Origin of the sequence: Streptomyces sp. NPDC050534, from assembly GCF_044457745.1 — a bacterium.
Taxonomy (GTDB): domain Bacteria; phylum Actinomycetota; class Actinomycetes; order Streptomycetales; family Streptomycetaceae; genus Streptomyces.
In genome coordinates this window covers 1-57,671 of record NZ_JBITHF010000021.1, presented here as the reverse complement: position 1 = coordinate 57,671, position 57,671 = coordinate 1, and the positions used below count along the sequence as shown (strand labels likewise).

The following is a 57,671-nucleotide window of genomic DNA, read 5'->3' as shown; positions in this document are numbered from 1 at the left end:
ACGGCGAGCGGTCCACCGGGATCGCGGTGATGCCCAACTCGGTGACCGGCTTGCCGTGCTCATCGCGCACCACCGAGCCCTTGGGCAGGCGGACCTCCAGACCGGGGATGTCGGGCGTGGTCAGCGTGACGTCCGACTTGGCCGGGGCGTCGAAGGTGACGGTGTGCTTGGTGTCCAGCGGGCTCATCCACACCGGGAAGCCCAGATCCGTGCTGTGGCCCGCCACCGGGTGGATGCGGATGTCGTAGCGGCCGTAGCTGCGCTTGGCGGTGTTCGCGCTCGTACCGTCCACGGTCAGCGTCTTGGCTGACGTACTGAGGCCGGCCAAGACGAAGCGGCCCTGGGAGTCGGTGCGGGTGCTCTTCTTGCCCACGCGGACCGTGACCTGGGCCAGGGGCTTGCCGTCCAGCTTCAGCACGTGGCCGGTCATCGCGGTGCTGTGGGGTGGGGCCCGCAGCCGGGCCGGGGCCTTCGGCGCGGGCTTGCGGTGGGTGAGCCAGTCGCGGCCCTTGAGGTTGCCGGCGGACGGATGCCAGGCGTCCGCGCCCGTGGGCACGATGCCTGCGGCCTTCTTCGCCTTCGCTTCCTTGGCCGCGGCCTGGCGCTTGAGGGCATCGCAGCGGTCGGCGCGCACCTTGAGCCAGTCCGGCCGCGGCACCAGGAAGCCCCGAGCCAGCTGGTCCACCAGGCACGTCGCGCGCAGCGAGGGGTGCGGCACTACGGTGGTGAGGGCCTTTGCGGCGGCTGCGGCCGCGGTGGCGGTCTTGAGGGTGAGGTCGACAGTGCCGGTGGCCAGGCTGCTGGGGCTGATCTGCACCTGGTAGGTACCGGATTCGGGAACGTCCGTCAGCGCAATGGTGCCGGAAGCACCGGCCGACACCAGCCGTCCGCTGACCACCTTGGTGCCGGACGGGGCCACCACCGTCACCGACAGGCTCTTGGTGAACGTGTTCGCCGCCAGCCCCAGCGACAGGTCGTCGCCCGCCTGCGCGCTGAACGTGGCATGGATGTCCTGCCCGGGCCGGCTGGCCGTCGCCTTGGCCGCGGCGCCGCCCACCGTCAGCGCGCCCGCCTCGGACGGCTTCGACAACGTCAGCGTCACCTTGCCGGTGTCCAGCTTCCGGCCCGTTATCCGCACGGTGTAGGTGCCGGCCGCGGCCAGCGCGTCGCTGTCCCAGTCGGCGTCGCGGCCCGGCGCCGAGGTGAAGCTGGTGAGGTAACTGTCGCCCGGCCCGTGGATCTCGAGGACCGCGTAGGACGGGATGGTCGTGCCCGTGGCGCCCAGGCTGACATGGTCCCCGGCCTGCACGGTGAAGGACGCGACACCGTCCTGTCCCGGCCGGGCGAGATCCAGCGTCGTCGACGGGCCGGCCGGATCGAGCGTGCCGCCCTGCACGTAGTGCGAGATGGCCACCTTCACGCTGCCGGTACCGCCCGCGTCGGGATCGCAGCGCAGCGTGTACTGGCCAGCCTGGGGGAGCGAGTCGACGTCGAGGGAGTTGCTGTCGCCGTTCGGGACGGGCAGGTAGTCGCCCTGCATGCCGTCCGGCCGGTACACGTAGCAGCGGGTGTAGCTGCTCATCGCCGTGGCGTCGACCCCGACGCTCAACGACTCGCCCTGGGCCGCGGTGAACGACCAGGCACCGTCCTGCCCCATCCGGGACAGACTGGTCGTCACGGTCGGCCCGTCGAAGGCCACCGCCTCGCCCACCGGCTTGGACAGGAACACGGCCACCGAGCCGGTGTCGGTGCTGCCGCGCGGGTCGATGACGAACTGGTAGGTCCCCGTCTCCGGAAGGTTCAGCGCCTCCCAATCGGCCGACGTGCCGGAGAAGTTGCTCGCCGACACGGTGGTGCCCTGCGGGGAGACGAGGCTGATGTCGGCGAGGGCGGAGAACGTGGCCCCCTGCAGACCGAACCCGATCGCGTCACCGCGGTCCGCATCGAACAGGATCCGCGCCTTGTGCCCGGCGGTCACCACCGCGACCTGGGAGGGGTCCGTGTCGGTCACTGAGGCGCGCATGGTCGTGTCGAACAGCGCCTCGCTGGCGTCCGCGGTGACGGTGAAGTCGCTGGGCGCCGTGGCCGAGCCGTCCGGGGTGGCCAATTCCACCCGTCCGGTGCGGGCGTTGGGCGGGACCTCGACCGTCAGGGAGGTGCTGGTGCGGGCCTTGATTTCGGCGACGATGCCGTTGAAGCGGACGACGTTGTCGGTCGCGGCGGCCGCGAACCCGGTGCCGGTGAGGACGACTTGATCGCCGGTCACGCCGGAGGCAGGTTCGATCTTCGAGAGGGTGGGGCCGGAGGGGGCCACCGTGAACGACTCGGCGGCTTCGACACTCTTCCCGGCCACGGTCACGGCCACCTTGCCGCTGACCGCATCCGCGGGCACGCTCACCACGAGGCGGGTGACGGAGGCCGACGTGACGGTGGCGGCCTTGCCGCCGAACGTCACGGCATTGCTCGCCGCGGTGGGGGAGAAGCCGGTGCCGGACAGGGTGACCTTCGCACCCGCCGCGGCCCTGACCGGGACCACCGACAGCACCGACAGGGTGCTGGAGGCATACCGGTCGATGCCCAGCCGGTTGCCGGCCTCGTCGTAGCGGTAGCGGGCGGTCTCACCATCGGGGTCACTCACGCCGACCAGGCGGCCCGCGGCGTCGTAGGCGTAGACAGCGTTGTCGGTGGTGGATTCAGCGGCGGCGGAATCTGTATCCGTGGGGGCAGGTTCGGCTTCCTGCTGGGAGAGTTGGGGTGGTGCCGTCTGCGAGGTGACAGAAGCGCGGGAAAGATCGGGGTGTGGTGGCGTTGCATCGGCTGACACAGTGCCCGCGGCCAGGGCGAGAACCAGCGCACCCACCGTCGCCAGCCGTCGTCGACCATGTCTGACTGCGCGAAGAAATCCGCCCCGTAATCGCATTGCGCCCTCCCCAGAGCACTTCACAGAGCGCATGGCTCCCGTGAACCCCACCCACAACGCACGAGCGGTCACACCGTAGACACTGAAAGTCATGTACGCGACAGGCGCTGCGATATTTGGCCGAGACCAATCTCGAGACAGGTGGGCTGCCGGAACGCCCTTGGGAGAGACGGCGTTTGTGTGCCTAGCTGCGATAGATCGGCCTGAGTGGGACGGCGCAGCGATGAAGCGGAGCGTGCTGTAGCGGCCTGGCGTGGCGCGATCTCAATCCGGTGTGACCCGGTGGCTACGGCACCTCCGGGGCGACGTGGCCATGAACACCGGAGCCGCCACCCAAATGCTGCGGCGCGGCGATCAGCACGTGGGCTGTTCCCTCTCGCGGTCATCCTGGACGACCCAGGGGAGATAAAGCGGCGCGGCGGTCACGTCCTCGAGTCGAGCGCCGCCTGACGTCCGAGAGGCGGTGGGGCCGGGCAGGAAGGCCAGCCCGGCCCCACCGCCGATCAGCCGATCAGCTGGTGCAGCACGGGAACGCTGAGCCCGAAGGACGCCAAGCCCGCGGCGACGGCCTTGGGCAGGGACTTCTCGGAGAGGAACACGAGCCCGCCCATGGTGAAGCCGATGAAGCCAGCGGCCAGGAAGACCACGGCGGCGTGCACAGACAGCAGTGGCGGCCCCTCGGACGGCAGACCTGTGCTGGGCGGGTCAGGTGGTTCCGGGCGAGCAGGTACCGGGGATTGTGGGTCCCGATGCATCGGGAGTCTCCTACGAGGCGGAAGAACAGAGACGGCAAACACCTGCCGTGGTGTCGTCCGCGTGGGGGTGGCGCACGCCTCGCGGTCGGCGGTCCTGCGGCTCTCTTCCTGAGAGCGTCCCTGCCGGGCTTTCGGCCCGAGCCCAGGGTGGCATGTTCAGCGTAGCGGCGATCGGCGCCGGTATTGCCTTGTGCTCGCCGCACAGCGAATCCGCCCAGGCCGTACGCGGGTACAGCTCGGGATCGGCACGGTTTCCTCGGCGACGCGGTGGCAGACAAGCGGGCGGCGGAAGCCCTCCTCGGTCGGCACCTTCATGAATGTGGTCTGCAGAGCAGTCGTCCGGGTCCTGAGCATCCGTCCGCACCGAGCAGCTGTGCACCCCGGAGTTGAGCGCCGGTGACATCCACGCCCACCACCTGGTACGGCACGTAGACCCCCAGCCGATCTTGTCGGGAGGGCAGGGCGTGACACCGGGCGCTGAATGACCCGTTGGGGTCGTCCTCCATCGACGCCACCAGGTCACCCGGCGCACCACCCGCCTCTTGGCCCTCGTCTAGCTGCCACAGCCGGGGCGCGGTCGTCATACAGCCTGCGCAGGACGGGATCCGCAGGGTAGCGAGTGGCTGGTTCAGGTGGCGTCGTAGGCGAGCTTGGCCAGCTGCAAGGCATGGTGCAGGCTCGTCTCGTCCCTGAGGTCGACGCTGACGCGGTACTCACGGTGTCCGGTGGTGAGGGTGCGAGCCGTGCCAGTGCCGAGCTCCTCGAGCTGTTGCTTGCTGTAGTTGAGCCGAAGGTTGATGGTGCTGCGCTCCGCGTAGGCATAGGCGAAGCCGCCGAACTGCGAGCCCTGCCTGCGCAGACGCAGGTAGCGGCTGTAATCCAAGGGAGCTTCGGTCGGCGCGCTCTTGCGCTTGATGCCGTGCACGCTGACGTTCTCCCAGCTGGTCGTCTCTGCGAGAAACTGAACGAACAGATCACGAGTCGGATTGCCACTCAGCAACTGCCGCACGGCGTCCTGGCCCTCGTCGGCCACTCCCGGGATCCGGGTCGGCAGCGAACCGTCTCGAACTCCTCGCGCGGTCACTGATGTTGGGCCGTGGCGCTGATCTGCGAGCTCCCGCAGCACCTGCGAGGCGTCCAGTTCCTCGGGAGTGCCCTCGAACTGGAAGACGGTCAGCTTCATTTGAATCCCCCTCAAGGTCAACGTCCTCTCGCACTATCACCGGCTATCCATAATTCTACCAACTATGGATAGCTGGTGAGGATGGAGTAGACCTTGACCGAGTCTCCTGCAACGTCCGGGATCTACGGGACATGCGGTCGCTTCACCTTCTTGCTCACGCCAGTGCGTCGAGCCGGCTGCTGCCGGGCGGGGAAACGAAGAAGTAGCCGCCTCCGGCGGTGAGGGTGTACTTGGCCACGGCCTCGCTCTGCAACCGGTGCTGCACGACCTCGAAGCCTTCTATCAGGTCACGTTAAGCAGGAGAAGATCAGGCCCTGGTCGTCGGTGCTGCGGCGGTAGGTGTGGCCGCATCGCACCAGCGGCGGGGGATGGTGCCGGTCGGGAGCCGCCTTGCGGACGTGGGTGACACGGCCACCGGCACGGTGGCCAAACGCGAGCTGCACGGCTGGCAAGTACGTCCCGGACATCTACCTGCTCACCGCCATCGCCTGCTCTGGGTCAGCCCTTGAGCTCTCACTCCGGCTGAGGGCTGAAGATCGATCTGGGCAGCGACCTGCCGTCGCAGCTCCAGGCCGCTACACATTCTCTAGACATCCCGTATATAGGCTATGTAGAGTACGAGTATGGGTAGTCCGCGTATGACCCTGCAGACCCAACTGGTGCTGCGGGCTTTGCTGGAAGATCCCGCCAAGCAGCGCTACGGCCTCGAGCTGTGCGAGCTGGCGGGACTGCCGTCGGGCACGATCTATCCGATCCTGGCCCGCCTGGAACAGCTCGGCTGGGTGGACAGCACCTGGGAGGACCCGGCCGTACACGAGGAAGCCGGTCGGCCGCGCCGCCGGTTCTACCACATCACCAAGGACGGCGCCGAACAGGCCCGCCTGGCCCTCGCGCGCGCCTACCGCGCCCGCAAGCAGCCACTGCCCGGCTGGGCGGCCGCGCACCCGGTCGGCGATGGGGGAGCGTCATGAAGGCCTTCCACGGGTTAACCGCCAGGCCGAGCAGGCGCCACGGCAACAGCCCGTCCCTCGACGGCATTTTGGCCGCCGTGCGTGCACATCATCCCGAGGTTGACATCACGCTCATCGAGCGTGCCCACGGTGAGGCCGCCCGCTGGCACGCGGGACAGACCCGCTACAGCGGCGACCCGTACCTCACCCACTGTGTCGCCGTCGCCGCCATCGTCGCCGACGTCGGCATGCCGCCGACCGTGGTCTGTGCCGCCCTGCTGCACGACGTCGAGGACACCCTCTGCCCGCCGGGCCGTGTAGCCGAACGCGTCGGCCCGGACGTCGCCCAGCTGGTGTCGGACGTCCGCACCGCCAACCTCGGTGCGCTCCGGCCGGGAAGTCCCCGGCTCGACGCCGCAAGGCCGATCGCCCGACTGACCCAGGAACAGGCCGTGTTGGCCATCCGCCTCGCCGACCGGCTCCACAACATGCGCACCATCGAGTTCGTCGCACCCGGCAAGCAGCACGGCAAAGCCCGCGAGACCATCGACGTCTTGGCACCCCTGGCCCGCGCGGCCGGCCTGGCCGACGTCGGCCAGGAACTGCACGACCTCTCCGCGGCCGTGCTCCGGCCGGTACCCACCGCATTCGCCGTCACCACACGCGTGCTGGCCCTGCTCACCATGCTGCTGCCCAGCACACAGCGAGTCCGATGGCGACAGGAATGGCAGGCGGAACTGGCCGTCCTGCCCACCCGCCGCACCCGCACCCGCTTCACCTTCCGGGTGCTGCTCAGCGCACCCCGGCTGTCCCTGACCCTGCGCCGCCCCATCTGCCAGGAGCCACGATGATGAGCTGGGCGGGCCACATCGGCGGCCTGCTCGGGGCGGCAGCCGCCTGCGCAACGGCCATCGTGGGCACAGGCTCACCCGGCTGGGTGGTCGCAGGACTCACGGCGAGCGCGCTCGTCGTCCTCGCGCTCGTCCTGTTCCTTCCGAGCGAAACACCCGCCCGCCGCCTGGGACAGCTCATCCAGGCCTGGCGCAACCCCGCCGGGCCACGCCCCGGCCCACCCTCCAACGCGCCGTCCCCGGCTGCCCGCAACGGCAGCGCCTGACCTTCCGGCAGGCGTTCCCGCAGCCACCCGGATCCTGACCAGGTGGCACCGTTGCAACGGGTCCAGAGCCAGCCCCAGCCCACGACGGCGTGACGGACCGATTGTCAGTGGCGGCGTCTAGCCTCCCCTGACATGAGTCTTGCGCGCCGACCGGCCAGCGAACTTCCCGGTGACCCGGCCCAGTTGCGGCTGGTCTACAGCCATGAGCACGACGCCGTGCCCTACGACGACGAAGACACCCTCGAAAACTGGCGGGTCTCCATCCGCGTCTACCACGGCGAGGAGGAGGAATGCGCCGGCGGCTGCACCGACGCCTGCCAGCAGCTCATCGACCACGGCGACGAGGTCGGCCATCTGAGCCTGTGGCGGCTGCGCGAGGACACCGGTACGGACCGCTGGATGGTCGCGGACGCCCGGTCCGGAGACCTGGAGGGCATCGCCTCCGCCGTCCTCGACGACGGCGAGTACTCCACCGCCTTCCAGGACGTCATCGACTGCCCGGTGGGTGATCTGCTCATCCTCGACCGGGTGTTCCTGGCCCGGCCCTGGCGCGGCTTCGGCCTGGGCCCGGTGTTTGCCGCCGAGGCGATCCGCCGCCTGTCCGGCGGCTGCTGCGCGGCCGCGGCCGCGCCCGGCATGGCCGAATGGCCCGACAACCCCGACGAGGTGAGCGACGCCTACCGCGCCGCCGCCAACGCCAAGATCGCCGCGCTGTGGGAGTCGATCGGCTTCCACGCCTTGCACCGCGGGGTGCAGCTGCTTGATACCAGCCTGCAGGAGCCCGTCGACCTGCACCGTGCGCGCCGCAAGGACCTGGAAGACCTCTCCGCCGCCTACCAGGCCCACCTCGCTGACCAGCCCGCCCACCCCGAGCCGGCCACAATCCCGAACGCCCCGCCGATCGCGCCCGCCCCGGCGGTCCGACCCGCTCCCGTCCCGGCGGCAGAGACGGAGCCCAGCGACGGACTGGCGGCCGCCGCGAGCCTGTCCGACCTCCAGTGGGAGAGCGAGAGCTCCGGCTGGAGCCACAACGACCGCGCCACCGCCCTGTCCGTCGCCGCACAGGCCACCCACGACACCGACCTGCGCCAACTGGCCGCCCGCATCAAGTACGTGCACGAAGGACTGCGCGACGCCTGGATCTCCGCGGTCGCCTTCCCCGGCAGCCGCTTCGATCTGTATCCCTTCCGGGAAAACCCCGCCGCGCTGGGGCCGCTGGCCGACGTGTGGGTCTATGGCTGCAACCTCAGCGGCCGCTACCAGGGCCGCTCCCACGCCGTGGGCCGGGGCTGCCGGCACGGCCGCCCCCTCACCCCGAACACCGAACGGATGCCCCTGGCCCACCTCCTCGACCTCAGTAGTTTCTGGGAATGGAACGGGCCCAGCTGCTCCTTCTGCCACGGATGGTCCGGACAACGCCTGACCCCCGACCCGCACGCCCACTACCTCACCGTGCTCGCCGGCCACCGGAACTGACCGCAGCGATCACGGGCACCGACCCGGATGCCGCCGCGCCGCCGCCGGCACGGCCCCATGGCGGGCAGCAGAGAGCAGGCCACATGCACGACCGTCACACCGAACACCGCCGTGCGCGGCAGTTGCCCGACCGGCTGCATGCCGTCGGCCCGGGCTGGCACCCGCTGCTACTGCGACTGCACACCCAACTCCTCGCCTGGGACGCGGACTACCGAGTCGAGGACCTCAAGGAAAAGTTCGGCGCACTTCGCGTCCACATCGCCACCGCCTCGGGGCCGCCGGGCCCCGAGATCCGCGGCCTGATCCTGTCCGCCGAGGAACAGTCCGCGGCCGTCTGCGAGTTCTGCGGGGCAACCGGACGCCGTCGGCGCCGTGGTGATGCCCCGTACGGCTGGATCAAGTCGGTGTGCGAGTCGTGCCACGCCGCATGGTCCCGCCACGCCATCATGATCGCCCGTGGTGCTGTGCGCCGCCGCACGCCATGACGACGACGGAAACGGAACTGTAGCCGCCGTTTCGGGTCGGCCGGGGCGTCGGCCGCGCCGGCACGGGGAAAAGTCAGGGCAGCGCCCACCGTCCGGGCCGGTGGGACGGAGGCCGCGTGCGAGGGCTCGCGTTCCTCCCCTCCAGCACGAGTCCCTCACCAGTTGATCCTTGTGCCCGTCGGGAATTCGCCGGAGCACTCCCCGGTCGCGAACCGGCCGCGAGGGCCTGGGCCGGGGCGGCCCCCAGCGGGAAGCAGCCCCGGCCCGCTCCCGAGGACCTCCCTCGACCGGGGCACGGGCAGGTGGCCGTTGACGCTCCTCGTGCCGTTCACCCAGGCGGTTCGTTGAGTCGGTGACACGCGGTGTATGTGTCGGCGGCCTGACCCGCTTGTCTGCCCGGCGGTGGGCCGGGCAGCATGCCTGCCTCGGTGGGACCGGGTGGTGAAGGCGGCACCGGGGCACCCTGGCCATGAACACCGGAGCCGCCGCACCCATGCTGCGGCGCGGCGATCAGCACGCCGGCCATTTCCTCCCGAGAGCAATCCTGGACCACCCGCGGTGGGGGGAGTGCGGCTGGAGCTGCTCCGCATGCAGCGATGGACGAGAGTCAGACGATCGGACTTAACCCCCGACTGGGTCGCGTCACCCGCGTTCGCGGGCGGGACGCCGGCGTGAACCGATACGAAGATCACGCACTGTCTGTGATCTTCGAGAGGATCTTGTCTCGTGCGCTTCGCCCGGACCGCAGCCGCTGCTGTGTTCGCTGCCCTCCTCATCCCGACGACCACCGCACACGCCGCCCCGGCTGCTGCCGCACCGGGTGACACCGTCACTGCCCCCGTACGCGACCTCCTCGCGCATCTCCCGGTGCGCACCGAGGACCGCACCGGCTATGAGCGCAGCAAGTTCAGGCACTGGATTGACGCGGACAGGGACGGCTGCAACACCCGCGCCGAGGTGCTGAAGGCCGAAGCGGTCATCGCCCCGACCCAGGGGCCCAACTGCGTGCTGAGCGGGGGCCGGTGGTACTCGCCCTACGACGACCGCTACCTCGACGGCCCCCGGGGCCTGGACATCGACCACCTGGTCCCGCTCGCCGAAGCCTGGGACTCCGGCGCCTTTGCCTGGACGGCGGGGGAACGGGAGGCCTACGCGAACGATCTGGGCGACGACCGTGCGCTGATCGCGGTCTCGGCCTCCTCCAACCGGTCCAAGGCCGACCAGGATCCCAGCACGTGGCTGCCGCCGGCCACGGGCTACCGCTGCACGTACGTCACCGACTGGGTGGCGGACAAGACCCGTTGGGGATTGAGCGTCGATGCCGCGGAACAGTCCACGCTCGAGGGCGTGCTCGGCGACTGCCCCGACGTTCCCGTCACCGTCATCCCGGCCCGCTGATCCCGTACCGCGCCGACCTGGTTCTGGTGCGCAACCACCGCGTACCAGAGCACGGTTGAGAAGTCTTCGGGCACTGGGCTGGGCCGTGCCCGGCGGACAGCGGACAGCGGACAGCGGGCTGGGGGATCGCGCACCGAGCGGCGCAGTGCTGCCCGCTGAGGTAGGCGACGGTCAAAGATCCCTCTCCGATGCAGCGCAGGTCCCGCCCTTCTGAGGCGGTGAGCCCTCGCTGCGCCACGGCTGGCGGGTGCGGTGGCTGGTACGTCGCGCCCCGCGCCTGTGCCCCCCGGTAGGAATGCGGCCGACGGGGTGCAGGCGTGCGGGGCATGGATGCCGCGGTTGGCCTCGGCGGCGCGGCGTGGGACGCCTGCTTGTTACCAGTGGGGACTCGTATGTCAGGTGCCCCAGTTCTGAGCCTGTGGACATGAAGTGAAGGAAGTGTGCTTATGATGCGTCAAAGTCGCCCGTTTAGCCCGGCGTTGGGGGTGCGGGCGGCTTGAGAGCGCCTGCGTCATGGAGGACGCGGGAATGCAGGAACTATCGGGGGGCCGTTTCGTGTACCTGGCATGCCTGTTTGCCGAGAACTTCAGGATCTTCGGCCCCGCTCCGGGACAGGACGGCGCCCCGGACACCCGGCTGCGGATGGACTTCGGCCCCGCCACCAATGTCCTGGTCGGTGAGAACGGCAGCGGGAAGACCGCGGTCATCGACGCCATCCGCCTGTGCCTGCAGACCACGGCGGGGGACTACTACCGGATCACCACCGACGACTTCCACATCCGCGGCGGTGACCGTGCCGCCAGCTTCACTCTCACCTGCGGGTTCAAGGACCTCACGCCGCAGGAGCAGGCCGTCTTCCTGGAACTGCTGACCACCGAGGCGGACGGCAGCAGCTCCCTGTACGTCACCGTAAGGGCGCAGCTGATCGACCCCCCGCACTCCAGCCGGGTCTCCCTTGTCACCCGCACCGGCCGCGACGGCCAGGGCCCCACCCTCGACGGCACCGCCCGGGAACTGCTCAAGGCCACCTACCTGCGCCCGCTGCGGGACGCCGAAGCCGAGCTGCGATCCGGACGAGGCTCGCGCCTGTCGCAGATCCTCAACGGCTATCCCGCCATCAAGGACCAGGCAACCAGCGACTTCGACCCGGCTGACGACACCGCCAGCACCCTGGTCGGCATCCTGCAGCGCACCGAATATCACCTCAGCCGCAACAAGGCCATCACCGCGGCCCGCGACGACATCAACACCAGCTACCTGCAGAAGTTCGCCATTGGCTCCGACACCCTGCGCGGCGAGATCGGCGTCTCCGGCGACGCCACACTCGCCCGGGCACTGGAACGCCTGGAGCTCCGCCTGTTCGCCGGCACCAAGGAATGGACCCGGCACGGACTGGGCTACAGCAACGCACTGTTCATGGCCGCCGAGCTGCTCCTGCTGGGCAACAGCGAACTCGCCCCGCTGCTGCTCATCGAGGAACCCGAGGCCCATCTCCACCCGCAGCTGCAAACCCGCATCATGGACCTGCTGCGCGAACGCGCCGGAGAAGCCGATGACAAACCGGCCCTGCCGGTACAGGTCATCTGCACCACCCACAGCCCCAACCTCGCCTCCGCCACACCGGTCGAGCACCTCACGCTCGTCTCGCGCGGCGCGACCTTCAGCCTGGCCCCGGGGCAGACCCGTCTGCACCCTGATGACTACGCCTTCCTCTCCCGCTTCCTCGACGTCACCAAGGCCAACCTGTTCTTCGCCCGCGGTGTCGCCGTTGTGGAGGGCGACGCGGAGGCCATCTTCCTGCCGGCTCTGGCCCAGGCGGTGGGACGGTCGTTCAACGAATGCGGTGTGAGCATCGTCAACGTCGGCAGTGTCGGCCTGTTCCGCTACAGCCGCATCTTCCAACGTGACGGCGCCCAGATCCCCGTCACCGTGGCTTGCATCCGCGACCGCGACCTCGTGCCCGCGGGCACCCCCAAGGAGATGCGCGGAAAGCTGAAGTGCTCTGCCGAGATGAGCGCAGACCAGATCGAGGCGCGTGTCAGTAAGTTGACTGCCGAGGACAGCGGCAATGTCCGCACCTTCGTCTCCGATCACTGGACCCTCGAGTACGACCTGGCCGCCGCCTCCTGGACCATGGCCACCCTCATGAACCAGGCGGTCCGCTCCGCGGTCGCCTCCAAGAACAAGTGGCCCACTGCGGACAGGCTTGACGAACTCGACCAGGAGGCGCGGCTCGAGGTGCAGCAGTGGAAGGACAGCGGTACGTCCCTGACCGACGCCGCGCTGGACATCTACAGACCTCTACGCCTGGACGATGCCAGCAAGACGATTGCCGCCCAGCACGCCGCCCGGCTGCTGCAGTGCACCCCGGTCGCAGACGAGGACCTGCCCCCGTACCTGCTGGCCGCGTTCGACTACCTGTGCACCCCGGCGGTCTGACCCATGACGCTTCCCTTCGCCCCCGACGCCCTGGCCAAGGACAAGGCCGAGGCACTGGCCGCACGGCGCGGCCTCGACCTCACCCACCCGCAGCAGTGGGACTTCCTGCAGAGCGCCGAGTCCCTCGACCTGCAAGCCGCGCCCGGCTCGGGCAAGACCAGCCTCATCGGCCTCAAACTCACCCTGATCGCACAGGGATGGTCGTCAGCGACCCGCGGCATCTGCGTCCTGTCCCACACCAACACGGCCAAGGACGAGATCACCCACCGCGTCAGCGACTCCCCGGCCGGACGCCGCCTGCTGGGTTTCCCTCACTTCATCGGGACCATCCAGTCCTTCACCAACACCTTCCTCGCGCTGCCCGCCCTGCGCTCTCAAGGCATCGACCTCCAGGCCATCGACGACGATGCCTACGAGCACGCGGCCCTGCGCATGCTGGACAACAACCGCTCCTTCTTCACGCTGAAGGCATACACCGAACGCCGCCATGACGGACGCGATCTCGTCGCTGGCGCCCACTACATCTGCGACGCCGGCGAACTGACCGTCACCGGCCCGGCCGGGACCCTGCCCTTCAAGAGCACGAGCCGCAGCGCGCAGCAACTACTCCGCCTCAAGAAGGATCTCGCCGCCCAAGGCCACTTCCGCTACAGCGACATGTTCGCCATCGCCGAGAACCACCTCCTGCACCACCCCGACATCGCCCAGGCCGCCGCGCACCGCTTCCCGTTCGTCCTGCTCGATGAAATGCAGGACACCAGCGACCTGCAGCAGCACCTCCTGGACCAGGTCTTCGGCAGCACCGGCACCGTCGTGCAGCGAGTCGGCGACGTCAACCAGGGCATCTTCACCGACCGCACCCCAACTCCCGTGCGCCCCACGGCCTTTCCCCAGCCGGGCGCGGCCCAGCTGCCCGTCAGCCGCCGCTTCGGCCCCCAAATCGCCGACCTGGCCAGCCTGCTGACCGTCCAGCACCGCCAGGCCATCCACGGTGGCGGGCCGCAGGGGACGATCGCGTTGCTGCTCTTCGACGACGACTGCGTGGCCGGCGTCGTCCCCGCCTTCGAACGCCTGGCCCGCGAAACGGTGCCCGACCAGCTGCTGGCCGCCTCACCACCCCGCGTCCTGGCCTCACGGCTGACTCCCGGAACGGCCAAGGGCTTCCCCCAGTCACTCAGCTGCTACCTGCCCGGCTTCACCCCTCGGCCCGCCGCACCGGCCACGCACGAACTGATCACCGCCGTGCGTTCAGCGCGCGCCCATCTGACCGCCGGTGACCGGCGCACCGCAACCGTCCAGGCCTGGGACGCCGTGCGCAGAGCGTTCCGCCAGGACGCCGACAACGCCCTGCCCGCGATCCAGCGCATCGAACGCGGAGCCGCATCGGCCGGCCTGCACATGCGGATACTGCTGCTCGACCTGCTCAGCGCCGACATCGATGACCCAGTGCAGTGGAACGCCCTGATGGGGCGCCTGCGCGAGCTGCTGCCGCAGCTTGCCGACGGCGCGCCACCACCGCGCATGGACCACCTCCTGCGCCACATCCCAAGCCCCGTTGCACCCGCCGACACGGTCGGGCAGGAGGCGGCCCCGACGACGGCCGTAGCCACCTCCATCCAGCGGGCCAAGGGCGAGACACACGCGGCCACCCTCATCCTCGAATGCCTCGACAGCCGCGGCCGCAAGTACGACGTCCACGAGACACTCGCCCTGGTCGCACAGGCACAAGAGGTGACCGACGCCCCGATCACCCTGCGCAGAGCAGCGCAGTTGCTCTTCGTAGGGGCGACCCGCCCCACACATCTGCTCACCTTCGCCGTGCACCGAAGCCGCATCGAGCCCCACCTCGCGGCACTGCAGTCGCGGGGGTGGCTGGTTGAAAGTGTGCCCGCCGGGCCATGAGACCGTGCGGACCGCGCACAACTCATGGACGGGGCGAGAGTCGGCGTGTCGGCGGTCCGGAGACAGGCAGAGGGATTTCGCCCGGAGAATGCCAGCGGCGACGGCGGAAGACGCCAACAGCGCCGGCGGCCAAACCGGTTGAGGCCGCGGGTTCGCTCCGGGGGTGCGAGCCGGGGAGGAGCGGAGCGGGCGGGTCAGCCGTGGGGGGTGGGGATGCGGGCCCAGACGGTCTTTCCGTCCGGGGCGGTCGGCGTGTAGCCCCACTGGCTGGTCAGGGCGTCCACGACGAGCAGGCCTCGGCCTGATTCGGCGAGTTGTTCGGGGTGGCGGCGGGTCGGGGGAGTGGTGCTGGGGTCGGTCACGGCGCACACCACGGCGCCGCCGGTGCGGGCTATGCCCAGCCAAGCCTTGCCGCGGGTGCCGTCGTACCCGTTCAGTGCGTGCTGCACCGCGTTGGTGGTGAGCTCGTTCACCACGATCGTCATGTCGGCGGCGAGCGCGTTGAGCCCCCAGTCGCTGATGGTCTCGCGGACAAAGCGGCGGACGTTCTCCAGGCTGGCCGGCGTGCTGGTGAACGCCCGGGCGGCGAAGTCGGCGGTGCTGATTCCCAGGGCAAGTCCCCAGTCCGGTGCGGTGGGTGGGATCAGCGCGCTTTTCTCGGACAGGTGGCGGTGGGATGGGGGGAGCGCGGGCGCATCACCGCCTCCTGAGGTCTGGCCCAGTGCCTCTACCGCGTGTGCTGTCACTGTTCATCCCCCCGGAAGACGTCCAGTTCTGCAGGCCGCGCAAACCGCTCCGACTGGTTAGTATCCGCCCCGCGTCTCCCCGGATGCAATTGCATCAGTGACTTGCATCCAAACGGGGCGTCGAGGGAACGCTTGTAGCCAGCAACAAGAACAGTCCCGACCAGAGGTGAGAAAAAATCGAACAGGACTGAAAGAAGGCGGACATGACGCAGATCATCAACGGTGTCCCGGCGGATTCCCTGCGCAACGTGAACTGGCTGAAAAGCCGCCACAGCACGGCCGACGGGAACTGTGTCGAGGTGGCCTTACTGGGGGAGGGCGTTGTGGCGGTACGCAACTCACGGGACCCGCGCGGTCCCGCACTCGTGTACACGCAGGCAGAGATCGCGGCCTTCATCGCGGGGGTGAAGGACGGCGAGTTCGACCGAATCGCCAGCTAACGCCAGGCAGAAAAACCCCAATTGGGTCCTCGCCGGACGGCATCCTGGGAAACTGACGCTCGTCGTCTGCCCTTCACAGGAGACTCCATGCCCGCACCTGCTCCTCCGGTCGATGCACCCACGCTCGAGTACTACCTCGCCGCCTCCGCGCGCAGCCCCGTCGCGCTGCGCCTGGTTCTGGGACATCTGCTGCGCACGCTGCGCAAGGCAGCCGGGATCGAAGCGGAGGCGGCGGGCCGGTCCATCCGCGGCTCGGAAGCCAAGATTTCCCGGATGGAGCGTGCCCTGGTCACCTGCAAGCACGACGACGTGATCGATCTGCTCACCCTTTACGGCGTCACCGACACCCCGGTGCGTGCCCACTTCGCGGAGATGGTGCGTATCTCCCGGCAGCCCGGCTGGTGGCAGCGCTTCGACGGGGTCCTGCCGGACTGGTGCGGCAAGCTGATCGGCCTGCAGGAGGCCGCCTCCACCATCCGTACCTACGAGGTGCAGCTGGTGCCGGGACTGCTGCAGACGCCCCGCTACACCGAGGCCCTGGTGCGCCTGGCCTACCCCATGGCGCCGCAGCAAGAGGTCGACGACCGCGTGGAGTTGCGCAAGCTCCGCCAGACCGTCCTCGCCCGACCCGACCCACCGCACCTGTGGGCCGTCCTCGACGAGGCGGTGCTGCGCCGGCCCATGGGCGGCGAGCAGGTCATGCGCGAGCAACTGCAGCATCTCATCGAGATCGCCCAGCTCGGCCACGTCACGGTGCAGATCGCCCCGTTCAACCGGCCGGGCTGTATCGCCGCCGGCTTCCCGATCACCCACCTGCGCTTCGACCTGCCCGCCCTGCCCGACATTGTCTACCTCGAACAGCTGCGGGACGCCGAATACCTGGACCGGCCCGAGGAGACCCAGCACTACCGCAGCGTCCTGGACGGCCTGGCCCAGTCCGCGCTCTCCCCACACGACAGCCTCGACTTGCTCGAGTACACCCTCTGCTGACCCTTGACGCCGACGGCCGCCGCAGCGCCGGTCAGCCCGTCAGGACGACACCGCCGCACTCGGCCCACGCCCGGTTGCCCGCCTGTGCCGCGCGGTCACTGCCCGGCCGCCACCGGCCGACGTCGACCAGCCCCGGCGTGAGCAGCCGCAGCGAGCCGAAGAACGGCGCAACCTCCGCGCGTGAGCGCACCCGGCCCCACCGCCCGCCGGCAGCCTCCCGCAGCATCACGTCGGCCTGCCGCCGTACCTCGGCGTCCTCACTGACGAGATGACTGGCCGCGATCAGGCTGCCCGGCGCGAGACGGGCGGCCGCCTGCTCCAGCACCGAGCCCGGATCCGCGGGTTCCGCAATCGTGTGCAGGACGGACACGAGCAACACGGCCACCGGCAGGGTGGTGTCGATCAGTCGGTTCACCGCGGCATCGTCCAGCACCTGCCGGATCTGCAGAGGGCCGGCCCGCACGACCAGGGTGCGCCGCCGGTCCTCCCACAGCGCCCGGGCATGGACGAGCGCGAGGGGGTCGTCCTCGGCATAGACGACCCGCGTACGCACATCGACGCTCCAGGCGACCTGATGAACCGCCATCGAGGTGGGCAGCCCGGCACCGAAGACCACAAACTGGCGCACCTGGTGCTCCCGCACCAGGTGACTGGTCACTCGCAGCAGGAAACGGTGCGCGGAGTCGGCGACGTGCCGCGCACCGGGAGCCAGACGCAGCAGCCGTTCGCCCGCTTCCCGGTCGGCCGCATAGTGGTCCTTGCCGCCCTGCAGGTAATTGGTGATCCGGGCAAGATTCGGTGACGCGACGTCGAGGACATCCAATCGCGGCATCCGCCCGCGCTCCAATGCGGCACCCCACCCCGTCCTGGCCCAATCAGCACGCTGCATGCTGCAGGCATTCCATGGTAGGAAAGCCGCGGCCAGCCCGGATAGTTCTCCATAGAATTACCCGCCGCGACCGGAAGTGCGCTACACGAAGTCCTCTAGCCGCTCTGCACCGGCGTGCGCGTTTCCTTATGGCTGCGCCCCCGCCGGCGGGCCCGACAGCGCCCGCTGCGCCATCCGCAGCTGAGAAGCGACCGCCGGCGCCTCGACCCCCATCAGCTCGGCCGCCTGCTTGTCACTCAACTGCAGCCTACAGCGTAGAATCACGGCATCCGCCTGTCCCCGCGGCAGCTGCCGGTGCACCGCATCCACCACCCGCGCGTCCTCACTCCGGCGGCTGCGCAGCGCAGACGTGATCAGCGCATCCAGCAACTGCCAGGCCACCGCCGAGGGGCGGGGACTGCTGATGACCGTCGGCCAGATCGTGGCGAGATTGCCCAGCACCGCCTCCACCACCTGCCGGCTCATCCACGCATCCTGCGTCCGCTCGTGCGCGTAGTGCAGATAGCGGTCCTGGTGCAGCAGACAAAACGCCGTGTACTCCAGCGGCAGCACCAGCTCAATCGGCTGCTGCGGAGCATCACCCGGCGCCTGCTGCGGGCACGACGCCCGCACCGGGGCCTCGCCGCGGCGGCGCAACGATAAGAACATGGCACCTCTCCAAGACACCAGACGCCTCACGGGGACTCAGACCGTGCGGACGGAAACTGTTCCGGCCCGTCCGGGGGATCCAGGCACAGCAAGAACGTGTAGTGGACGGCCTCCCACAGCGGCCGCACATCCGCAGCCCAGCCGCCCAGAGCGGTCACCAGCGCCGCCGTCTGCTCCCAGCCGGGAATCATCTCGCCGTCCAGGATCTCGCTGATCGCCTGCGTACTCAGTGCTCCGCGCGCGGCCTTGCGGACCACACCCACCGCAGGACGTCCCGCGGCCAGATGCAGTCCCCGCAGAGCCGCCTGCAGCCGCGCCACCGCATCCGGAATCGCATGACGCCCCGGCGGCACCAGCCCGTGCGCACTCTCGAACAGCACACTCAGCTCGGCGGGATCGGCGCCGAACAGCTCGACCAGCGTGCATACCACCAGCCACGCCGGGGTGCGTTCACCCGAAAGGATCCGCGAAATGTACGACGGTGACAGGGATGTCTGCTCGGCCACTTCCCTGACCGTCAGCTCACTGGCCCGGTGCAGATACGACAGCGCCGACGCAAGCTTCACTGACGCCCGCTCGGCCGCCTGCGGCAGCAGCTTGCCCCCCGCATCACCCACACCCGGCGCGGTGGGCTGGCGCACCGCAGCGCGCTCCCCGGCGCGCCGCTGCAGACGCTCCCTGACCCGCCTCTCCGGCCACCGGGTACGTGCGGTCGTCGCGCTCACCTGGGCGGCCTCGGCCACCTGTTCCCAACTCACGCCCTGGTTACGGGCATCCTGCACCGCTGCGGCCCGGTAGTAGTCCACCTCCCGGGCCACCTCGCCCGCACACCGCAGCAACTCCGGCAAGGGCCGCCCGTCGTACTCGGCCTCCAGCAGCGCCGCCGACAGCGCCTGCAGATCCTCGGCGATCCGCCGGCCCAACGGGAGCGCACTGTGCTCTTGCCGCTCCAGCACACCGTCCCGCTCCCGCTGCGCCTGGCGCCGGCAGTCGAGGCTGCAGTACTCCTTCTTCCGGCCGGGGCCGCTCCTCTGGATAAACCGCTCCTGGCAGAAGCGGCAGCTGTCATAGCGGGGACTGGTACCCGCCATCCTTCCTCCCACGTGCACGTGGCCGTTTCTCTCCCAGGTGCGCCACTTCTGACGCACGAAGAAAAGGAATTCGGCATTCCCAAAGTCCAAGCGAGAGCTGTCACCTCGAGAAGCGGCGGCGCGCCCAGCGGCCCGCCGCCGCTCTCAAGGCCGCTCAGCTCAGCCGAAACCGCTGGTAACTGCAGTGCGACTGGCGCATCGCCGCCGCCAAGCCCGCCACCACGGCCGTGGTGGCGGGTGCCGTCCGCCAGCCGAGGATCAGAACCAGGGGGAGCACTGCAACGGCTAGGAACGCACTTGCCTGCACCGTGACAGTCCAGGCACTCGCCATACGCGTTTCACCCCGGCGAAGACGCGGAATGCTAGCGTCGTCGCGAGTTGCCGCCCTGATGAGGGCCGCAGCGGGAAACGGATCAAGCACGGGGCATCAACCGTCCTTTCTTGGTCTCGTCGATGAGGGACCCCGGCGTTGGTAGCGAGCCTGCCCGGGGTTTCCTCGCGAAACGGACCGTAGTGCTTCCGTCACACCCGGCGCTATATAAACGGTTCATCGCGCAAAGTTCGAACGTCGCTGCGGTGACTAATTGCCGGATGGTGATGGGGCGAACGCGTGAGCGGTTTCGGATTTGCTCGAATTCGACCGAAGGCGACCGCACTTGAGTGGGCGGGTGATCTTCCTGCGTAAACGCGGCGTGGGACCGGCATCACGACCCCATAGCCCCGCTGCACGTCGCTCGCCCACCGGGCGCGAAGAGCGAGGGAAAGCCTCGCTGCCGCGACATCTGCAACTGCAATTCCGCAGGCCGGCCGCACCCGCTCTGATGGCCGCGGCACCCGCCGAGACATGCGTGCGGACGCGGGTGTCACCCCTCGAAGGGGCAGCAGCAGAGGATGTGACACAGCTTCTTCTCAGGGCTCATACGCCACCGGATGGGCGGTGAGGCAGGCGCGTCCGTAGTGCAGGAGCCATCCGTCATTGGTGCAATGGCCGATGGCGCCGGCCAGCCCGATGACGGGATCGGTGAGGGCGGCATAGAGGTCTTCCGGATGGGGATCGGAGTCCCAGTGGAGGGCACACTGGTCGCCTTCGACGGACAGCCTGCGGTGCTGGGCGTACCCGCGCTCGGGCCGGTCGGTGAGATCGTAGAACCACATACCGATGTCCCAACTGCCGTCCGGGGCATGCGTGCACAGCCGCACCGACAGGGCGGCGAGCAGGCTTTCGATATCGGCGCCGAGATGGGGGAGCGCGTTCAACGCGGCGTACTCCTCGTCGCTGACCGGGATGTCGCTCGTCCAGAGGCGACAGTGGTTGCTGCTCTGATCAACGGGTCCCTGCAGGCGGCCGTGGCGGTCGCCGGTCACGGTCATCGTGGCGCCGGTGGTCAGGTGACGCAGGCGCCATCCCTCGGCGTAGGAGTTCTCCACCCGCAGCCCCGGCAGCCCGATCCGCGGCAACTTGTCCCGGCCGACCAGCCAGCAGATCACGTTGTACGGAGCGCGGGCTGTGATCACCAGGTCGTCGTAGCGAGGGGAGACGACCAAGGTGTAGCGGGTGACGTCAGCCAGGCTGACATGGCGCGGCCACAGACTGGCCGGGCCGTGGTTGAACAGGCCCAGCGCCAGCAGTGCACGGAGCCGCCGCTGCGGAGCCGTGCAGGCGTCCAGGCCCAACCCGCTGCCTCGGGAGGAGGCGCCGCGGGCGACGCCGGGAGCTGCGAGGGACGCTGTCTCTCTGGTATAGGAGGCGCGGACGTGGGCGGCCTGACGGCGAAACGAGGTGGGCACGGTGAATCCTTCGTCGCCACCCGGCCGGCTGGATCACCACGCGATGCGCGTCATGGAGGACATACAAGTGCGAAGTGGGTGCCCCACACCCTCTGCCGGTGCCGTGGAGCGTCCGGGGCAGCTCCGACACACGGTCCAGTCCTTCGCGGACCGGCGTCCGGACGCTACCACCGGAACGGCGCTGTTGACGGCCCCGACACGCACCACAGGGCGGCCCACTCACCGAAGCCACGGTCGACTGTCTGCGGCGTGCTCCTCGCCGCTGGCCCGACCGCCTTCCGGCGGGGTGGCAAGCCTCTGAGCAGGAAACCCAAGCGACTTCCGCGAGGTGTCGGCTGCCGGACCGACATGCGCCGACAGCGCATTTGTCGGACTGGTGCCGTGCGCCGCATCATCACGCCATGAGTGATCTCTCTCGCCAGCTCAACTCCGGCACCGGCCTGCGCGGCCCGAACTACGCCCGCCGCAACCGACTCGACCCCACCGCGGACATCGAGGGAGGGGGCCGATGGGTGGCCGTCGACGAATCAGGTTGGGACGGCGACCAGCTGCACGGGGAACAGCGCAGTCGCTTCCTATCGATGGGAGCGGTCGCCATCAGCGACGCCGACGCCGCGCCCATCGTTGCTGAGATACGTGCGGCCACCCGACTGCAGGCGCCCGAGTTGAAGTTCACCAAGCCCTTCACCGGGGAGAAGAACGGTCAGCGGCGCGCCGTTCTGTCCGCACTGCTTGCTCCCGGTGGCGCCCTGCACGGACGGGCATCGGTCTATCTCATCGACAAGCATTACTTCGTCGTGGCGAAGTTGATCGACTTGTTCGTCGAGGAGCAGGCGCACAAGCAGGGCCGCAACATCCGCGGCACTGGCCGCGCACGGAAGATGGCGCGCAGTCTGTTCGACGAGGGACCTCGTGCCCTGGGGCCGGCACTCTTTGACCGCCTGCTGTCGACGACCGTCGCTTTCACCTCCCACAAGAACCGCGACCAGCAGGTCACGGTCGACGACTTCTACAACGTGGTGGAGGAGGCATGGGCCCGCTCCCGCCGGCGTAATGTCACGGAGGCTCTGGCCCTGCTGCGCACCACCCGCGAGGAAGCCAGGGCGTACCTCCAGGACGCGCACGGGCCGGATGCGGTCATTCCGCAGGCGTTGGAGCCCCTGATCCCGTCCGTCGCTGCGATCACCGCGATCTGGTCAAAAAGGCTGGGACGGGTGAACATGCTGGTCGATGATCAGAGAGCTCTGACCGATGCGCGTCTCAACGAGATCGAGATGAATGCCCGTGATCGTGGACACCCCGAGTTCCGGTATCTGTCCCGGGGTGTGCACCTGGGGCACCTGCTGCGGGGACGGTCCACGGAGCATCCCTCACTCCAACTCGCCGACCTGATCGCGGGTGCAGGATTCTCCGTGGCCCAGCGACATGACGGGCACGCCAATCCTGCCGGGGAGGACCTGTATCCCGTCGTGGTACCCCTCATCGAGCTGGAGGGCATGCTTCCGCACGACGAACCTGCTCGGGTCGCTCACCCTCTTTCAGCAGGCTGACCCGCCCGACAGACTCGACCGCGTCAGCGGGTCAAGGCCCGGGCCGGGGGCGAACCATGGCGTCCGGAGGGCCGCGAGGTACGTGTCAGGCTGTCCAACGAACGCGGGGATGCGACGTCACCGGCCGGCCCGGACCCGGCCAACGCGCACGGACGGCGGCGCCCGTGCAGGCCGGCGGCCCTGCGGCATGACGGTGCCGGAGTGTCGAAGGCCCCGAAACCGTCCGGCCCGCGGGCCGTGTCTTTGCCGTCCGGTCCGCGGAATCGGCCAGTGGTGTGTCCGGGGTCACATTTCACGTTCGGGGGCGCTGGGCGCTCTAGGTAGGCATGACACAAAGCCACCCGCAGGATCCCGACGAGCCGGGGCCGGTGCCCGGCCCGGTACCGGACAGGAGCCCTGGCGCAGCCGGACCGGCCACCGGCCCGGAATCCGGCGAGACAGCCGGTCTGGTGCTTGTCATCAACACCGTTCTGGGAGGCTTGGGGAGCCTGTACCTGACCACCAAGTCGGCTTTGATCACGCTCACTTCAGCATTACTGGTGGTCCTGCTGATTGTCGTCGTCAAGCGCAGGAGCGGACACGCATCCCGCCCGGGCCGGAGGGACGATCGGAGTGGATGGTGAGTCCGATGGCTTTGGCGCCTTTTTTAAAGACCACTACCCTCGGGTGATTGCCATGCTGGTCGCCCACCGCGGCTTCACCGAAGTGATCGCGCAGGACGCAACGGCCGAGGCCATGACCAGACTCGTCGAGCACTGGGGGAAGGTGGAGGCACCGCAGGCCTGGGTTCGGACCGTCGCATTCCGCGTGGCCTGCCAGCTCGCCGGGCGTCAACACACGGGAATGCCCGCGGGCCAGCTCGTCGACCCCACGTCTGCTCACGACCTCAGGGCGGCCGAACTCGCCTTGGTCGCAGGCACCGTGATCGCGGCGCTGCCGCGACGACAGCAGGAAGTCATGACACTGACCCTGGTGGACATGACTCCTTCGGAGATCGCTGACATCCTCGGGTGCACCCCAGCGCAGGCCAGAGCGAACCTCGCCCACGCGCGCCGGGCGTTGAGGAACGCGATCCGGATGGACAAGGAGGCGTGACGATGAATCCGACGCACCGCGACGCATCTGTGTCGACCGGTCAGGACGCCGCCTACGACCGCCTTGTCGCACGCTACTCCGCACCGGACACACTGGCAGCTGCGCTTGAGAGCGTAACGGCTGAGGCCCGCCGGCGAGCGGCAGCGCAGGAGGACGCCGACCAAGGCCGGCAGCCCGTAAGCCGTGTCGAACAAAGCCCTGCCAGCACGGTCACGGCCCTACCGGCCCACCGTGCGAGCAGCCAGGTCTACCCCAGCGGGAGCAGGCAAGTCAGTGGGCGAGCGAGTGTCGACCCGTATGCCTCCGCGCTCGAAGATGGTGCGGCCGCCGGCGTGCTCGCTCGTCCCTATGCCATGACCGTGGGGCGCACCAGGCCGCGATACCAACTGGCCATCGAGGCACTCGTATCGGCCACCGCAAACTCTCAGCAATTGCAGGGGTTGCTGCCGGAGCATCAGCGGATCTGCCACCTGTGCCGTGACATCAAGTCGGTGGCGGAAATCTCGGCGCTGCTCTCCATCCCGCTGGGCGTCGCGCGCATCCTGGTGGCTGACCTGGCGGAAGCGGGCCTCGTCGCCATTCACCAACCGGGAGGAAGCGAGAACAACGGAGGTGCACCCGACACGAGTCTCCTCGAACGAGTGCTCGGCGGACTTCGCAAGCTGTAGCCGCCCGGTCACCCTCGCTTGATGTCGACCGATTAGCTGATGCGGCGCCGAGGGCGTTGATGGTCATGGCTGGTCTGCAGTGGGGTGGAAACTGTGCGAAAAGTCGCCAAGAATGTTCGTGATGAAAGCTTTGCCGTGCCGGTAGGCACGATGTGAGTCGTCTGGGACCTGTGAGGTCAGCAACGCGAGCAAACAAGAACGTCGGCGGGCTGCACCGAGGGCTATTAACAGCCAGGTGAACGGCCCTACACTGGTTCATCGCTCATAGGGGGACGCATGGAGCTGCAAATACGCTTAGTGGGACCGGCCAGGCAGTTCTTCCGGGAGTTGGAGCGGGATAAACGAAAGCCACTGGCCGACGCGATCAAAGAGGCATTCGGCAAGAGCTATCCACTGGTGGTAGGCAGGGGGAATCATCGTCTAGATGTACCGGTGCGCATGACGCCGGACGGTTTTCGCGCCCGGCTGGTGCCCGGTGGCTACGCGGTCATCTACCGTCCGATGCGTGAGTTCGAGACCAGTCAGTTCGGCGTTGATCGCGGGATCATCATCATGGACGTGATTAGTGCGAGTGACGCCGAGCCTTTTTGACCCCACGGTCGCTGACGGTGGGGTGCTGCACGGGGTGGTCGGTGCCGGGTGGATGCGGACATCGACGGGGTCGCTGGGTTTGGGCGGGTTGGCGGCGTAGGCGAAAGCGCCGAGAGCGACGGCTGCCACGAGCGAGGCCCAGGCCAGTTTGACCTTCATGCTCCTGAATAGCTGCAGCGTTGCATGGTAGTTGGCGCACTGGGCCACGTCCCGCGCCACCGTACGCAGTACTGCGGCCTGTTCCACGGCTGCGTTGCGGGCTGCGGGGTCGGCGGAGGTGTCGATTTGTTCCGTGGCTTCCCTGAGCCGGCGATGGAGTGCGGCCAGGTCCGGTGCGACGTGGCCGTACAACTCGTAGCGGTTGTCCTCGATGTGCATGGAGACCTGGTCGAAGCGGTGGCGAGTGAGGCCGCGGGTGTCCTGGAACTGCGAGTCGACGTCTTGGTCCGTGAAGGCGCTGAGGGTGACCCAGTCCTCGGTGAGGATGGCCGAGGCGCTGTGAGCCATGAACCCCAGTGCGGCGAGCGCGAGGGCGATGCCGACGATCGCCACCCACAGCCGCCAAGAGGTGGCGGGGAGTTCTCCGATGCCGGTCAGCTGCAGGCCGGCAGCCAGGGCCGCGGCGATGCCCGCGAATGCGGTGAGCAGCCACTTGGCGGCCGAGCGTAGGGACTCCAGGGCGGCTGTGTATCCCGTTCCCTGGTTCAGGTCTGCTGGATCGGAGTTGTTGGGCATGGTGGCCCCCGTTCAGCGGCAAGCCCCGAAACCATCTGTCGTCAACGGTTGACGACACTCTTTTGAGGGTACAAGCTGAATGAGACGCGGACAACCGCCGCTCTCGGCGTATCTCGCAGGGAGCCGCCGGCCACAAGAGAGGGCCCATGGAGACCATCGGAATCCGAGAGGTGTCTGGCGAGCGCATCATGGCTGCCGCCGACCGCGGCGAGGTGCTCGGGATCACCAACGGGCGCGTGCTTGCCGGCGTCCTCATGCCTCTGGTGCCGGAAACCGTTGACCGCCTGGTCGACCAGAACCTCACCCGGATCCTGCACAGCATCAGAGAAGGGGAACGGGAGTTCAAAGACGGCAACTCCGTCGACCTGGAAGCATTAACCGAGGAACCTTCTGACCCTTCAGGCCACCGGGCGCCCGCGAGAGTGACGATCCGGGGGCTTTCTGGCGCGCGCCTCGACGAAGCGGCCGAGAGGCATGAGGCGCTCGTCGTGACGCACGGCGGGACGGATGTCGCCCTACTCGTCCCGGTCACCCCGCAATGGGTGGAGCGACTCGTCGAGCGCAACCTCTCCCGCATTCGCGACAGCATCGATCGTGGCGAACACGAGATCGTGATCGGCGCGGCCGTGCCGACCCTCGATGAGCTGCTCGAAGAAGCCGAGACGTCGACGGAGGAGTTCACCGACCCTTTGACGACCTCTGAACACCCGTCGGCGCCCCGGCCCGTCACCGGCGGGCTGCTCCAGCAGCGAGCCATCGGCATCAAAATCATCTCCGACGATGTCGACAGCCGTGACCGCCTGGTCGGGGTGGTCACCGACATGCTGGGCCGCCTCGTTCACGGCCCGATCGAAACCCTGCTGCCCGACCTCGACCAGGGCCACGTGCTGGCCAGCATCGTCGACCTGATCGACGAGCTGCGTGCCACACTGCGTCCCGACCAGGAGCACCTGATCGGTGTGGGTATGGGGATCGGCGGACACGTGCGCCGTGGGACGATCGTGAACTCCCCCAACGCCAGCTGGCACCGTTTTCCCCTCGCCTCCCTGGTTCAGCAGCACGTCGACGTGCCAGTCGTCCTGGAAAACGATGCCAATTCCCTTGCCGTGCGCGAGCGCTTCATCAAAGGGACGGACGATGAGAGCACGGCCGTCATCCTGATCACGGACCGCGGCGTGGGAGCCTCCCTCATCCTGAACGGACGGGTCTTCCGCGGCGCCCACGGCATGGCCGGCGAATTGGGGCACGTCCCCGTCGAGTTCAGCCACCCGAACTCAAAGACCAAATGCCGCTGCCAGAGCCCGGGATGCCTGGAAGGCGCGACCGCCCCCTACGCCATCGACAGAACGCTGGCCGAAGCGGGCTACTCCGCAGGATTCGACGCCGCCGTCGCCGAGGCCACCACCTCGGGAGGCCCCATCCCCACCGTCTTTCACCGCGCCGGAGAAGCGCTCGGACGCGCCATCGCCACGCTCGTCAACCTGTTCAACCCCTCCACCATCGTTCTCATCGGCCCGCAAGCCCTCGTCGGCGCCCCCCGGACCTTCCGCAATGGAGCCGATGCCGCCCAAGAAGGCGCCACAGGCCTGTATATGAATGCGATGGAGCGAACCATCAATAATCACGCCTTTTCCACCGGCGCCGACGACTGCCAGTTCATCGTTCGTCAGGTAAACGATGCGGAAGGTGCCGCCGCTGCGGCTGCCTGCATCATCGAACAGTTCGCGCCGCTCGGCGGGCCCTACGCCCCCAGCCAGCACGGCTGAGAGCTGTCTCCGGTAGTTCCCGAGTCGGCCTGTGCTTCCGTCTGTTGGTTCCGTTCCGGACCGCAGTCGACAACCCTGGTCCGCCCCTCAAACCACCCGGCGCTTCATGCAGACAAGTCGATGTAGGCGGCCAGCTGTTGCTGCCAGATGACGTCCTGTTCAGGCAGGGCAGCGCGGCAGATGCGCTGGATGGTGCCGTCGTCGCGCCAGCGAAGATAGCGGCGTCGGCAGGCCAGGAAGGGGCCGAGAGCCGGCGGGAGACTGGTCCATGCCTGCGCGGTGCAGGCGATGTGGATGATGGCCTCCAGGATCTGCCGTTCGCTACGGGGACGGCCGCCGGTGTGCGACGGCGCGGGCAGCACTCCTGACACTGTCTGCCAGGCGGCGTCGCTGATCCGCGGCCGCCACACCGGTACTTCGCCGGCCAGTGACAGCAGCTCATCGACCAGAGACCGCTGCCGTGGCTGCAGCAGCGGTCGTCGTGCGCTCTGCTCGCGCAGCCAGGCGGCGGCGTGCTCACCATTCGGTGCGGCGGCCCACCACTCAAGATCGTCAGGGAGCCCGGTCAGGTGGTAGCGGCAGGCCCACCACATACGCTGCCAGGCCACCGGCCAGGGCGGGTTCCACCAGCCGTCGATGGTGTTCAGCTGCCGTCCCAGGCGGGTGGGGCGGCCTGCGGTGCACTGCCGCTGGCGCGCGTTCTTCAGCCAGTTCCCCAGAGGGAAACCGTCGACAGCGGTGGGCCACGAGAGGGCGAGATGGCCGTGCCGGGCAGCGTAAGCGCGCGCAACCTCCAGGCCGTCTGCGGTGGAGCGGCGACGGCCGGGCCAGGCGTGGAAGAGCCGCACCTCGCCTTCGGTGAGACCGAGTTCGCCGAGCAGGCGCCGCTGCTCCTCATGCAGCTGCTCGTAGTCGATGATCTGGCGGCGCAGCCACCGCTCCAGCCACGGCGGCAGACCAGCGAGATTGTTGCCACCGCCAACTGGCCTGTGGTGCTGGACGAAGGTGCGGGCTTCGTACCAGGTGCGCTGCCAGCTGATAGGCCAGGGCGGATTCCACCACGCGTCCAGCTCGCGCAGTTGCACGACCTGTTCCGCCGTCAACGACGTGGCATCGGCACGCCGGTTGGCCAGCCATCGCCCCAGGTCGAAGCCCTCCCGAAGACCGGCCCGGGGGTGCGGCACAGCCAGGTGGCCGACCGCGCGCACATGACGGCGCGCATGCTCGAGCCCTTCGGTGAACCACAGCGCTTCTCGCTGCGGCAGGCGCTGGCCGTGCCTCTCCTGGCGCACCAGCGCCGGCTCTGCACCCCGCCCAACCACACCGGCATCTGCACTCTGGGACGCGGCCAGGAGCTGCAGACCCGCTCCCACCTCCAACGGCCGATGCCCGGCAGGCACCCACCACACCCCGCGCCATCCGTGCCGCGGCCCCAATCCGGCCGCGCGGCGCTGCTCCCGCACGACCGCCCGCGCCCAGGACACCAACACCGCATGCCCATCCGCCTCCAGCTCCGCCAGCCACGGTCGTTGCACACACTCACCCAGCACGGAAGCAAGGCGCACACCCGCACCCGGGCCTCGCACGAGTCCTTCCGCCCGCTCTCCCGCCACCAGCCGTTGCACCCGGCGGTCCGTCAGAGCCGCCGCCACCGCGACGACTTCCGGGAAGACCACCATGTCCCGCGCCAGCCACCGCCACTGCGTCACCCCCCATCCGGGCGGATCCGCTCCCTGTCGGCGCATGGCGGCGGTTGCTTGCTCAAGTCGCAGCCCCCACACGGTCTCCCGCTGCCAAAACTCCTCCCGCTCCCACCACCCGCACACCACCGCGTGTGCCAGAGCGAACACCTCACCCTCATTGGCCCCGAAAGCAGCCCCGGCCCGCGCCACCCGCCTCCACTGACGCTGCGCCCGCCCCAATTCCACCGCCAGATCCGCGGCGTCCACGCACCGCAGCGGATGGCCCTGACCGACGTCCAGCAGCCACCGGCCATGCCGCACGCACACCCGCCGCCACTGCGGCAGATACACCCACACCTCCTGAACGGCCCCGTGCCGGGCCGCGCACAGGGAACAGGCGAACGCCACCGGCCCCCACTCCAGTGCGCCCATCCGCCACCGTGCCCGCCCCTGCCCGTCCTCGCCCCTGCCGGCCAGCGCCTCCGGCCCAGCCGCCCACGACGGCAACGCTCGCGTCAGATGCCCCGCTGACACGCCGCACCAGGCGGCGAGCTGCTCCTGCGCCACCTCGTCCAGGAACACCTCGCCGTCCAGACGGCGACGGTGTCTCTGCTGTAGCGGGTTCACCCACCGCCAACACCCCGCCATGTCGCCAGCCTCCAGCCCGTAGGCGGCCGACACCCGGTGCAGAAACGACCACGTCGTCTCCCCTCGGACGGGCGCCACCCGCGCCGTCGCGCGCACAGAAATGCCGGTCACGCTCCCGCAGCATCATGAGGTCGAAGACTTGCTGGACCGCAGCGCTTCCGCCGCGTCACGAGGGCCTCGCGGGGGCAAGCCATGGCGTCCAAAGGGCTCGGACGGACAGCGGGGCCAGGCTGCTCAACGATCACGCGGATGCGAGGTCACCGGTCGGCACGCACCTGGCCAACGCGTACTGCTGGCCACGTCCTCGCCGGTTGGTCCGCGGAATCGGCCAGTGGTGTGTCCGGGGTCACATTTCACGTTCGGGTGGTCTGGGTGCTCTAGGTAGGCATGACACAAAGCCACCCGCAGGATCCCGACGAGCCGGGGCCGGTGCCCGGCCCGGTACCGGAACGGAGCCTCGGCGCAGCCGGACCGGCTACCGGCCCGGAACCCGGCGAGACAGCCGGTCTGGTGCTTGTCATCAACACCCTTCTGGGAGGCTTGGGAAGTCTGTACCTGACCACCAAGTCGGCCTTGATCACGCTCACTTCAGCCTTGCTGGTGGTCCTGCTGGTTGTCGTCGTCAAGCGCAGGAGCGGACAGGCATCCCGCCCGGGCCGGAGGGACGATCGGAGTGGACGGTGAGCCCGACGGCTTCGGCGCCTTCTTCCAAACCCACTATCCGCGGGTGATTGCCATGCTGGTCGCCCACCGCGGTTTCAGCGAGGTGATTGCGCAGGACGCAACGGCCGAGGCCATGACCAGACTCGTCGAGCACTGGGGGAAGGTGGAGGCACCGCAGGCCTGGGTTCGCACCGTCGCATTCCGCGTGGCCTGCCAGCTCGCCGGGCATCAGCACACGGGAATGCCCGCAGGCCAACTCGTCGACCCCACCTCCGCCCACGACCTCAGGGCGGCCGAACTGGCCCTGGTCGCAGGCACCGTGATCGCGGCGCTGCCGCGACGACAGCAGGAAGTCATGACCTTGACCCTGGTGGACATGACCCCTTCGGAGATCGCTGACATCCTCGGGTGCACTCCGGCGCAGGCCAGGGCCAACCTCGCGCACGCGCGCCGGGCGCTGAGGAACGCGATCCGGATGGACAAGGAGGCGTGACGATGAATCCAGCACACCACGACGCATCTGTGTCGACCGGTCAGGACGCCGCCTACGACCGTCTTGTCGCACGCTACTCCGCACCGGACGCGCTGGCAGCCGCACTTGAGCGGGTAACGGCCGAGGCCCGCCGGCGAGTGGCAGCGCAGGAGGACGCCACCCAGGGCCGGCCGTCCGTGAGCCTGGTCGAACAAAGCCCTGCCAGCACGGCCACGGCCCGACCGGCCCACCGCGCGAGCGGCCCGGTCCACCCCAGCAGGACACGAGGATTCGGCGGCCCGGCGCCCGCCGATCCGTACGCCCTTCTCCGTGCGGTGACGGCGGCCGAGAACGATGCAGATGCCAGCGGCCCGCTCGTTCGCCCCCATGCCACGACCGGAGGGCGCACCAGGCCGCGCTACCAACTGGCCATCGAGGCACTCGTATCGACCACCGCAAACCCTCAGCAACTGCAGGGGTTGCTGCCGGAGCATCAGCGGATCTGCCACCTGTGCCGTGACATCAAGTCGGTGGCGGAAATCTCGGCGTTGCTGTCCATCCCCCTGGGGGTCGCACGCATCCTGGTGGCTGCTCTGGCGGAAGCAGGACTCGTCGCCATTCACCAACCGGGAGGAAACGAAGACAACGGAGCTGCACCCGACACGAGCTTCCTCGAGCGAGTGCTCGGCGGACTTCGCAAGCTGTAGCCGCCCGCCCGGGCGAGCGCAGCCCGGATGTCAGTGGTGCCCCCTGGACTTGGTTCTGGGCGCGCCGCAGTGCGCCGGAGGCCACGGTTAAGGGGTGACAGGCACGTTGACGATAGTGCGCCCTACCCATGGCGATCGTGCTGGCGTCGCCCTGGTCGGTTATCTGGTGGCCATGCGGCTGGAGTGGCTGTTCCGTGGTTGGACGACGGTAACCGTTCAACATCGACTTCACCCGCTCGACGCCGAAACCCGCAGATCGTTGACGCCTTCCTCGTGGCCGTGATCGCTGTGCGGGACCCAGGCGGCAGAGCTCGACGCTGAGCCGCACATGCAGCGCACGGCATTCCGTCCATGTGGGTAAAGCGTCCGGCAGAAGGGGAGCTAGCAAACGCGAGGTGGCCGACCAGGGGAGGGGCTGGGCATGCCAATGGTGGTGCTGCTGGCGTTAGGGCTGGCCGTGCTGGCGGCGGTTGCAGTGGGGCTGGTCCGGGCGGGGCGGCGGGAGGCGCAAGGCGAACGGATGCGGCTGGCGCAGGAGGCCCAGCTGCAGGCCCGCCGGTCTTTGGACGTCGTGTGGGCGATGGGGGACCGGGAGTTCGAGGAGCATGTGGCAGAGTTGTGCCGCCGCGACGGCTGTACCCGGGTGCAACGCGTCGGCGGCCGGGCGGACTTGGGCGCAGATGTGATCGGCTGGATGCCGGACGGCCGCAAGCTCGTCGTGCAGTGCAAGCGCTACGCCAAGCACCGCACGGTGGGCAGCCCGGATCTGCAGAAGTTCAACGGCACCGCCCGCAGCGAACACGGCGCAGACGTCGCGCTCTTCGTCGCCTCCTGCGTCTTCACGCGACACGCCCGTTCCTTCGCGGCCCGCCACCGGCTGACGTTGATCGACGTCGATCTCCTCGGCTTCTGGCACAGCGGCACACCACTGGACAAGCTGCTGGACCTGGACATCGGCCGCTCGGGAACCCATCGCAAGCTCCAGCCCGACCGGTGAACCGGGGGGAACCTGCCGAAGAGTTGCCCTGATCCCCATGGATGCCGCATGACACCGCAGGCTGCCCGGCAACGGCGTGCACACAGCGTAGCCCGCACGCCGGTGCCGGGCGCATGGTCAAACCTCCTCACGAGCCGGCGTCGAAGAGAGTTTCCTGTGTGCCGGATGTCTGGCGGGGCAGCCGGGTTGGCGGCGAGGGAGAGGCCAGCGCCGCACGGCAGTCGGCCCGCAGTGCATGCAGCGGCTGGTCACTGCCCAGCATGCGAAGAAACTCCGGGCAGGTCCAGGTGACCAGTCGGCCCTGCCGGGACAGGTAGAGGCTGACCCGGTCGATGCGGTACCGGTCCTCGTAGTCGAGGAGCAGGTAGCCGGCCAGCTGATGGATCCCATTCGCCTCGATCCGTTCGGGGCGGATCGTTGCCTTGCAGTCGATGAGATTGCCCGCCGCGATGAAATCCGCATCCGCGCCACCGACGTCGTCACTGCCGCCGAATGTGGGAGCGCAAATGCACTGGCCCGCCGGCAGGCGGGCAACCCAGCCCAACGACTGCTCTGCACCGGCAAGTTGGACCTGGCGCGCAATGTCCGTGGGCACATATGCCGGGACGTCGGCGAGCAGATCCTCCAGGCTGCCGCCCGCAGCGAGCCGGAGCAGCGGATTGCCGGGAAACAGCCCGGCACGGAAGATCTCCTCGAAATGGGAGGCGACGAAGCACAGACGGGCCAGCCGTTCCTCTTCCTCTCGGGGACGGCCGACCAACACGGCAGACTGGCTGTCCAGTTCGGCCAGCAGCTGTCGGCCTGCCCGCTGGACGGCTTCCCCGGCCGAGCGGCCGGATCGCTCGGCCACCTCGCCTTCCGCGAACATGACGCCGGCGCTCACGGCAGTGTCGAGGGGGGAACCGAAGGCCACCCGCAGCCGCCGGTCGATGGCCCGCCCCAGACTGCGGTAGTCGGACCGCTGACCGCCTTGCGGCCTGATGGTGGCCGAAGGGGGCGGCAGTTGACTGCGGATGCTGCCGAGGACGTGCGCCGTACGGGGCAGACGGACGGCCAGGAAGCGGGAGACCGGCGAGTTCGGGTCTTTCAGATTGCTCGTGAGGCTCATGCCGGGAGCATGGAAGAAGGCACTGACAACGGCCCCTTTTCCGTTCGCACATCACCCGAACATGCGAACATCCGTCCGATGTGGAGGGCTGTAACTACCCCGGTGAGCGCCGCAACCGGCCTGCAGCGCATGGCAGATCCGCCGTTCGATCCCGCCGCGCCGAGCAACGCGCATGGTAGTTGGCACAGTTCGGCTCTGGATCAAGAAGGGATGGGAAACCGGAGGGGAGTCGTCGGGCAGGTGCAAACACGGGATCACGCACGGCATGCCGCCCCTTGGGCTATTTCGATGGACTTGGGCCGGTTGTCCGAGCCGTGGTGCAGGATGAAGGTACTGCGCTCCGTTGCCGCCGCAAGGAGCGCGGGCAAGGGCTGCTGCGTCTTTGGGGGGCGTTCGTGTTCCAGCGTCATCTTCACCGCCACGATGACGTGAATGTGGTGATGTCCGCGCTGCACGGCGATTCCGAGAGCCTGCCGGTTCTGATCACACTGGGAGCGACGCTGCACCAGGACATGGCGTCGGCGCTGCGCGAGGTTATCGCGACCAGAGCGTGGCAGGGCGACGTCCATGTCCGCAGGCTGGCGGCCCAGGGGAGCCCGCACGGCGCGATAGGAGTGAGGGAGCGGGTCGTTGGTGGCAGCGATGACCTGGCAGCCGTAGCCGTCGGGGGAGGGGTCGTCGGCGGCCGAGATCAGTGTGTTGATCAGCCGCAGGCTGGCAGCGATCGTGGACGCGCTTGAGGCCTCCGGCGTCCCCCACGGCGGGCGGCCTGCACTTCAGGGCGTGACGATACACATGGGACTTCGGCAGCCAGGGCAGAATCCGAATTTGTCTCCGATGCCGGCAGCGACCAGCTGGACCTGGCATGACTGGTTCTCACACAGGCGCATCCCATGGGTTCCTCGCCACAGCAATGCCTGCTCGTCGTCGCTCAACCGGCGGACGTGATCACCTTCGGTTGCGTTGAAGACGCCGCAGCTCGTGCACGCCCATATCCCTTCCGAAGCGCCATCTGCGCCGCACATACGGCACGGGAACGAACTGCTCAACCGGGGCAGGCGATCCTGCTGGAAAAGGTGGTGAGCCTCTTGGAGCTGCCGGATGACTTCTTCTGCAATGTCTGCGGGGGTTGTGTCGGAGCCGCGAGCTGCCTCCCGGAACCAGTTGTGGATCGTCATGAGACGCTGGCGGTGCGCCAGGTTCCTCAGTTCATCCGTCACGGCTGGGCTCGCGTCGAACCGCGCGGCAAGGAACAGATCGTGCTGAGCCCACGAACCGTGTCGTTTCACGAACCTCAGCGCTTGCATGACTCCACCCTGTGGATCTTCCTTATGTCTGCGCATACCTGAACCTGCTGCGGTGTCGTCAAGCTCGCGAGAGGCATGAGTGGAGCGCCGGCGGGTGGGATGAAGGCTCCGTCGGCCGCCCATGAGGACGTCGGCTTCTCTGCGGCTTGCTTACCCGCTTCCTCGGCGCGCTTCTCTGCAGCTGCGGCCCGCGCCTCCGCTTCTTTGAGCGCTTCTTGCAGGCCGCCTTCCACGGCACGGAGTTCAGCGCCTCTTGGCCCTTCGGCATTCCGGCGTGACCGGTTGCCCGCGTAAGCAGCCCGCAGTTGTGCCTGCTTCACCACGGTCCAGCGCTCACGCCACTCGGCAAGGAGCTGAGGGTCGTCTCGCAGCTGGCGAACCAGCTCGCTGACAAAATCGAGAGAGGGCAGGCGACGCCCGGCGAAAACGTCTGAGAGGGACGAGGTGGGCAGGCGGCACCGGCCAGCCCGACGAGCCGCCTTGGATATCTGGCTGCGTGGTGGTGCTCCGCACGCGATGTGGAGTTGATGCAGCCTGTCCGCGAAGTCGGCCAGGGCACGTTCGTATGCCGCGCTCGCGTCATCTTCAGGCTGCTGACCGTGCGGATCCTGCATCACAGCCCCCCCCATGTCGCGTATGAGCAGGATAGAGGGCTTCGCGCGGACAGGGTCAGCGCCATTCGAATTTCCTCGAACTCGAACATAGGGTGCAAGCCGGTAGCTGATGTACGAGCCCGTTCGCCAAGGTACGGCGGGCATCGGAACTCACCGGGACTGGTCTGATTCCTCGCGTGAGGCGTAGCAGCGGCTGTCTCATCAAAGAACTGCGAGCCCATTCCGAGAGCCGCAGGCCTTGGCAGCGCCGGGAGGAACTGCGCCATGACGAAGGCGATGAAACAGAGGGCTGGACGGGTCACCCCCACCTGGAAGGTTGTCCTCGGCCGCAATGGGCTGACGGTCAAGGCGGGTCGGCATCTGCGCGTGTTCGTGTCTCTGACCTTGCTGAGCTGGGTCCTGGGCCTGGCAGGCTTCGTGAGTGCCGGTTCCTACCTGCGCTGGCTCGGGTGAAGAGTTCGCCGGAACCAGATGCCGTGCGGGGATGGAATGTTGAGCCAAAGACGGTTGCACGGGCTCGTCCGGCGGGCATCGCGACCGGTGAAGCCGAACTGCGTAGGGCAGGTGAACGGGCGCGACCGTGCTCTCCGGCGGCAGGTCCACGGCACAAGGCCGTGCGTGCCGAATACCGAGCAGCAGGCCACGGTGCTCATCCCTGCATCGCCCCCTGCGGCCGCAGGCTCGGGAGCAGGGAGCAGGCACTGACTTCGACAGGCGTGAAAGAACTCCGAGTTCGTTCCACCTCCCCTTCCCGGCCCTCGGCCACAGACTTCAGGCGGGTGGTGCCCAGACGGCTGGCGCGGCGGTCGTTGACCGACGGCACGCATTGATCACCATGCCCTTCGCATGGCCACCGTCACTGCAGCTGCCACCGCCCGCGATGCCCGCACCGCCCGGCCGGCGAACCGGCCCGCTTCGACACCGACCGTGTTCCGAGGGGCATTTCGCACGCACCGGCCCACTCTTCTGCGCCACAACCGGGGCAGCCTCGTGGGAAGAGACGCGCAATGCGTAGAACAAAACCTGCGCCACGCTCCGTTCGGCGCAACAGCGAGCGGGGCCACTCGGTTGGCGGGCGACGCGGTGGCTCGCCCGCCGCTGCCGTGGTGCCTGGACCATATCGGCCATGCGCCCACTTGTGCGGCCGTGCGCCGAGCGATGCGCGGACACGGATAGTTATGATCATTGGCGGCGGCAGGGTAGAACTCGTACACAAACAAAAGGGCCCCCAGCGCACCGGCTTCCCAACCATGACGCGCTGAAGGCCCATCCCAGGAACACCTGGAAGGTGATACGGATGACCGTACCTCAGTGTGTAATTCCCCCCGTTGAGGGCTGGGCACACGGCGCGAGCGAGTGGCATCGGGTCGTGATCACCGTGACGATCACGGTGATCGTGACGGCGTGCGCCGGACTGCCCCCTGAGTGGATCACAGCTGCTGCCGCGTTGCTCGGCGTGCTGACCCCGACCGGCCCGCGCCAGCCGTAGGGGCAGGGCAGTGCCCCACCGGGGGCGGGGCACTTGCACCGCGGGCCGTTCCCGCGCCTTGCGTGCGAACGGCCAGCGGCCTGCGATGCGAGGCCCAACGCCGTACCGGTCCATGCCACGCGGCTGCCGGCTTTTGCGTCAGGCGGTGGCGTCGCCCTCGCGGCGCAGCACGTCGTCGACGAAGTCGCTGACGAGGGCGAGGACTTGGGCGGTGGGGATCACCTGTACCCAGCGTGCCTCGCTGCCGTCCTGATGCCAGCAGGCAAGGTGCATCGACACCGACCCGTCTGCCTCGGTGCGGCAGAACTGCCTGCGGGTTACGGCCGTGCAGCCGTGGTGCGGATCCGGGGTGATGGCTGCCGCCACCACCTCGAGGTGATGGCGGCGAGGCAGGGTGCGCCCGTCTTTGCATCCGGGGCAGCGCAGCAGGTGCCGGACGCCATCGCCTGCGCTGCGCTGGAGGAAGTTGGATCCCCCGCCCTCGGCGGTGTTGCAGCTGCCGCAGACCGGTCCGCGCACGAAGTCGTGGTCGTGGCAGTGATCCCAGTAGGAGGCGCGGCGCGGGTTACGGCATAGGGAGCACAGGTAGTGGTCGGCCCGCGTCCGTGAGCTCAGCGAGCTGTAGGGTTTGCCCTTCAGGTGGCCGCGGTAGGGCCGGTACATGCTGCTCGCGCAGGACGCGCAGAGCGTGACGAAGCTGGCCGCGCTGGAGCTGCGTCCCGTCCACGGGTCCACGGCGGCATCGCACTTGCTGCAGGCGGCGGCTTTGGCGCTGAGGATGTCCTCGGCTTCCTCGGCACGGTCCAGCACGGCGGCGTAGGTGCTCGGGAGCATCCACTGGGTGCCCGACCAGGACATGAGCGGCACGGGCAGGGTGCTGGCGATCGTGACGTTCTGGTAGCGCTGCAGGAACGCCTCCCAGGTCATGTCGCAGGGCAGTCCCTGGTCGTTGAGCGGGCACGGCCAGTTCTCGTGGCGGCAGCCGGTGGTCCTGTGCCGTTCGCAGGCGGCCCGCTCCAGGCAGCCGTTGATGTGTGAGCGCCAGCCGGCGCCGGCAACCGGCGGCCGGTTGCGGCCTCGGCGGGCCGGCGGGAGCGCGCTGGTGAGGACGCCGGTGTCGACGACGAGATCGGCGAGCGCCTGCCCGGCGCGGCGGATGTCTTCCTCCATCAGCCGCCAGCGGCCCTTGTGCTTGTACCCGCGTACGGGGATGTCGCCGATGAGGGCGTGGTCGTTGGCCATGAAGCGATAGGAGTTCAGGGCGTCAGGGGCTGCCTGGATCAGATGACCCCGGGTGAGGTCGGTGAGCATGCGTTGCGCCAACTTGAGGTCGATCAGGGGCATGGCGTCCTCCTGGGGGAAGGCGAGTGGATGGGGCGCAAGGGCGTGCGGCGCCGGGCGGCGGGACGGCGGGCAGCCGGGTCCCCGTACGGTGATTGGGGCGAGGCCGGGCAGGCCGGGGCAGAGCCCTACGGCGGCGAGGGGCATCCTGCTCGCCGCTGCCTGAGCGGCCCTCCCGAAGGGGCGGGGGAGAGTGGGCCGGGCGCCGTGGTGGGGGTGGTCAGGGTACTCTCCGGGGAGGGTGCAGGACGGCTGCGGGGTCCCAACCGCCGGTCAGGAACGCGGCCTTGGCCTCCTCCACCACGCTGCGGACAGGGCGGTCGGTGAGAAGGCCGGCCCGCTCGCTGTACTCGCTGGGCCGGGCCGCCGCCCGGTTCACCGTCCACAGGGCGTCACCGCTGATGCCGTTGACGGATTTGAGTAGCCACCCTTGCAGCGGATCGGTTCGTGCGGCCTGCCGCGGGCCGATGCGGGCACAGGCGGCGAGCCAGTCCGCGAGCCACGGCCTCTCCACCCGGCGGCCGATCTCCTGCCGCAGCATCGTCTCGGCGGCCGCCACCCCCGCGGTGGCGGCCTTCGCGCGCAGCCGCTGCCGCCAGGGCGGGTTGCTCAGCAGCCGGGCGACGGCGATCGTCTCCGGATACGCCAGCAGGGCATGCGGCATGACGGCTGCCGGAGTGCATCCGGTGACCGAGGCCAGCCGGCGCGCACGGTCCTGCCAGACCGTCTCGGCCTTCCACCCCTGCACCTGCCACGACCACACCACCGCCGCGGCGAGCGCCACCACCTGTGCGGCCTCCGGGCGGGCCTGCGCCAGAGCGACATGGCGGTGGTGGGCGGTGAGGATTTCAGGCAGCGATGTGAGTGGAATACTCGCCGACCCCGCGGCGTGCGCGAGGAGCCAGCGACCGTGACGCCGGCAGACATGCCCGACCGCTTGCGGGTAGAGCAGCACGCTCTGCCCGGGCAGCCAGGCCCGCCCGCAGCAGGAAGGACAGGCCGTCACCCACGCCGCGCACGGCGCGTACCAGGCGGCCTTGCGGATCTCGCGGTCCGCGATCCGGCTGTGTGTGGTGGCGAGGCTGGGCAGCGCGGAGGTGAGCCCGCTCAGCGGCGTGCCGGCGAACCTGGCCAGGGCTTCCCGCGCGGGCACGTTGAGGAACAGCTCCAGACCGGTCGCCGGCGTGCCGGTCACTTCCACGCTGCGCGGGCCGCTCAGGATGGCTCGCAGCAGGTCTTGGGCCGGCAGGCCGAATCCGGCGGTCATCCGTCGCAGCCATGAGCCGGTCAACTCCTTTCCTACGGGCGGAAGGTGTCTCGATTGGGGGGTGGTTCGGGGGGATGCCACAGCGTGGTCCTTTGAGACGGGCACCGATACGAACGTCGGGGACGGGGGCATGCGGTGCCGGGCCCTTCCCGCGACGGGGGAGGGCCGGATGGAATCCTCGAGCCGCAGCGGTTGGCGGTGATGCGGCGCCAGGGCCGCATCACCGCCAACCGCGGCCGCCGTCAATCGGTGCGGCGCTGCTTACGCGTGGCGCGTGCCGCCTTCGTGGCCTGGATGTCGAGCACCACCTGCGACAGCAGCTTCTTGGTGATGGCGTGGCTGTTGTCCACGATGGAGCGGATCGCGGCCTCCCGCACCAGCAGGGAGAGGCTGGCCATCACACCGCCGGTGAGGAGATGGATGTAGTCGGCGTGGCGGACGAGTGTGCCCGGCCGGTGCCGGGGCAGCCGCAGCGCCGCCTCCATGCCCTGCAACAAGTCGCGCCACGACGTCTTCTGCTCGCGGGTGCCGTTGAGCAGCGGGGGAGTGCGCAGCATCTTGCAGCGGGCGGCGAGCTGGGCACCGCGCGGCCCGGACAGCAGCGGGGAGTTCTCCACATCGACACCGGCCAGCACGAATGTCGCCGGCACCCGCTCCGCCAGGGTCTTGACCTGGTCGGAGCTGTCGGCGCCAAGCCGGGTGCGGGTGTTGAGCAGGTGGACATCGTCGAAGAACACCAGCCGGGTGCGCCGCTCACACAGCACGTGGCACACGGCGTCGGTGATGGTGTTCTCGGTCATCCTGGGGTGGACGGGGATGCCGGCGAACCGGGCGAGGACCTGGACCAGGCTCTTGGGATTGCAGGTGGGCGGGATAGAGGCGAACGCCACCGGCATGGAGCCCTCGCGGCCCGCCAGGCGGCGGCGTTCGCTCAGATGGAAGGAGCGGGCCAGCTCCGCGAGCGTGGTGGACTTTCCCGCCCCGGGGGGCCCGGACAGGATCAGGCCGCGCCGGGCGGTGCCCCGCTGCTTGTTGTTCACCAGCAGTGTGTGCCGGAGCTCGATCTGCGCCTGTTGCATGTGCCGGGTCAGGAGGATGACGAACTCGGAGTGGTAGTCCAGCAGCTTCTTGCGGTCCCAGGACGGATCGTCCACCGGCGCCGCAGGCACGCGCGGGCGGGACACTTCCGCCTGCCACAGGCGGACGTTGGTGACCGCGCCGGGGGGCACCATGTCGTCGTCGAAGAAGCCGTCGTCTGCGGCGAGAGTTACGGCAGCCATGGGGTGTCCTCCAGGTCCGTGTCGCTCAGGATGAGGGAGCCGCGGCCGGGGTGGCCGGTCTCCGATGCGTCGTCGGGCAAGGCGAGGACTTCCTCGTCGTCGTCCTCGTCGGGGATGGTGTCGTCGTCGAATCCGGGATCGGCGTACACGCCGGCCAGCCCGAAGGACAGGGGGGAGACGCTGAGCACGTCGAGGCCGCCCTCGGGGGCCGGCACCGCGCCGGACGCACGGGACTTCGCCATGACCCGCCGCTCGGGCGCGGTCAACTTCCCCTTGCCGGAGGCGCGTTTGAGGAAGTCGTTCAGTGCCAGCGCCAGTTCCGCCTCGTGCTCTTCACGCGACCCGGTGCGCTCGACGGTCTTGCAGATGTGTTCCCACACGTGGTGAGTGAAGAGATGCTCGACCGAGGTGGCATGGATCCACGGCAGCTCCCTGAAGCCCTCGGGCAGCCGCACCCAGATCCTGACCGGGTCGTAGGGGTTGTGGTGGATCTCCCACAGGCCGTTCTGTGACCGCTCGCCGGAGTCCTGCCCGCGGTGGTCGTTCAGGCACGGGTCATCGAAGGTGCGGTAGTCGAACCTGATCCCGCGGTCGGTGATCGGCCGCCAGTCCTCCGGCAGCATCTCCACGAAGTCGTCCGACGTCAGGGGGACCGGCACATAGCCGGTGACGGGCAGCAGCGCCGCCCACATCTGGTTGGGGGTGAGGGCCTTCTTCGGCATCAGCGGGTGCCGCAGGCCGTCATGCGGCCGGTGGTGCCAGTGGATGAGGAACTCTTCCCACAGCGCCTGGATCTCGGCGGCGGTGTGCAGCGGCTCCTGTTCGACCTTGGAGCCGCGCTCACCGACATGGGAGCCGGTGTAGCCGGGAAGCCACTGGCAGAACAGTGAATTGATCGAGCCGAACGACCGCTCCTCGTGCGCCTTGGCCGGCCCGTTGGCGGGCGGGACGGGCTGCAACGAGATCCCGAGGCTCTCGCACGCGGCCTGGGTGGCCGGTGAGATGAAGACCTTGCCCTGGTCGACCACGACCGTCTGCGGCATGATCACGGGGCGGGCCGCCGCGTCCTTCAGCCGCTCATCGACGGCTGCGAGCCGTTCGTGCGGCACGACGGACGCGGCCATCGACAGGCAGGCCGGCCAGCCGGGCCGCATCACCATCGGCGTCATCATCTGCGCCAGCAGCACGGCGACGTCGGTCAGCTTGCTTCCCGCCGGGCGCAGTACCCCGCACAAGCTACGTGTGGCCAGGTCGAGAGCCGTGGTCAACTCCAGCCGCCCCGGCACCCCGTCGTCCAGCATCACCAGGACATCCATGGGGGTGCTGTCCATCATCACGATCTCGCCCGGGCGCAGCGCCAGCGTCGGCGTGAACGGCGGTGCCGGGCGGGATGCCCGGGCACGCCGCTGCGCCACGGTCCCCTGCAGGCCGAGGGATTCCTCCATGGCGCTGAGGAGTTTGTTGAACGTGGCCTTCGGGGGCACCTGGACGGTGTTGGCGCCGTGGTGGTCCTCCAGCCACCACTCCACCTCCTGCCGCATCCGCGTCTTCGTCGACGGTCGCCAGGAGCCCCATCTGCGGCACCCGCAGCGGCGGCGGGCCGTCCACGAGGGCGAAGGAGTGATCGCTGAACAGGGCGGCCGCACTGACCGTCGCCAGCCCGCCGGTCGCGGCGTCCGCCTCGGCCAGCAGGATCCGGGCACCCGCCGTCGACGAGCCGTCGATCCCGGCCACGGTCCATTCCCGGCCGTCGAAGCGCACGGCCGAGCCGACCGTCAGCGCCGGCCGGGTCACCGCTTGGCCCCGTCCTGCACGGCCACCACGGCAACGACGCGCTCATGCAGCGGGGCTTCCAGCGGAACGCTGAGCAGGCCGGTCCACACCGCGTGGAACACCGCGGGCCACACGGCGATCGGATCACCCAGCAGCAGCACCCCCGCGATCAGGGCCATCGGCGTGCTGAAGCACTGGGTCACGGCCGACAGCCAGTCTCCGGCACACCGCGGATGCCGGTAACCGGCCAGCCAGCGCACATTGGCCTCCACCGCACGCGGCGGCGGCCCGACCAACCGGTAGTGCCAGCCGGCCGCGGCGGCCGCGGCCTCGACATGAACGGCCCGCGACACCAGCCGCCGCCCGGCCCCGAAACGGCTGACACAGTCCATCAGCAGACCGCTGCCGTCGCCCAGGCGTGCCATCAGATGAGGGGCGTGTGCCACGGTCTTTCCGCCCCGGCCCTGCCACAGCAGTTCCACCGGCCGGCAGGCCAGCGCCACCGTGCTTCGATCATGGTCGAGCATCATGACCTGCGTGCGCATGGACTTGAAGCCGTAGTGCACCAGACGGCCGTCGGTCGCCGACCACCACCAACCGGGCGCCACCCGGCGGCCCTTGAGCACCGGGAACGCCCGCACGGGCTGGCATTCCTCCAGCCGCCGCTCGCCGGCGGCCTCCAGCCACGGCATTTCATGCTCGATGCCAAAACGGTCGATGAACCGTGCGGTCATGTGAGCGGGATGCGCCACGCGGCGCCGGGCGCGGGATGGCGGGGCGCAGTCAGGCGGCTGTCCCGCAAAAGTAGCAGTGGGCACGAAGCAACTCCCTTTCCAGAAGGAGGAAATGAGGGCACGTGCGGCCGTCCGGGGGCGTGCAGCGGCGTCGGCGCAGGGCAGGACGAAGCTGCCCCTGGCCGGCGGGGCCGGGCTGCCGGATCGGCCGCACGGGTGGGTGGAGGCAGGCCGGCGTGCACCAGGGCGGCGCAAAGCGCCGCATCGGGGCAGGGGCGCACCAGTTCGTTGTGGCGGGTGCGGCTGGCGGCCGGCGGATGGCCGCCAGCCCCGCCCGCCACGGATCAGGGCCGCACCGGCGGCACTGACGGACGTGAGAGGGAGGCCCGCGGCACCACACGGCCGCGGGACGCCGGCAGGATCAGGCCGGGGTGAGCTCCAAGACCTGGGCCAGGTTGTCGAGCACGGCACGGTAGCGCTCGGGAGAAAGCGCCCTCAGCTGGCTGTTGGTCATGCCCATCAAGGTGTCCAGCTCCGGCTCGGGCTCCGGCTGCTCCAGCTTGGGAGCAGGATTCGCACCCTTCACACCCTCGGGGCCGGCCGCCGCTCTCAGGGCCGGGGCCGGCCACACCAAGCCCTGCCGGTCGCGGTGCACCAGCATCGCCAGCCCCAACCAGTCGACCAGATACACCCCGCGCCGGGGCCTTCCGGGCAGACCGTGCTGCAGGAGCCGCGCCAGCTCATCCACCGGCATCGGGCCGTCCCTCAGCGCTTCCCACGTCGCGACCGCCGACCAGTGCGGAAGGAACTGGGCCTGGAACTGCAGCCGCGCGTGCGTCTGATCCTCCCGCCACCGCTGCGCGATGCTCCAACCCGTATCGGTGACAACGAACTTGCCCCGCTCGCCGGTGAACAGGCCGAGGTGGCAACAAAAGCGCAGTGTCTGGGTGGCGGTCTCGGCCGTCACCCCTTCCTCGCGGGCCAGATCTGCGCTGGCGACGGTGCGGCGCTCCGTGCCGCTCCGTTGGGCGCCGGCCAGGAAGAGAGACACCTGACGCTGCAGGCTCGCGCGATCGGTGGGGACCGTGCGCTCGCCCGGCAAGGCGGGGGAGGCGGTCCTGTTCTTGAAGACACCCGGGGAAGCGGTGTCGGAGGAAGGCGAGGAGGGCGTGGAACCGGCGTGGGAGAACAGATCTTCCATGGGCGTGAGGACTTTCTGGTTGTGCGACACGTGTGGATGACACGCAACGCCCCGGCCCAGCACGCTGGGTATAGTGGCGGCGCGTGTTGGCGTGAGGCCAAACATGCGCACCGTGGCACCGCCGGGTCGGTCCAAGGAACCGGCGGTGTTCACGCATGTTCGGCCAGATATTCAGGGACCTGTGGACATGGCCCACTCTCCATCGAGCCGGTAGACACCGACGCGCGGCTGCATGAGCAGCCCGCGCTTCTTCAGGCGCACCAGTGTCTTGCTCACGTACTTGATCTTTACGTCGGGGCGCGCCCGCTTGATCTGGTCCGTGATCTCTTTCGTCGTGGCCTCTTCCCGTTCCAGGAGCAGCGCACGGATCGTTTCGGGCACCGTCGGGCGGGCATGGGACGTTGTGCCGTCGCCCGTCTCCTCGGCGGCGCCGGCGCTCGCGCCTGCCTCCGCGGCAGTGCTGGTCCGGCGCCGGTCAATCTGCCGGTCGACGGCAGCGAGCAGGCCCCCGGAACTGTCGGCCATGCCAGCAAGGACCTCCTCCTGGCTGCGTACCGCGGAGAGTTCGCTCTCCAACTCCTGCCTGCGCTGGCGGACTGCTGCAAGCAGCGCGCTGTCCTTGGTCGCCAACTCGGCGACCTGGAGCCGCATACGGCGCAGAGCGCGCAACTGCACAGTCAGTCCCTCCCTCCAGGCCGTGAAGAGGCCCCTTTTGCAGGACGCGAGTCTAGGGACACCGTCATGGGGGCCGCGTCGAAAGCGGGACAAGGACACACGGCCCCGCCCCGCACACTCGGTGCCTGATATCGCTTCCACCTGCGGAAACGAACAGACGACCCACAGGTGCAGCTGACCTGGAAGTACGCCTTTAAGAGTGAGACGGGCCGTATGCCCCGCAGGACACAGCTTGACGTTGTACGAGAAGGCGCCCCGATCGCTTCGTCATCGGCCGGAGCTGTGCTCTCAGACCTCCTTCGGGGGGCGCGGCCACGGCCTGCCGGGGGGCACGGGGCGCCCGGCGCCCCGCGGTGGGTTCACGCCGCCTTCAACGCCCGCTGCCCTGGGTGCACCCCGCTCTCATGGCCACGGCCGGGCGCAGTCCATACGGCGGAGCCAAATGGCCTTTCCTGCAACCGAGTTGGCGTCAGCGCGAGGAACCGTGAGGGCGATCGCTGCATCCTGGTCGCCTCGCCGGCACGCGCCGAAGGCCCGTCGCGGGGCCCGCCGTGCCCGGCCCCGCAGCGTCGGGAGGGGGGCTGGGAGCGCTCTGCCTCCCAGACTTCGAGGCGGCCCGCACAGAGCGCACCCGCCCGCCCGGTCGCTGCGGCTGCTGAACTGGTGTTCTCCTGCTGCCCCTTTGGACTGGCGCCGACGCCACCGCTTGCCTGCATCGGTGCAGTTCACACAGGGCATCCGACAGGAGAATCGTTCCCTGCGTGCACGGCTGACGGCCGCTGTTCGGGCATGCTGGAAGCGCAGTCAAGCGGTGACCACACCCCGCTTGCTGCGACCGCGTGATGCTGGAACGAGGCTGGCGGAAGCCTCCGCCCGGCGCCTCACGTGACAGCTTGGGCCGGGCGATCGGCCTGCCCGGCCTGGCCTGTCTTGCCCGTGGCGGTCTGTGTCTCGGCCGCATCGGATCCTGACTCTCCCCGCCCGCGCTGCGGCCCGCCGCCGGCGGCATCCCTGCGCCTCGACACGTCTGGCAGACACCCTATGGACTCGCCTTCCACCGCCCAGGACGACCTGCTCAAAAGGGGGCCACGGCCCCCGGAAGATCTGCTTCCCCCGCCCGCGGAGCGGCAATGCCTCCGCGAGCGGTGGGGAGCGACGATCGAGGAAGTCGCCGACGCCCTCAACGCAGAACCCGAGACCATGGCCGCCTGGGAGGCCGGCCAGCACACCGCGGACCCGGCCGACACGTACGCCTACCTGCGGCTGCTCAACGCCTTCCGCGATCAACTCCCCACCGTCCACGAGCCGGACTGGGCGGCCCTGCGCAAGCGGCCGACGCCGTCGGCGTCGGCCGCTTGCGCCCCCGCCATCCCCGCCCAGAAAACCGCAGGGCGCGCGAAGGCCAAACCGGCCCGCCGCGGGGCCCTGTGGACCCAGGAGGAGAAGGACTACCTGCGCGCCGGATTCCTCGACGGCACCACCGTCCTGGAGCTGGCCGAATCCCTGGAACGCAGCGAGAAGTCCGTGCGCTGGATGCTGCACCACCTGCACCTCATCCCCTTCCCGGCCGACGACGTACCCACCCCGCGCGTCAAGCCGGAAAGGCCCAAGGCCTACACCGTGGAGGAAAAACGCATGGTCCACCCCAACGCCTACGCGCCGTGGAGCACCGAGGAGGAACAGCTGCTGGCCGAACGCTGCACACAGGGGGCGTCCCTGGCCGATCTGTCCCGGGAGTTCGGGCGCAACCAAGGAGGTATCGCCTCTCGCCTCATCAAGATCGACGCGGTCGGTCCGGCCGCCGGAGAGGCCTGGGAGTACGGGGGAGATGAGCCGACGCTGCCCTTTGACACGGACTCCCCTTGACCCTAGAATTAATGCCTAATCAGATATCAGAGTAGGAATGTAGGGGTGGTGTGGTGCTGCTGACGACCGGGCAGGCGGCCGAGGAACTGGGATGCGCCATCACCACCCTGCGGCGTCTCGTCCAGGCCGGGCTGCTGCCCGGCCTGTCCCGCCGCGGCGTCCGCGTCATGATCCCGCTCACCGTCGTGCAGGCCCTCAGCACACGCCGTCCGGCATCCCTGCACTGCATCGAGGCCAAGGAGATCGCCGTGCTGCGGGTCGACGCGGCACGGCGGGTGGGCGAACCGGACCGGGACTGGATCGGCTTCGCCGCCACCCTCGGCGCCGACGACCTGCTCAAGGCGCTGCGCGGCTGGTGGCGCTGCGACCCGGTCAGCGTCGCCACCGGGGGAGTGGTGCCGGTGACCCTCTCCGGCTACGTGGTGGCCGTCCTGACCGGCCTGCACGCCTGGGAGAAGAACACCGAAGGCCGTCACGCCTTCCCCGACGCACGGTTGGCCGGCTACGTCACCGACCTGGCCGCCCCCCAGACCGTCCTCACCTCCCGCATGGACGGCGACCGACGGCTCGCCGAGCTGCTCCTGGGCGCCCGCCTCGCCTCCCACTCGGGCGGAGCGATCGCCTACGTCCCCACCCGCCCCGCCGGCTGAACCTCCGCCCTGGACAAGGAAGCCCCCGATGGACGCACAGAGCTACAACGCCGCGCTCACCGCACTGCGTACCGTGCGCGACCAGATCAAGAAGGTGCGGGCGGACCTGGCGAAGCTGGAGGCGGACCGGGACCAGCAGGTCGCCCAACTGGCCACCTACGACAAGGCGAAGGCCGAGCGGATCGCCCCGGCCGCCGGGCTCAGCGTGGCCGACGTCGTCGCCCTCGCCCCCGCCCTGGCCCCCGAAAGCCTCGCCGACACCGCCGCCCCCCCGGCCGAGCCCCCGGTCCCCGACAAGGCCACGGCCCCCGACGGCGGCAGTGCGCCGCAATCGGCCCCGCAGCCCGCAGCGGTGCCCGCCACGGGCGCCGCCCACCCGCCGGCCGCCCCCACCCCGGCGCCCCTGGCATCCCTCCAGGCCGCGCGGACGCTGCCCTCCATCCCGGAAGGGGACGGCGGCAACGCCTGGTTCACCCACACCGCGAACCTGGCCTCCACCCGCCCCAACTTCACCCAGCAGGCCCGCTCCACCCTCTTCCTCGACACCGACACCGGCGTCCTGGTCCACCGCCAGCAAACCCACCACCTCGACCTGGGCGACCGGTCGGCCGCGAACATCCTCACCGCGGTCTTCCATACCGTTCCCGAGGGCGCAGAACGGATCTACATCACCGCCGGCGCACCCTGGCACCAGGGCGCCGACCGCTACCCCTACCTGCGTGACGCGGTCGCCGCCTGGCTGAACGCCCCCGCACCGGGCTGGCGCACCGACACCGGCCGCGGCCGCGACCGGATGGCCGGACACTTCGTCCACGCCCGCCACCCCGTCGGCCGCTACCAGCGCGAAGACGGCAGCCAGCACGTCGAAATCCGCTCCGTGGGCGAGTGGTTCGACCTCGACGGCGACACCCCGCACACCGTCCGCGACGCCTTCGTGCTGCTGTGGCAGGCCCTGCGCCGGCACTGGAACGACGCCGTGGTCATGGGCTCCCCGTCCCAGACCGGCCGCGACCTGTGGACCCGCACCATCCCCGCCCGCGGCCAGCACGCCGACGGCTTTCCCGTGCTGTCGGAGGAACTGCGCGGCCTGCTGCACGCCACCGCAGGCCAGGGCCGCAACGAACTCATCGTCCCGCCCCGGGTGCCCGAGCAGCTTCCCCAACTCGTCGAGTACGACCGCACCTTCGCCTACGCCAAGCACACCTGGAAGTCCCCAGTCGGCACCCCCCGCCGCATCACCGCAGCCGCCTTCGCCGCCTGGAGCGAGAAGGAGCAGGCCCGCGCCCTGTACGGGTGCGGCCATTGGCAGGTGAAGGTCACCGTTCCCGACACCTGGAACCACATCGGCCTGCTGCCCGCCCCGGCGCCCGGCGACCGCGCCTGGCACTACCCGGCCAAGCCCGGCACCACCTTCACCACCTGGGCCGGCGGCCCCGAGATCCACACCGCCCTGACCAACCCCCTCACCCCGTGGAAGGTCGAGGTCCTCGACGGCATCCTGTGGGACGACGGCAAACCGCTGGACGACTGGGCCAAGAAACTCAAGGAGAGCTGGACCAACCTCTCCGCCCAGGCCCACTTCCAGGGCGACGCCCAACAGGCCCGCGCCGCCCACCTCGCCTCCCGCGCGGTGCGCTCCATCCTGCTCTACGGCATCGGCTCCTTCGCCCAGCGCCCCCGCATGGTCACCGGCACCACCCCCCGCACCGCGGAGCGCGACGTGCCGCCCGACGCGGAAATCATCAACTTCGACGACGAGTTGATCACCTGGCAGCGGCCCACCGGCTTCGCCCGCGACCCCAACGCCCACCCCGAATGGGCCGCCGCGATCTGGTCTGGCGCCCGCGCCGCCCTGCTCACCCAGCGCCACCGCGACGACGACACCTACGCCGGTGCTCTGCACACTCCGCCCGGCAGCGTTGTCGCCTTCCGCACCGACGCCCTCTACCTCACCCAGCCCCAGAACTGGCCCCACCATCACCAGCCCGGCGACTACCTGCTGCGCGGCCACCTCACCGGCCCGCTCACCGCACCCACCACCGATGACGAACTCCTCACCCTGCGCGACGCCGGACGCACTGCCCTCACCCCCGGGCAGGAGGCCTGATGCCGCCCCGCGCCCGCCGCAACCGGCCCGGCCACCAGAGCGAGTTGAACGAAGCCGCCCAGCTCGCCGACCGCCTCCAGCAGGCCGGCTACACCAAACGCGACATCGCCCGCATCATCGCCCGTGACCCCTCCCTGGTCTCGCAGTTCTACACCAGGAACAAAGGCGCCGCCTTCGTCACCGCCCTGCGCGAAGTCCTCACAGCCGTCGAAGCTGGCGGCATCACCGACCTGCCCGAACTCACCGCCATCGCCGCCCGCCACACCCACCGGCGCACCACCGCCTCCGGCACCCGCGCCCGGGTCCGCGGCAAGGCCGTCCTGATCATGCCCACCGGCACCGGCACAGGCCGCGTCGGCGCCCAGGCCATCGCCTCCGGCTCCGCCCGCCTGCGCCCTCTTATCGCCGAAGCCGCCCGCCAGGGCCTGCGCATGGCCTTCACCGTCCGCCTGGCCAAAACCGCCTACGTGCACCCTTCAGGCAGCGCCACCGACTCACCCGGCGTCCGCCGCGACGTCATTCAGCGCGCTGACCACACCGAAGAACGCTCCTACGGCTCCGCCCAGACCGGCGGCTTCGACGCCGCGGACTTCGCCCACCGCGTGGACGCCGCAGGCGGTGACGTCACCGCCGCCGTGCACGAATGGCTGGTGGAGACCGGCCGCATCCAGCCGGACGCGCACATCCTCCACCTGGAGATCCGCACTTGGCGGCCTCGCTAACGATCCCACCCACACGGTGCTCCTGCGGCGAACGCACCATGGTGCGTTCGCCGCAGGAGCGAGCGAGAACCGCGGTGCCGTGCTCATGCAGCTCATTGGGGAGACGCAAGCTGATCTTGCTGCATTGCTCGGTGTGAGCCAGGACTGCGATCGCCTGGCAGCGCACCACAACATCGCGGTACTCGATCTGCTGGCCTGCCCCACCCCGGCATGCGGCTTCCAACGGGTCGTCTTCGCCAGGGTGGCCCCGGCAACGGCTGTATCGGCGGTCTCGGACCCGGCTTGGCCGTGGAAAGCAATGACGATGCACTCCGCTTGCTGTGGCACGTCCTGGCCGGGGCAGCGGCGCCAGACTGCGCTTCAACCGCGCCGTCTGGACGGGATCAGCAAGGAGCCGGACGCCGCAGCCCCGGCCCTGCGTAGGGCCAGGGTGATTCCCCGGCCCTACGCGGTGTGTCAGGCGATGTTCCTCGTCGCCTGCTCTAGGTCGACCTGGCCCGCATCGGGACGGATGGGACTGTTGAATGGTCCGGCGGGGTCGACACCCATGCTGTTCAGGCAGTGTGTGACGATGAGATCCTGTCCTGGCACCTGTCGGGGAAGTACGGGCCGCCAGCTCTCCAGGTCGTAGGTGTCACCAGTGATCCACTTGCTGCCTTCCCGGGGCAGCGCGATCCACGAGTTGAGCTGGTGGCATTCCAGCTGGTCCCAGATGGTGTCGGCCAATCCTCCATACAGTCCTGGCACGCATGCCTGGATCGCGTGCCACTGCTCGACGACCGCGTCACGGGGAGTGGGTGAGAAAGCGGCATTCCACCGGGCCCCCTGCGTGGGGGTGAGCACGATCTGGAACTGGCCGTCGCCCCACGAAGCGACTTCGATCTTTTCGACGTACTTGCTCGGCCCGCAGTACGGAGCGGGAGCAGCCTGCGCCGACGGTGCAAGCCCCATCAAACCCAATGCGGCTGCCGCCAGTGCGAGGAGCGCTGCGGCCGGCTTGCGGCCCGCGCGGCGGGGGAGTTTTGCTCGCTTCATGAACGCGTGCATTCCCTTCAGGAGGTGAGCTGTGAGAGCCCGTTGAGGTTGCGTGGATGCATTCAGCATGGCGGCCGCGGTCGTCTCTTTGGCATGGATGCGGGCCTGGAAGCCCAGGTCGGACAGCTATTGGACATTCGTGAACAAGTGAATTCACGTACAGGGCGGCTCGTAGCGGCGATCCGCGGGCAGGTACTTGACCCACTCCTTGCGTGTGAGCGGGTCACCCGTGGTGCGGCAGATCAATGCGATCGCGTCATCGACGTCGGTGGACCAGATCCAGGCCTTCTTCTCGTCACCGCCTGCGACCAGAGTCCGTGTACCGGGCCGGAAGCTGACCGGGTACATAGCGCCGCTGCTCATCCGCAGCGTCGCGTCCAGGGTGGGCGCTTCGTGGCCGTGCATGTTCCACAGCCATACCGAGCCATCGCCTGCGGTTGCGGCCAGATGGGCGCCGTCCGAGGTGAAGGCGAGGGAGAAGACGTAGCCGTCGGGGCCGGTTAGCGGCTTCCCGACGGCTCGGGGACGGTCCGGGTGGGTGAGGTCGTAGAGCCGGACGGTGCTGTCGGCGAGGCCCACGGCCAGCAGGGTGCTGTCCGGGCTGAACACGGCCGAGTAGACGTAGTGCTGGGCGGGCGTCAGGGGCTCGCCCACAGGCCGCGGGTTGCCGGGGTCGCTGATGTCGAAGAGCCTGACCGTCTTGTCTGCGCTGGCGGCCACTAGGAGTTGGCCGTGGGATGCGAATCCGACTTCGGTCACCAAGCTGGCGAACTTGCCCGGAGTAGCGAGCAAAGTCGGGTGTTCGGGTGTTCGTACGTCCCACAGGTGCACGGCTCCATCGCGTGCCCCGGTGGCCAGCGTGGTGCTGTCCGGGCTGAAGGCAAGGCTCTCCACCTGCAAGGGATGCGCCTTGAGTGGCGGTCCCAGCCGGGTCATGCGGGTGGAGCCGTCGAGCCTGTAGAGCTGTACGGTTCCGGATCGGCCGTGCCCCTCGGCGAGGAGCCGACCGTTGGGCGCGAAGGCGATCGTGCCGGAAAAGCCGTCCGGGTTGGAGAGGGCGGGCCCGAGCTGGCGCGGAGCCTGCGGGTTGCTGACGTCCAGGAGCTGCAGGTCGCTGCTGCCCAGAGCAAGCCTTTGGCCATCAGGGCTGAAGCGGGCTGCGCTGACGGTGTAGGTCATGCCCTCTAGTTGGGGGGAGGCCACCGGCCACAGGCGGGCGATGCCGTCGTTCGCCCCGGTGATCACACTCGTGCCGTTGGGGCTGAACCTGACAGAGGTAACGGGGGCGGGATGCGGCAGCGTGGCCAGGGTGCGTCGGCTGGCGATGTCGATCAGACGCAGTCCCATATTGCTGTCGGAGCTGGCGATCGCGAGTGTGGCGTCGTCGGGGGAGAAAGCGACCGCGTTGACGTACGTGGCTGCGCCGCCGATTGCCTTGCCGGCCCGGCTTGGGTGGCGGACGTCCTCCGTTGACCAGAGGTGAACCAGGTTGTCGGCGCCGCCGATGGCGAGCAGCCGCCCGTTCGGGCTGAAGGCCAGGTTGCCCACGGCCTTCGTGGTTGCGGGAACAGAGATCGGGTCAGTCGGGCGGAGAGGGCTGCTGATGTCCCATAGCTGCACTTTTCCGTCCTCCTCACCCACCGCGAGTTGTTTGTTGCCCGGGCGGAACGATACGGATTTCGCCGGCGCACTGGCGTTGACGCGCACGGCCCTGCCCATCGTCCTCACCGAGAGCCCCTTCACCCCCCACAGCCGCACGCTGCCGGGCGCGACTCCGTCCGTCCCCGGTTCTGCGATGGCAGCGGCCATCAAGCTGCTATCCGGACTGAAGGCCACCGAGTAGACCTTCGCGCCGAGCGAGGTGAGCGACCGAAGCGGGCGGGGCGCTGTGGGCTGGCGGGTATCCCACAGATGGATGCTGCCATCAGCGCAGGACGCGGCCAGGAGGTTCCCGTTGGGGGAGAACGTCAGCGCATAGATCTTCCGGCAGATCAACCCGGCTGGTTCAGGCAGCGCTTTGGGGCGGCCGGGTTCGGACAGGTCCCACAGTCGCACGGTGTTGTCCACCGCTGCCGCAGCCACGGCACCGCCGGGATGTATCGCGACCGCATACATGAGGCCGGCGTCCCGACCACCCAACATGCGTACGGCTGGCGGAAGCGCTGTTGCTTCGATCAGTGCCGAGCGCGCCTCGGTGGTGGGGTAGATGCGGTAGGCAGCCAGCGCCAGTTGGCGCGCGAGGTTGACGTCCTTCAGGCGCAATACGCTCGACTGGCTGGCCAGCGTCCGTGACTGAGCCTCATCACGCTGCTGCCTGAGATTGCCAGCCTGGTCATACACGCGGACTGCCAGCGCACCCACTGCCAAGATCAAGACAATTAGCACTGCTATCGTCGTCCGTAGCCTTCGTGCCTTCCGCTGCGCCTGCTTGACGGATGCATCGATGAACGCGCGCGCCAACTTCCCTACGTCAGCCGGATAACGCTCACCCCAGACCCGGGCGGCCTGGAGTCGGGTCGCGTAGTAAAGATCGGACCTGGGGCGCTTCTTGTCGTCCCAGTGTCGGGCATCGGCCGTCACCTGCTGGGCCACCAGGCGGCTGCTGTGGTCAGCTTCGAGCCACCGACGCAGCTCAGGCCAGGCGGCCATCAGCGCTTCATGCGTGATCTCCACGGTGACCTCGTCGAGAGTCAGCAAGCGACCCTCCACGAACCTGTCCAGAACCTCTTCTGTCTGGTATTCGTCGCAATCGATGTCAGCGAACAGGTCCATCAGCGTGATCTGGCGGCGGGTGGCCGCTCCAGAGGGCGAGACGTGCACGAGATTCAGGAACATGCTTCGCGCAACGGCCTTCTGACCACTCGGCAGGTCGGCATAGATCTTCTCGGCTGTCGCTCGCAAGGCACCCTCGACGCCGCCGACCGCCTGGTAGTTCGCTACCGTCATCTCCCTACCGTTACCGCGCTGCCAGGTCATCTGCAGGGCGTGGGACAGCAGGGGAAGGACGCCCGCCTGGTGCGCGAATCTGCCTCCTCGCGCAGAGATATCGCCGAGTACCCTCTCCACGAAGCCGGCCTCCGGTTGCACCCTGAAGGCGCGGGCAGGCCGCCCGACGACACTGGCGAGGTCTTCATCACTCATCTGTTCGACCATGACGGGAGGCCTCTTGCCTGTCAGCGTGCGAGAGGGATCGCGCAGCCGCACAGCATCGAGGAAGTCCAGCCGCACTCCGAGAATCAGGATCCCGGCCGTGGATGCCGAGGTCATCATGCGCAGCACAGCAAAGAACGCTTCGAGTGTCCTCTCGCCGTCCGGACCGTCCTCGGCGCCAACCAGCGCGCGTTCGAACTGGTCGATGATGACCACGACCCGACCGTCCGCGTCCGATGGTGGCTGTTCACCGGGACACGACGCAGCGAGCTGCTGCATGAGAAGTCCGACAGCCTGCGGTCCGCCGCCCAGTCTGGCCGCGGTCTCTTCCACGTCCGTGCCGAGGCGGGCGGCTGCGGCCCTGGCCAGACCGAGCAAAGGGTCTCGTTCATCGCTCTCGCAGACCACCTTGAGCACCGGCCATCGGGAGCTGCCGGGGAGCTGGTTCTCGCCCAGCGCGGGAACGATTCCGGCATTGAGCAGTGAGGACTTGCCCGCTCCGGAGGCCCCGGTCAGCAGGAGGGGACCCCCTCCCGCCTGTAGCGCGGCGAGCTCGTCCAGCACGAGCCTGATGATCGCGCCCCGCCCGTAGAAGACCTTTGCATCCTCTGTGCCATAGCTCTGCAGGCCCCGATAGGGTTCGGTGATGTGCGGGGACGGGCGTGGGCGCGACCGTAACTCGCGAGCGCTCTCCAGCCACCCCTCCAGGTCGTCCTGGCTGGTCACGCCGAGAGTTTTGAGCACATGCACGAACGCCGGCTCATTGGCTTTCCTTACAATGCCGCCTTTTTCCCAGTGCTCGATCGTTGAATGAGCAACTGGATGGACCTCCTTGCATTCTTTCGCCAGTTGACGCAGGGAAAGCCTGGCCTGCTTGCGTAGCCTCTGCAGGTCCTTTCCGAAAGTGTACTGATCTTGAAGTTCCTCAGGGGAGCTGAACATCGGTATCTGCGGCGGAAGTTCGCTCACGGGTCTCCTCGTTGAGCACCACAAGGCAATCGGCCTGACGATACTGGTTGAGACACGCCACTCGCACTGCGAAAGCGTCCGATTTCCGTCCGATCCAACATAGTTGCTGGTGAACGCCATGCAGGGCGGTTCTTCCCTCAGGTACCCGTCTGCGACGGAAGGGGAGGGCCGGCAAGCGAGAGCCACTGGTTGATTCCAGTGGCGCCAGGGACGATCTTCAAGAATGTGTCAGATGATGAAGAATCGCTTCTGGCTCCCAGCTTCTACTCGGACACCCACGAAAACGTTTCTGCAGGCGCAATGGACCACAGTGCAGCGGCCGCTGGCACTGTCTAATCGTCGTCGCGTACCTTTCCAGCCGAGGAAGCAGCTGTCCGATCCTGGCCGACAGCGCTCTTCGGACGGCGTTTTCCCTTCCCGGGAACGTGCCGCCCTGAATACGGTGAGCCGACCCTCACGTGCACGATGCGTCACTGGAACCAATGGACAGCTTGTTGCGACGCACGGCCGTCTTCTGATCGCTTCCCAGGAGGATCGCGATGCCCACTTTGTCCTCGGCACCGGTCAACCCCAGTGCGGCCCGCCCCACGCCGCGCCCGTCTTCCCCCACGTGGCCGCAAGTGGTCAAAACCCTCGGCGTGTTGCTCTTCACGGGCTGGATGCTCGCCCACGGGTACAACGGGTATCCGACCCTGGCGGTCACCTTTGGAGCCGTCACGATCGCCTCCGGACTGTCCAGCGTTCCGCATGCCCTTGCCCGCGTCGTACGTGCCCTCCACACGGATCCGCAGTGACGGGCAGTAAATACCGGTGCTGAGCCGCTCACGGAGGACCGCTTAGTACCCGCCTCCGGGTCACCTGGCTCACCGTGGGTCACCCGCTGGGGAAGAGCTCTGCGACAGATTCGGCTGTCATCAAGTTCCCCCGGGTCGGAGATAGCAGCGTGCCGAGCCAGCCGTCCCGGGGCAGAAGGGCTTCGACTGTCTCCCGGGCCTTGCCGCGGGCCTCGGCGTTGCCGTCACCACACAGAGCGTCATACTTGCGCAGCCGGTCGGCCAGCAAGTCGTACAGGCGAAGGGCTGCGGCGTGGTTGATCAGCGCGATCTTGTCATGCGCCGCCTCGGCGGCATCTTTCTGAACGGCGGTGGCAGGGGTAAGCAGGCAGCCGAAGACGCGGAGCCTTACAGAGCGCCTGATTTCGACCTCGATCTGCCCGAGCAACTGATTTACATCGGTCCGGATCAGCGGATTGGGTTCGCCCATAGGGACGGTCTTGACCTCCCAGACGCGACGCTCGGCACGCTTGGCAGTGGACCAGCTCCAGAGGTGTAGTCGTCCCGGATCCGGCTGATCTGGTGCACCAGCCGGTCCACCGACACACTCGTCATCCGCTTGCGCAGCATCGTCACCGTCTGCTCATGCCACCAGGCCCACAACTGGCGCATGAACGAGTCCTCATGCCCCTGCGGGAGCGGGGGGGGGGGGGGGGGGGGGGCCCCCCCCGGCCCCCGCGGGGGGCGGGGGGGGCGGGGGGGGGGGGGGCGCCCCCGGGCGCCAACACCCCCCCCCCCCCCCGCCCCCCCACCCAAACC

General features: G+C 69.0%; 46 protein-coding genes (1 of these 46 running past the window's edge). 23 read left to right on the top strand and 23 right to left on the bottom strand.

The genetic code is table 11. The annotated features are described in order from the left end of the window. The 3 genes from ACIBN2_RS43520 to ACIBN2_RS43510 form a co-directional block, all read right to left on the bottom strand. Window positions 1–2,920, bottom strand: the 5' portion of a protein-coding gene (locus tag ACIBN2_RS43520) for an RHS repeat-associated core domain-containing protein (RefSeq protein ID WP_399143308.1). 4,148 nt of this gene lie to the left of the window's left edge; the window shows 2,920 of its 7,068 coding nt (coding positions 1–2,920); its start codon is at window positions 2,918–2,920; the stop codon falls past the left edge of the window. 503 nt (window positions 2,921–3,423) lie between these two features. Then, on the bottom strand, window positions 3,424–3,579 hold the full coding sequence (locus tag ACIBN2_RS43515) for a hypothetical protein (RefSeq protein WP_399143306.1): 156 nt from the start codon (window positions 3,577–3,579) through the stop codon (window positions 3,424–3,426). Window positions 3,580–4,303: 724 nt separating this feature from the next. Further along, window positions 4,304–4,858 carry a hypothetical protein gene (locus tag ACIBN2_RS43510; protein ID WP_399143304.1) on the bottom strand — a complete coding sequence of 185 codons (555 nt, stop codon included), beginning with the start codon at window positions 4,856–4,858 and terminating at the stop codon, window positions 4,304–4,306. A 623-nt stretch (window positions 4,859–5,481) separates the two neighbouring features. On the opposite strand from ACIBN2_RS43510, the gene ACIBN2_RS43505 reads away from it, so the two are divergent. From ACIBN2_RS43505 to ACIBN2_RS43470, 8 genes are all read left to right on the top strand, one after another. Continuing rightward, window positions 5,482–5,829 carry a PadR family transcriptional regulator gene (locus tag ACIBN2_RS43505; protein ID WP_399143303.1) on the top strand — a complete coding sequence of 116 codons (348 nt, stop codon included), beginning with the start codon at window positions 5,482–5,484 and terminating at the stop codon, window positions 5,827–5,829. A gap of 77 nt (window positions 5,830–5,906) precedes the next feature. Beyond that, entirely contained in the window at window positions 5,907–6,659 is a 753-nt protein-coding gene (locus ACIBN2_RS43500; protein ID WP_399143302.1) for an HD domain-containing protein, read from the top strand. Next, the gene (locus tag ACIBN2_RS43495; RefSeq protein WP_399143300.1) at window positions 6,656–6,925 is read left to right on the top strand and encodes a hypothetical protein; all 270 of its coding nucleotides are present in this window, start codon (window positions 6,656–6,658) and stop codon (window positions 6,923–6,925) included. The genes ACIBN2_RS43500 and ACIBN2_RS43495 overlap by 4 nt, the downstream gene beginning before the upstream one ends. A gap of 132 nt (window positions 6,926–7,057) precedes the next feature. Beyond that, entirely contained in the window at window positions 7,058–8,401 is a 1,344-nt protein-coding gene (locus tag ACIBN2_RS43490) for a hypothetical protein (RefSeq protein ID WP_399143298.1), read from the top strand. 83 nt (window positions 8,402–8,484) lie between these two features. After that, on the top strand, window positions 8,485–8,886 hold the full coding sequence (locus ACIBN2_RS43485) for a hypothetical protein (protein ID WP_399143296.1): 402 nt from the start codon (window positions 8,485–8,487) through the stop codon (window positions 8,884–8,886). A 726-nt stretch (window positions 8,887–9,612) separates the two neighbouring features. After that, complete coding sequence (locus ACIBN2_RS43480; protein ID WP_399143295.1) at window positions 9,613–10,284, top strand: HNH endonuclease family protein; 672 nt, start codon at window positions 9,613–9,615, stop codon at window positions 10,282–10,284. Between the two features lie 555 nt (window positions 10,285–10,839). Next, window positions 10,840–12,723, top strand: coding sequence for an ATP-dependent nuclease (locus ACIBN2_RS43475; protein ID WP_399143293.1), 1,884 nt, complete (start codon window positions 10,840–10,842; stop codon window positions 12,721–12,723). Window positions 12,724–12,726: 3 nt separating this feature from the next. Then, a complete protein-coding gene (locus ACIBN2_RS43470; RefSeq protein ID WP_399143291.1) occupies window positions 12,727–14,625 on the top strand; it encodes a UvrD-helicase domain-containing protein in 1,899 nt (632 codons plus the stop codon). A 194-nt stretch (window positions 14,626–14,819) separates the two neighbouring features. Here the strand turns inward: ACIBN2_RS43470 and ACIBN2_RS43465 are convergent, their stop codons facing one another. Further along, window positions 14,820–15,371, bottom strand: a complete 552-nt coding sequence (locus ACIBN2_RS43465) for an ATP-binding protein (protein ID WP_399143289.1) — start codon at window positions 15,369–15,371, stop codon at window positions 14,820–14,822. 203 nt (window positions 15,372–15,574) lie between these two features. Between ACIBN2_RS43465 and ACIBN2_RS43460 the strand changes: the two genes are divergently transcribed. Together ACIBN2_RS43460 and ACIBN2_RS43455 are read left to right on the top strand one after the other, a co-directional pair. Continuing rightward, entirely contained in the window at window positions 15,575–15,811 is a 237-nt protein-coding gene (locus ACIBN2_RS43460) for a DUF397 domain-containing protein (RefSeq protein ID WP_399143287.1), read from the top strand. 87 nt (window positions 15,812–15,898) lie between these two features. Next, a complete protein-coding gene (locus ACIBN2_RS43455; RefSeq protein ID WP_399143285.1) occupies window positions 15,899–16,801 on the top strand; it encodes a DUF5753 domain-containing protein in 903 nt (300 codons plus the stop codon). A gap of 31 nt (window positions 16,802–16,832) precedes the next feature. On the opposite strand, the gene ACIBN2_RS43450 is transcribed toward ACIBN2_RS43455, so the two are convergent. From ACIBN2_RS43450 to ACIBN2_RS43435, 4 genes are all read right to left on the bottom strand, one after another. After that, on the bottom strand, window positions 16,833–17,648 hold the full coding sequence (locus ACIBN2_RS43450; RefSeq protein WP_399143283.1) for an SAM-dependent methyltransferase: 816 nt from the start codon (window positions 17,646–17,648) through the stop codon (window positions 16,833–16,835). Between the two features lie 168 nt (window positions 17,649–17,816). After that, window positions 17,817–18,338 carry a sigma factor-like helix-turn-helix DNA-binding protein gene (locus tag ACIBN2_RS43445; protein WP_399143281.1) on the bottom strand — a complete coding sequence of 174 codons (522 nt, stop codon included), beginning with the start codon at window positions 18,336–18,338 and terminating at the stop codon, window positions 17,817–17,819. Window positions 18,339–18,364: 26 nt separating this feature from the next. Continuing rightward, entirely contained in the window at window positions 18,365–19,429 is a 1,065-nt protein-coding gene (locus ACIBN2_RS43440) for a helix-turn-helix domain-containing protein (RefSeq protein ID WP_399143279.1), read from the bottom strand. A gap of 909 nt (window positions 19,430–20,338) precedes the next feature. Continuing rightward, a complete protein-coding gene (locus ACIBN2_RS43435) occupies window positions 20,339–21,217 on the bottom strand; it encodes a hypothetical protein (RefSeq protein ID WP_399143277.1) in 879 nt (292 codons plus the stop codon). A gap of 512 nt (window positions 21,218–21,729) precedes the next feature. Between ACIBN2_RS43435 and ACIBN2_RS43430 the strand changes: the two genes are divergently transcribed. The 3 genes from ACIBN2_RS43430 to ACIBN2_RS43420 all read left to right on the top strand — a co-directional run bounded on the left by ACIBN2_RS43430 (window position 21,730) and on the right by ACIBN2_RS43420 (window position 24,530). Further along, window positions 21,730–22,767: a hypothetical protein gene (locus tag ACIBN2_RS43430; protein WP_399143275.1), complete on the top strand. Its 1,038-nt coding sequence runs from the start codon at window positions 21,730–21,732 to the stop codon at window positions 22,765–22,767. 612 nt (window positions 22,768–23,379) lie between these two features. After that, complete coding sequence (locus ACIBN2_RS43425) at window positions 23,380–23,862, top strand: RNA polymerase sigma factor (protein WP_399143273.1); 483 nt, start codon at window positions 23,380–23,382, stop codon at window positions 23,860–23,862. Between the two features lie 2 nt (window positions 23,863–23,864). Further along, window positions 23,865–24,530: a DUF742 domain-containing protein gene (locus tag ACIBN2_RS43420; protein WP_399143271.1), complete on the top strand. Its 666-nt coding sequence runs from the start codon at window positions 23,865–23,867 to the stop codon at window positions 24,528–24,530. A gap of 420 nt (window positions 24,531–24,950) precedes the next feature. Here the strand turns inward: ACIBN2_RS43420 and ACIBN2_RS43415 are convergent, their stop codons facing one another. Continuing rightward, window positions 24,951–25,856: a hypothetical protein gene (locus ACIBN2_RS43415; protein WP_399143270.1), complete on the bottom strand. Its 906-nt coding sequence runs from the start codon at window positions 25,854–25,856 to the stop codon at window positions 24,951–24,953. Between the two features lie 146 nt (window positions 25,857–26,002). Between ACIBN2_RS43415 and ACIBN2_RS43410 the strand changes: the two genes are divergently transcribed. Then, window positions 26,003–27,622: an ROK family protein gene (locus ACIBN2_RS43410; protein ID WP_399143268.1), complete on the top strand. Its 1,620-nt coding sequence runs from the start codon at window positions 26,003–26,005 to the stop codon at window positions 27,620–27,622. A gap of 104 nt (window positions 27,623–27,726) precedes the next feature. On the opposite strand, the gene ACIBN2_RS43405 is transcribed toward ACIBN2_RS43410, so the two are convergent. Beyond that, on the bottom strand, window positions 27,727–30,063 hold the full coding sequence (locus ACIBN2_RS43405; RefSeq protein ID WP_399143266.1) for a Helicase associated domain protein: 2,337 nt from the start codon (window positions 30,061–30,063) through the stop codon (window positions 27,727–27,729). Between the two features lie 562 nt (window positions 30,064–30,625). Here ACIBN2_RS43405 and ACIBN2_RS43400 point away from each other — a divergent pair. From ACIBN2_RS43400 to ACIBN2_RS43390, 3 genes are all read left to right on the top strand, one after another. Continuing rightward, window positions 30,626–31,108 carry an RNA polymerase sigma factor gene (locus ACIBN2_RS43400; RefSeq protein ID WP_399143265.1) on the top strand — a complete coding sequence of 161 codons (483 nt, stop codon included), beginning with the start codon at window positions 30,626–30,628 and terminating at the stop codon, window positions 31,106–31,108. A gap of 2 nt (window positions 31,109–31,110) precedes the next feature. After that, window positions 31,111–31,794 carry a DUF742 domain-containing protein gene (locus ACIBN2_RS43395; protein WP_399143263.1) on the top strand — a complete coding sequence of 228 codons (684 nt, stop codon included), beginning with the start codon at window positions 31,111–31,113 and terminating at the stop codon, window positions 31,792–31,794. A 427-nt stretch (window positions 31,795–32,221) separates the two neighbouring features. After that, window positions 32,222–32,791, top strand: a complete 570-nt coding sequence (locus ACIBN2_RS43390; RefSeq protein ID WP_399143262.1) for a restriction endonuclease — start codon at window positions 32,222–32,224, stop codon at window positions 32,789–32,791. 127 nt (window positions 32,792–32,918) lie between these two features. Here ACIBN2_RS43390 and ACIBN2_RS43385 read toward each other — a convergent pair whose 3' ends face one another. Further along, window positions 32,919–33,899: a hypothetical protein gene (locus ACIBN2_RS43385; protein ID WP_399143260.1), complete on the bottom strand. Its 981-nt coding sequence runs from the start codon at window positions 33,897–33,899 to the stop codon at window positions 32,919–32,921. Between the two features lie 254 nt (window positions 33,900–34,153). Beyond that, window positions 34,154–34,468 carry a hypothetical protein gene (locus tag ACIBN2_RS43380; RefSeq protein ID WP_399143259.1) on the bottom strand — a complete coding sequence of 105 codons (315 nt, stop codon included), beginning with the start codon at window positions 34,466–34,468 and terminating at the stop codon, window positions 34,154–34,156. Between the two features lie 324 nt (window positions 34,469–34,792). Between ACIBN2_RS43380 and ACIBN2_RS43375 the strand changes: the two genes are divergently transcribed. Together ACIBN2_RS43375 and ACIBN2_RS43370 are read left to right on the top strand one after the other, a co-directional pair. Beyond that, entirely contained in the window at window positions 34,793–35,248 is a 456-nt protein-coding gene (locus ACIBN2_RS43375) for a hypothetical protein (protein WP_399143258.1), read from the top strand. Window positions 35,249–36,084: 836 nt separating this feature from the next. Beyond that, complete coding sequence (locus tag ACIBN2_RS43370) at window positions 36,085–36,273, top strand: hypothetical protein (RefSeq protein ID WP_399143256.1); 189 nt, start codon at window positions 36,085–36,087, stop codon at window positions 36,271–36,273. 1,174 nt (window positions 36,274–37,447) lie between these two features. Here ACIBN2_RS43370 and ACIBN2_RS43365 read toward each other — a convergent pair. The 7 genes from ACIBN2_RS43365 to ACIBN2_RS43335 all read right to left on the bottom strand — a co-directional run bounded on the left by ACIBN2_RS43365 (window position 37,448) and on the right by ACIBN2_RS43335 (window position 45,556). Continuing rightward, entirely contained in the window at window positions 37,448–38,653 is a 1,206-nt protein-coding gene (locus ACIBN2_RS43365; RefSeq protein ID WP_399143254.1) for an endonuclease domain-containing protein, read from the bottom strand. A 217-nt stretch (window positions 38,654–38,870) separates the two neighbouring features. After that, window positions 38,871–39,941: a hypothetical protein gene (locus ACIBN2_RS43360; protein ID WP_399143252.1), complete on the bottom strand. Its 1,071-nt coding sequence runs from the start codon at window positions 39,939–39,941 to the stop codon at window positions 38,871–38,873. Between the two features lie 218 nt (window positions 39,942–40,159). Beyond that, window positions 40,160–41,197: an AAA family ATPase gene (locus tag ACIBN2_RS43355; protein WP_399143250.1), complete on the bottom strand. Its 1,038-nt coding sequence runs from the start codon at window positions 41,195–41,197 to the stop codon at window positions 40,160–40,162. Next, window positions 41,185–42,738 (bottom strand): transposase, encoded by a 1,554-nt coding sequence (locus ACIBN2_RS43350; RefSeq protein ID WP_399143249.1) that lies wholly within the window; start codon window positions 42,736–42,738, stop codon window positions 41,185–41,187. Before ACIBN2_RS43350 ends, ACIBN2_RS43355 begins: the two co-directional genes overlap by 13 nt. A gap of 249 nt (window positions 42,739–42,987) precedes the next feature. Further along, window positions 42,988–43,704, bottom strand: a complete 717-nt coding sequence (locus ACIBN2_RS43345; RefSeq protein WP_399143247.1) for a TnsA-like heteromeric transposase endonuclease subunit — start codon at window positions 43,702–43,704, stop codon at window positions 42,988–42,990. Between the two features lie 421 nt (window positions 43,705–44,125). Continuing rightward, window positions 44,126–44,935, bottom strand: a complete 810-nt coding sequence (locus ACIBN2_RS43340) for a hypothetical protein (RefSeq protein ID WP_399143245.1) — start codon at window positions 44,933–44,935, stop codon at window positions 44,126–44,128. Window positions 44,936–45,076: 141 nt separating this feature from the next. Beyond that, window positions 45,077–45,556 (bottom strand): hypothetical protein, encoded by a 480-nt coding sequence (locus ACIBN2_RS43335; protein WP_399143244.1) that lies wholly within the window; start codon window positions 45,554–45,556, stop codon window positions 45,077–45,079. 1,065 nt (window positions 45,557–46,621) lie between these two features. Here ACIBN2_RS43335 and ACIBN2_RS43330 point away from each other — a divergent pair. The 4 genes from ACIBN2_RS43330 to ACIBN2_RS43315 are packed head-to-tail and all read left to right on the top strand — an operon-like array spanning window position 46,622 to window position 50,925. Beyond that, window positions 46,622–47,446, top strand: coding sequence for a hypothetical protein (locus ACIBN2_RS43330; protein ID WP_399143242.1), 825 nt, complete (start codon window positions 46,622–46,624; stop codon window positions 47,444–47,446). 53 nt (window positions 47,447–47,499) lie between these two features. Beyond that, a complete protein-coding gene (locus ACIBN2_RS43325) occupies window positions 47,500–48,096 on the top strand; it encodes a helix-turn-helix domain-containing protein (protein WP_399143241.1) in 597 nt (198 codons plus the stop codon). A 28-nt stretch (window positions 48,097–48,124) separates the two neighbouring features. Beyond that, on the top strand, window positions 48,125–50,203 hold the full coding sequence (locus ACIBN2_RS43320) for a hypothetical protein (protein WP_399143239.1): 2,079 nt from the start codon (window positions 48,125–48,127) through the stop codon (window positions 50,201–50,203). After that, window positions 50,203–50,925: a helix-turn-helix domain containing protein gene (locus ACIBN2_RS43315; protein ID WP_399143237.1), complete on the top strand. Its 723-nt coding sequence runs from the start codon at window positions 50,203–50,205 to the stop codon at window positions 50,923–50,925. The genes ACIBN2_RS43320 and ACIBN2_RS43315 overlap by 1 nt, the downstream gene beginning before the upstream one ends. A gap of 456 nt (window positions 50,926–51,381) precedes the next feature. Here the strand turns inward: ACIBN2_RS43315 and ACIBN2_RS43310 are convergent, their stop codons facing one another. From ACIBN2_RS43310 to ACIBN2_RS43295, 4 genes are all read right to left on the bottom strand, one after another. Continuing rightward, window positions 51,382–51,960: a hypothetical protein gene (locus ACIBN2_RS43310; protein ID WP_399143236.1), complete on the bottom strand. Its 579-nt coding sequence runs from the start codon at window positions 51,958–51,960 to the stop codon at window positions 51,382–51,384. Between the two features lie 153 nt (window positions 51,961–52,113). Continuing rightward, on the bottom strand, window positions 52,114–56,079 hold the full coding sequence (locus tag ACIBN2_RS43305) for a hypothetical protein (RefSeq protein WP_399143234.1): 3,966 nt from the start codon (window positions 56,077–56,079) through the stop codon (window positions 52,114–52,116). A gap of 454 nt (window positions 56,080–56,533) precedes the next feature. Then, a complete protein-coding gene (locus ACIBN2_RS43300; protein ID WP_399143232.1) occupies window positions 56,534–56,731 on the bottom strand; it encodes a hypothetical protein in 198 nt (65 codons plus the stop codon). 221 nt (window positions 56,732–56,952) lie between these two features. Beyond that, on the bottom strand, window positions 56,953–57,342 hold the full coding sequence (locus ACIBN2_RS43295) for a hypothetical protein (RefSeq protein ID WP_399143231.1): 390 nt from the start codon (window positions 57,340–57,342) through the stop codon (window positions 56,953–56,955). Window positions 57,343–57,671 lie beyond the last annotated feature (329 nt).

Excerpts from the sequence above, each read along its gene's own strand:
- ACIBN2_RS43510 (WP_399143304.1), bottom strand. The coding sequence starts at position 4,858 with ATGAAGCTGACCGTCTTCCAGTTCGAGGGCACTCCCGAGGAACTGGAC.
- ACIBN2_RS43505 (WP_399143303.1), top strand. The coding sequence starts at position 5,482 with ATGGGTAGTCCGCGTATGACCCTGCAGACCCAACTGGTGCTGCGGGCT.
- ACIBN2_RS43495 (WP_399143300.1), top strand. The coding sequence starts at position 6,656 with ATGATGAGCTGGGCGGGCCACATCGGCGGCCTGCTCGGGGCGGCAGCC.
- ACIBN2_RS43490 (WP_399143298.1), top strand. The coding sequence starts at position 7,058 with ATGAGTCTTGCGCGCCGACCGGCCAGCGAACTTCCCGGTGACCCGGCC.
- ACIBN2_RS43485 (WP_399143296.1), top strand. The coding sequence starts at position 8,485 with ATGCACGACCGTCACACCGAACACCGCCGTGCGCGGCAGTTGCCCGAC.
- ACIBN2_RS43470 (WP_399143291.1), top strand. The coding sequence starts at position 12,727 with ATGACGCTTCCCTTCGCCCCCGACGCCCTGGCCAAGGACAAGGCCGAG.
- ACIBN2_RS43460 (WP_399143287.1), top strand. The coding sequence starts at position 15,575 with ATGACGCAGATCATCAACGGTGTCCCGGCGGATTCCCTGCGCAACGTG.
- ACIBN2_RS43455 (WP_399143285.1), top strand. The coding sequence starts at position 15,899 with ATGCCCGCACCTGCTCCTCCGGTCGATGCACCCACGCTCGAGTACTAC.
- ACIBN2_RS43445 (WP_399143281.1), bottom strand. The coding sequence starts at position 18,338 with ATGTTCTTATCGTTGCGCCGCCGCGGCGAGGCCCCGGTGCGGGCGTCG.
- ACIBN2_RS43440 (WP_399143279.1), bottom strand. The coding sequence starts at position 19,429 with ATGGCGGGTACCAGTCCCCGCTATGACAGCTGCCGCTTCTGCCAGGAG.
- ACIBN2_RS43420 (WP_399143271.1), top strand. The coding sequence starts at position 23,865 with ATGAATCCGACGCACCGCGACGCATCTGTGTCGACCGGTCAGGACGCC.
- ACIBN2_RS43415 (WP_399143270.1), bottom strand. The coding sequence starts at position 25,856 with ATGCCCAACAACTCCGATCCAGCAGACCTGAACCAGGGAACGGGATAC.
- ACIBN2_RS43410 (WP_399143268.1), top strand. The coding sequence starts at position 26,003 with ATGGAGACCATCGGAATCCGAGAGGTGTCTGGCGAGCGCATCATGGCT.
- ACIBN2_RS43395 (WP_399143263.1), top strand. The coding sequence starts at position 31,111 with ATGAATCCAGCACACCACGACGCATCTGTGTCGACCGGTCAGGACGCC.
- ACIBN2_RS43390 (WP_399143262.1), top strand. The coding sequence starts at position 32,222 with ATGGTGGTGCTGCTGGCGTTAGGGCTGGCCGTGCTGGCGGCGGTTGCA.
- ACIBN2_RS43385 (WP_399143260.1), bottom strand. The coding sequence starts at position 33,899 with ATGAGCCTCACGAGCAATCTGAAAGACCCGAACTCGCCGGTCTCCCGC.
- ACIBN2_RS43380 (WP_399143259.1), bottom strand. The coding sequence starts at position 34,468 with ATGGACGTCGCCCTGCCACGCTCTGGTCGCGATAACCTCGCGCAGCGC.
- ACIBN2_RS43375 (WP_399143258.1), top strand. The coding sequence starts at position 34,793 with ATGGGTTCCTCGCCACAGCAATGCCTGCTCGTCGTCGCTCAACCGGCG.
- ACIBN2_RS43370 (WP_399143256.1), top strand. The coding sequence starts at position 36,085 with ATGACGAAGGCGATGAAACAGAGGGCTGGACGGGTCACCCCCACCTGG.
- ACIBN2_RS43365 (WP_399143254.1), bottom strand. The coding sequence starts at position 38,653 with ATGCCCCTGATCGACCTCAAGTTGGCGCAACGCATGCTCACCGACCTC.
- ACIBN2_RS43355 (WP_399143250.1), bottom strand. The coding sequence starts at position 41,197 with ATGGCTGCCGTAACTCTCGCCGCAGACGACGGCTTCTTCGACGACGAC.
- ACIBN2_RS43350 (WP_399143249.1), bottom strand. The coding sequence starts at position 42,738 with ATGCGGCAGGAGGTGGAGTGGTGGCTGGAGGACCACCACGGCGCCAAC.
- ACIBN2_RS43345 (WP_399143247.1), bottom strand. The coding sequence starts at position 43,704 with ATGACCGCACGGTTCATCGACCGTTTTGGCATCGAGCATGAAATGCCG.
- ACIBN2_RS43335 (WP_399143244.1), bottom strand. The coding sequence starts at position 45,556 with ATGCGGCTCCAGGTCGCCGAGTTGGCGACCAAGGACAGCGCGCTGCTT.
- ACIBN2_RS43330 (WP_399143242.1), top strand. The coding sequence starts at position 46,622 with ATGGACTCGCCTTCCACCGCCCAGGACGACCTGCTCAAAAGGGGGCCA.
- ACIBN2_RS43320 (WP_399143239.1), top strand. The coding sequence starts at position 48,125 with ATGGACGCACAGAGCTACAACGCCGCGCTCACCGCACTGCGTACCGTG.
- ACIBN2_RS43315 (WP_399143237.1), top strand. The coding sequence starts at position 50,203 with ATGCCGCCCCGCGCCCGCCGCAACCGGCCCGGCCACCAGAGCGAGTTG.
- ACIBN2_RS43310 (WP_399143236.1), bottom strand. The coding sequence starts at position 51,960 with ATGAAGCGAGCAAAACTCCCCCGCCGCGCGGGCCGCAAGCCGGCCGCA.
- ACIBN2_RS43295 (WP_399143231.1), bottom strand. The coding sequence starts at position 57,342 with ATGGGCGAACCCAATCCGCTGATCCGGACCGATGTAAATCAGTTGCTC.